We start from the raw sequence: 49457 nt of genomic DNA, 5'->3' as shown, positions 1-49457 counted from the left end.
CTCGGGATCGCCGGCCAGCGGACTGCGCACCCCGGGGTACAGACGCCCCGGGCGCAGGTTGACGTGGTGGTCGAGCTCGAAGCGGATACGCAGCAGCAGACCGCGTTCGAGCACCCCGCTGGGCACCGACGGGTCACCGATCGCGCCGAGCAGGATCGCGTTGTGCTCCTTCAGTTCGCCCAGAACCGACTCGGGCAGCACCTCGCCTGTCTTGTGGTACTGGCGCGCGCCGAGCTCGTATTCGGTCTTCTCGACGCCCGGCCGGACGGCGTCGAGCACCGTGAGCGCCTGGCCGATCACCTCCGGACCGATCCCGTCGCCACCGATCACTGCGAGTTTCAACGGAGCGCTCATGTCAGGTCGACCACTTCCAATGTCGCAGCGTTGACGTCCCGGCCGATGGTGGCCAGCACGTCGTCGGGCACGTTCCGGTCCAGGCGCAACATGACCGTCGCACCCTGACCGTCGGCATCCTGGCTGAGCTGGGGCGGCCAGGATGTTGACCTCGGCGCTGCCCAGCAGCGTGCCGATCTTGCCCAGCGCACCGGGCTGGTCGTCGTAGTTGATGATCAGGTTGACGCCCTCGGCGCGCAGATCGAGGTTGCGGCCGTTGACCTGGACGATCTTCTCCACCTGCTGCGGACCCGACAGCGCGCCGGCCACGTTCACCGTGCTGCCGTCAGCGGCCACGGCGCGGACGTCGACGACGCTGCGGTGGTTCGGGCTCTCCGATTCGGTGTCGATGGATGCCTCGACGCCGCGCTCGGCAGCAAGTGCGGGGGCGTTGACGAACGTCACCGGGTCTTCGATCACGGCCGAGAACAGGCCGCGCAGCGCCGAGAGGCGCAGCACCTCGACCTCCTCGCTGGCCAGCTCGCCGCGCACCTGGACGCACAGGTTCGTGGGCAGCTCTGCCGACAGCGCACCGACGAGCAGCCCGAGCTTGCGGACCAGATCCAGCCACGGTGCGACCTCTTCGCCGACCGCGCCGCCGCCGACGTTGACCGCGTCGGGCACGAATTCACCGGCGAGCGCGAGCTTGACGCTGGCCGCCACGTCGGTTGCCGGCACGATCCTGGGCCTCGGCCGTCGAGGCACCGAGGTGCGGCGTCACCACCACCTGGGGCAGTTCGAACAGCGGGCTGTCGGTGCACGGCTCGGTGGAGAACACGTCGAGGCCGGCGCCGCGGACATGGCCGCTGGTGATCGCGTCGGCCAGGGCCTGCTCGTCGATCAGCCCACCGCGCGCGGCGTTGACGATGATCACGCCCGGCTTGGTCTTGGCCAGCGCGTCCGTGCCGATCAGCCCTGCCGTCTCCTTGGTCTTGGGCAGGTGCACCGAGATGAAGTCGGCGCGGGGCGAGAAGCTCGTCGAGGGTGAGCAGCTCGATGCCGAGCTGCGCTGCGCGCGCGTGCGAGACGTACGGGTCATAGGCGGTGATGTGGGCGCCGAACGCAGCCAGCCGCTGGGCCACCAGCTGGCCGATCCGTCCGAGGCCGACGACGCCGACCGTCTTGCCGAAGATCTCGGTACCGGAGAACGACGACCGCTTCCACGTGTGGGCGCGCAGTGTCGCGTCGGCGGCCGGGATCTGACGGGCCGCCGAGAGCAGCAGCGCGAGCGCGTGCTCGGCGGCGCTGTGGATGTTGGACGTCGGGGCGTTGACGACCAACACGCCGCGGGCGGTGGCGGCGTCGACATCGACGTTGTCCAGACCCACACCGGCGCGGGCCACGATCTTCAATTTGGGCGCCGCGGCCAGGACCTCGGCATCGACGGTGGTGGCCGAGCGCACCAGCAGCGCGTCGGCCTCGGCGACGGCGGCGAGCAGCTTCGGCCGGTCCGGGCCGTCGACCCAACGGACCTCCACCGCCTCGCCCAACGCTTCGACGGTCGAGGGGGGCCAGCTTGTCGGCGATCAATACCACGGGCAGACTCACGAGGCCTCAGCCTAGTGGGCTGTAATAGAGCGGTGGACGTCACGGTCGTCGGAAGCGGGCCCAACGGGCTGGCTGCCGCGGTGATCTGCGCACGGGCCGGCCTGTCGGTCCGGGGTGATCGAGGCCCAGCCCACCGCCGGAGGCGGCGCGCGTTCCGCGCCCGACCCCGAGTATCCCGGCGTCGTCCACGACATCTGCTCGGCCGTCCACCCGCTGGGGGTGGCCTCTCCCTTCTTCGCCGAATTCGATCTCGCGGCGCGCGGCGTGCAGCTGATGACGCCGGAGGTGTCGTACGCCAATCCGCTGCCCGACCGGCCGGCCGCGGTCGCCTACCGATCGCTGGAACGCACCTGTGTGGAACTGGACGACGGTGCGTCCTGGCGGCGTCTGTTCGGACCGCTGACCGAACACGTCGACGGAGTGCTCGGCTTCTTCCTCGGCGACAAGCGCTCGCTGCCGCCGGATCTGCTCACCACGGTGCGTACGGGAGTGCGGGTGCTGGCGATGGGTAGCCCGGCGTGGGGCCTGCTGCGTGGCGAAGACGCCCGAGCTTTGTTCACCGGCGTTGGCGTGCACGCGATTTCGCGGATGCCCTCCCCCGTCAACAGTGGCGCGGGGTTGATGCTGGGCACGGTGGCACACACCGCCGGCTGGCCGGTGCCCGTCGGCGGAACGCAGGCGATCGCCGACGCCCTGATCGCTGATCTGGTGGCCCACGGCGGCGAATTGGTCCTCGGCGAACCCGTGACCGCACCGCCCGGCGGCGTCACCATCTGGGACACCGCACCGACCGCACTGCTCGACATCTACGGCGACGCGGTACCGGCCAGGTACGCAAAAGCGTTGCGGCGCTATCGGTTCGGCCCCGGTGTCTGCAAGGTGGACTTCGTGTTGTCCGGCGAGATCCCGTGGCGCGACCCGCGCCTGGCTCAGGCGGGCACCCTGCACATGGGGGGCACGCGGGCGCAGATGGCGCTGGCCGAGGCCGACATCGACGCGGGCCGCCATGCCGAGTGGCCGATGACCCTGGCCGCGCTGCCGCACATCGCGGATCCGTCCCGCATCGACGGCCAGGGCCGCCGGCCGCTGTGGACGTACGCCCACGTCCCCGCGAATTCGACCGCGGACCTCACCGAGACGATCAAGAAGATGTTCGAGCGCGCTGCACCCGGCTTCCGCGACCTGGTGGTCGCTGCGCGGTGTGTGCCGGCCGCGCGGATGGCCGATCACAACGCGAACTACGTGGGCGGGGACATCATCGTCGGCGGCGCCACGCTGTTCGCGGCCATGGTGGGCCCCACGCTGCGGTTGAACCCGTGGACGACGCCGATCGCGAAGGCCTACCTGTGTTCGTCGGCGACGCCACCGGGCACCGGCGTCCACGGGATGGCGGGGGTACTACGCGGCACGCACGGTGCTGCGCCGCGAATTCGGCATCGACGAGATGCCGCGCCTCGCGCACTGATGCCACGCGGGCACGCAGTTCCTCGCGGGCACGCAGCTCCACGCGGGCACGCAGCTCCACGCGGAATAGCATTCCCGGTCGTGATCCTCACGGATCTGCGACCGGGAATGCTATTCCGGCGAAAGTTTCTTGCTGTCAGGCGGTTTCGGTGATCGGGCGGTCGACCCAGCTCATCAAGTCGCGCAGCTTCTTGCCGGTGACCTCGATCGGGTGCTCGGCGTTCTCCTTGCGCAGACCCTCGAGTTCCTTGTTGCCGCCCTCGACGTTGGCCACGAGGCGCTTGACGAAGGTGCCGTCCTGGATGTCCTTGAGGATGTCCTGCATCCGCTTCTTGGTGTCGGCGTCGATCACGCGCGGGCCGGACAGGTAGCCACCGAATTCGGCGGTGTCGGACACCGAGTAGTTCATCCGCGCGATGCCGCCTTCGTACATGAGGTCGACGATCAGCTTGAGCTCGTGCAGCACCTCGAAGTAGGCCATCTCCGGGGCGTAGCCCGCCTCGACCATGACCTCGAAGCCGGTCTTGACAAGTTCCTCGGTGCCGCCGCACAGCACGGCCTGCTCACCGAAGAGGTCGGTCTCGGTCTCTTCCTTGAAGGTGGTCTTGATGACCCCGGCGCGCGCGCCACCGATCGCCTTCGCATAGGACAGCGCAAGCGCTTCGCCCTCACCCTTGGGGTCCTGGTCCACGGCGATCAGGCAGGGCACACCCTTGCCGTCGACGAACTGACGGCGCACCAGGTGGCCGGGGCCCTTGGGTGCGACCATGCCGATCGTGACGTTGGCCGGCGGCTTGATGAGGCCGAAGTGGATGTTCAGACCGTGCCCGAAGAACAGCGCGTTGCCGTCCTCGAGGTTCGGCTCGATGTCATTGGTGAAGATCTCTGCCTGCGCGGTGTCAGGTGCGAGAAGCATGATCACGTCGGCCCACTTGGCCACCTCGGCCGGGGTGTCGACGTCGAGGCCCTGTTCGGTGACCTTCTCACGGGACTTCGACCCCTCCTTGAGGCCGACCTTCACCTGCACCCCGGAGTCGCGCAGGCTCAGCGAATGCGCGTGCCCCTGGCTGCCGTAGCCGATGACGGCGACCTTGCGGCCCTGGATGATCGACAGGTCCGCGTCGTCGTCATAGAACATCTCAACTGCCATTGTCGTGAATCTTCTTTCTACTCTGTGCTTTTCAGCTACTTGGTGCCGATTCCGCGGGGGCCACGCGACAGCGACACCACACCGGACTGGACGATTTCACGGATACCGTAGGGCTCCAGCACGCGCAGCAGCGCCTCGAGCTTGGCCGGGGTTCCGGTGGCCTCGACGGTCAACGACTCGTTGGACACATCGACGACCTTGGCGCGGAACAGGTTCACGGCTTCGATGACCTGACCGCGGGTGGTCGCATCGGCGCGCACCTTGATCAGCGCGATCTCTCGCGACACCGCGTTGTCCTCGTCCTGCTCCACGATCTTGATCACGTTGACGAGCTTGTTGAGCTGCTTGGTGATCTGCTCGAGCGGCGAATCCTCGACGTCGACGACGATGGTCATCCGCGAGAGATCCTTCTGCTCGGTGGCACCAACAGCCAGCGAGCAGATGTTGTAGCCACGCCGCGAGAACAGCGACGCGACGCGGGCGAGCACGCCGGGCTTGTCCTCGACGAGCACCGACAGGGTGTGAATGGTGCTCATGACTTACGCGTGCCCTTCTTCGTTGTCGAACAGCGGCCGGATACCGCGCGCCGCCTGGATCTCGTCGTTGCTGGTGCCTGCGGCGACCATCGGCCACACCTGGGCATCAGCGCCGACGACGAATTCGATCACCACCGGGCGGTCGTTGATCTCGCGCGCCTGGTTGATCACGTCGGCGACATCCTCTTCGCGCTCGCAGCGCAGCGCGACACAGCCCAGCGCCTCCGACAGTTTCACGAAATCGGGGATGCGACGCGTGTGGGTGGCCAGATCGGTTTGGCTGTACCGCTGTTCGTAGAACAGCGTCTGCCACTGCCGCACCATGCCGAGGTTGCCGTTGTTGATCAGCGCGACCTTGATCGGCACCCCTTCGATGGCGCAGGTGGCGAGCTCCTGATTCGTCATCTGGAAGCAGCCGTCACCGTCGATGGCCCACACCTCGGTGTCCGGGCACCCCATCTTCGCGCCCATTGCCGCGGGCACCGCGTAGCCCATCGTGCCGAGACCACCGGAGTTGAGCCATGTCTTGGGCTTTTCGTAGGAGATGAACTGCGCCGCCCACATCTGATGCTGGCCCACGCCTGCCACGTAGATCGCGTCGGGACCGGCGATCTTGCCCAGCGTCTCGATGACGTACTCGGGCGAGAGGCTGCCGTCGCTCTGCGGACCGTAGCTCAGCGGATAGGTCGACTGGATTCCGCTCAGGTACTCCCGCCAGTTGTCCAGCGGCGTCGAGCCCAGTCCGCTGTCGCGGCCGAGGGCGTCGATCAGATCGGCGATGACGGCCTTCACGTCACCCACGATCGGCACGTCGGCGTGCCGGTTCTTGCCGATCTCGGCGGGGTCGATGTCGGCGTGGATCACTTTGGCTTCGGGCGCAAAGGAATCCAGCTTGCCGGTCACCCGGTCGTCGAAGCGGGTGCCCAGCGCGATCAGCAGATCGCTGCGCTGCAGGGCAGCCACCGCGGCCACCGTGCCGTGCATGCCGGGCATGCCCATGTTCTGCGGATGGCTGTCGGGGAACGCGCCGCGCGCCATCAGCGTGGTGACCACCGGGATGCCGGTGAGTTCGGCCAGCGCCAGCAGTTCCTCCGAGGCCTCGCCGCGTATGATGCCGCCGCCGACGTAGAGGACCGGCTTGCGGGCGGCCGCGATCAGCTTGGCGGCCTCCCGGATCTGCCGGTTGTGCGGCTTGGTGTTCGGCTTGTAGCCGGGGAGTTCGAACTTCGGCGGCCAGGCGAACGTGCACTCCCCCTGCAGCACGTCCTTGGGGATGTCCACCAGCACCGGGCCGGGCCGACCGCTGGCGGCGATGTGGAACGCCTCGGCGATGACGCGCGCGATGTCGTCACCGTTGCGGACCAGGAAGTTGTGCTTGGTGACGGGCATGGTGATGCCGGAGATGTCGGCTTCCTGGAAAGCGTCGGTACCGATGAGTGCTCGGCCGACCTGACCGGTGATGGCCACCACCGGGATCGAGTCCATGTAGGCGTCGGCCAGTGGTGTCACCAGGTTGGTGGCGCCCGGGCCCGAGGTGGCCATGCACACACCGACGCGGCCGGTGGCGTGGGCATAGCCGCTGGCGGCGTGGCCGCCGCCCTGCTCGTGCCGGACCAGCACGTGGCGCAGCTTCACCGAGTCGTAGAGCGGGTCGTAGACGGGCAGCACCGCACCGCCGGGGATGCCGAAGATGACGTCGACGTCGAGTTCCTCGAGGGCACGGATGACGGCTTGTGCGCCGGTGAGCTGATGTGGCGCAACGGTTTTGGGTTGCGGCGTGGTCGGGGCGGCGGTGCGGGTCCCGTTGGCCGGGGTCGCCGGCTGCTCAGGTGCTCGCGTGGTGGGTGCGCTCACGGTGTCCTCTTGTGTCCTGTCCGGCCTGTATGGCTTGGGTAGATCTTCTCAAATCAGTGCTGGGGCAACAAAAAACCCCCGTCAGCCGGGAGGCTGAGCGAGGGTTGCGCGTCGATGCGGTTGTGCTATGCCCGGACCGGGGCTAGCGCGGCATCAACGCGCAACCCAATTACTACGAGCGAGCCCGGGATCTGCATAGCTCCCGACGGTAGCTCGCGAACCGGACTTCGGTCAAATTCCTCGCTCGGCAGGGATGGGATGATGGGCCCATGGCATCCACCGCGTCGTCGCCCGCCCCGGTCGTGATCCGCATATCCCCCATGGCGCATCTCGCCGTCGCCCTGTTCGCACTGGCCCTGCTGTCCATCGTGTTCGCCGGGCCCGGCTGGTTCGCGGTTCTGTTGGTGATCCCCGTCGCGCTGTCGGTCGCGGTGGCGCGCTACCGCACGGTCGCCGACCGCGACACCGTCACCGTGCGCACCCTGTTGGGGACGCAGACGATGCGCTGGGAGGACATCGACGGGTTGCGCTTCGGCAAGAAAGCCTGGGCTCTGGCGCGACGCAGCGACGGCAGCGAGACCGCGCTGCCTGCCGTCACGTTCGCTAGCCTGCCCGTGCTGACCGCCGCCAGCGGCGGCCGGGTGCCGAACCCGTACGAGTGACCGTCAGGACAGCGGGTTCGCGCCGTTGAGCAGCACCCAGATCGCGACGCCGGCACCGATGCCGAGAACCAACGCGGCCAAGGAGCCGAGGAACGGCCGGCGAGCCCACCCGCGCCCGCCGTCGAGGCCGTAGCGCCCGGGGCCCGTCAGGATGATCGCCGCGACGGCGGCGACGAGCATGACCTGGTACTCGTGGCCGTCGGTGAGGAACGCCGACAGTCGCGCGTCATTGTGGGCCTCGACGGCCTCGGCGAGCACCCCGTTGATCAGGTAGGCCAGCGCTCCGGCTGCTGCCACCGGGGTGAACAGTCCCAGTACCAGCAGGATGCCGGCCGCGATCTCGCCGCCCGCGGCGACGTAGCCCAGGATCTCGGCGTACCGGAATCCCACGCCGTCGAGGTAGTCACGGAATCCGCCCAAGCCGGGCCCGCCCCACAGCCCGAACAGGTTCTGCAGACCATGACCCACCAGCAGAGCCCCGACGGCGACGCGCAGCACCAACAGACCGAGGTCCTGGGTGCCGCGGCGATCCCGCGCGCGATCCTCGTCAAAGACGCCGACCTCGGTCGGCGCTGCCGTCGTCGATCCGTAGGCGCCCGGTGCCAGACCGGTGCTCGGCTGCACGTACGGAAGGGGTTCGGCGTCGCCCAACAGCCCGAACGGTTGCTGATCAGCCGGTTTCGCGGTGTCGTAGCGCGGAATCGCCGTGGTCTCGAAGTCGCCGCCGTAGTGTTCCGAGGGCAGGTCGTCCTCGGGGTCCACCAGACGCGCCGACGCGGGCCGGCCACTCGAGTCGGCGGGCCGCTGCCAGGGTTGCGAGTCATGCGGGCTGGTCACACCAGTCAGGGTAAGTGCTGCTCAGGTCGTGGCCGGGAATTCGCTCGGCGCGCCCGACCACGTGTTTTCTCGCTGGTGACGGCGCCCCGACCCGGTGGGCGCGCGGGCGCCGTGGCGAGCACTGCGCAACGATCCGTAATCTGGCTCGCATGAGTCGACGCCGCTCGTTGCGGACCGCCACGGTGGTGGCCAGTGCTGCGCTGCTCGGCATCACCGGCTGTGCGCGTTTTGATTCGGCCCAGTCGCAGCCCTACACCACCGAGCCGCAGATGGCGCCCGGCGCCACGTCGACGCCGCCCCCGCCGCCGCCCCTGCCCGGCCAGCCGTTCCCGAAGCAGTGCCCGGCCCCCGGGGTGATGCAGGGCTGCCTGGACAGCACGAGCGGGCTGATCATGCTGCCGGACAGCCAGTCGGCGCTGGTCGCCGAGCGGGTGACCGGCGCGGTCAAGCAGGTCGCGACGAAGGCCGAACCGTTCGTCAAGATGACGATCCCGGTCGACGGCAGCGGTGACGGCGGGCTGATGGACATCGTGCAGTCGCCCACCTACCAGCAGGACCGGCTGACCTACGCCTACATCAGCACGCCGACCGACAACAGGGTGGTGCGCATCGCCGACGGCGACGTGCCCAAGCCGATCCTGACCGGCATCCCGAAGGGCGCCACCGGCAACACCGGGTCACTCGTGTTCACCAGCCCGACCACGCTAATGGTGCAGACCGGCGACGCGGGCGATCCGGCGCTGGCTTCGGATCCCACGTCGATGGCGGGCAAGCTGCTGCGCATCGAACAGCCCACCACGGTCAACCAGGCGCCCACCACCACTGCGCTGTCGGGCCTCGGCCCCGGGGGCGGCATGTGCATCGACCCGTCCGACGAATCGCTCTACGTCACCGACCGGACACCGACCGGCGATCGGCTGCAGCGCATCACCAAGGACTCGAAGATCTCGACCGTGTGGTCCTGGCCCGACCGCCCGGGGGTGGCCGGCTGCGCGGCGCTCGACGGCACAGTGCTGGTGAACCTCGTCAATACCAAGCAGACCGTCGCGGTGCGGATGGCGCCCGACACCGGCGCGGTGACCGGCGAGCCCGAGGTGGTGCGCCAGGACCAGCACGGTCACGCCTGGGCGCTTCAGGTCGCACCCGACGGCAACATCTGGGGTGCGACGGTCAACAAGACCTCCGGGGACGCACAGAGGCTCGACGATGTCGTGTTCCCGCTGTTCCCGCAGGGCGGCGGCTTCCCGCGGGCGAACGACGAAAAGACGTAGAGCTACTCAGATCTGGCTGGGACCTGATCCGGGCAAGCGCAGGATCAGGCGCGTCCCGCCCAACGGACTGTGCTCCAATGCCGCTGTGCCGCCGTGGATTTCGGCCTGCTGAGCGACGAGTGCCAGCCCCAGGCCTGAGCCCGAGCGCGACGCGGTGGACCCCCGGTGGAAGCGTCGGAAGACTTCCAGACGTTCCTCGTCGGGGACGCCGGAACCGTTGTCGTCCACGGCGATCTCGACTCCGTCGGCCGAACTGATCACGCTGAGCTGAACGCGCGTGGCGCCGCCGTGCTTGACGGCGTTGGCGATCGCGTTGTCCACCACCAGCCGCAGACCCGCGGGCATGCCCAGCATCAACACCGTCGTCGACGAGGCCAGAGTGACCTCCAGACCCGGGTAGTTGTGCATGGCGTCGTGGGCGGCGCGGTCGAGGAGTTCGGCGACGTCGAGGGGGACGAAGTCCGCCGTCGTGGTGAGCTCGCCTTGGGCCAGCCGCTCGAGTGCCGACAGCGTGGCCTCGATGCGAGTCTGCGTGCGCATGACGTCACCGATGACCTCGCGGCGCTGCTCGGGGCCCAGATCGAGCGTCATCAGCACTTCGAGGTTGGTGCGCATGGCCGTCAACGGGGTGCGCAGTTCGTGCGAGGCCACCGCGGCGAAGTCGCGCGCCGACTCCAGCGCCGCCCGGGTCCGCTGCTGCTCGTCACCGATCCGCGCGAGCATCCCCTCCACCGCCTCGGAGATCTCGACGGCTTCCCACACCCCGCGCACCTGTACTTCGTCTGGGTTGGACTGGGCGTTGATGGCGCGCGCCTGCTGGGCGAGCAGCCGGAACGGGTTGACCATGATCAGCGCGATCACCCACCCCACCAGCAGCGTGGCCAGGATCACGCCGGTGCAGATCCAGAACACCCGCCAGTGCAGCGAGTCGATCCGGGCCTTGGTGTCGGCCAGCGGCGCGCCGAGTGCGATCGACGCGGCCCCGGTGGTGATCGTCCGGACCCGGTATTCGACGCCGCCGATGGTCGCGTCGGCGTATCCGTTGGGCAGCTCGGGCAGGGCGATGTCGGGCGGCATCGAGACGACGACGGGGCCGATGCGCGCAGTCCGCACTAGTCCCCCCTCGGCCGGTTCGGGCCCAACGCCCTCCTGCGCGCTGCGCAGCAGCGTGTTGACGTCACCGAGGCTCGACAGCGAGTCCAGCCGCCGGTCGAGCTGGTCGTACTGGTCGTTGGTGACGCCCACCCACACCCAGATGCCGAGGGTGAGCACCAGGATGATCACGCCGACCTGGGCCAGGATGACGATCGAGCGCAGCGAGAGCAGTCGCAACGGATGCGAGAGCAGGCGCAGTACCAGGTCCTGGGCGCGCGTCATCGGAGCGTCAACTGCAGGCGGCCATGACCAGCTCGCGCACGCGCGCGGCGTCCGCCTGCCCCTTGGTCGCCTTCATCACCGCGCCGACGATCGCGCCGGCAGCGGCGACCTTGCCACCGCGGATCTTCTCGGCGATGTCGGGGTTGGCGGCCAGCGCCTCGTCGACCGCGGACTGGATCAGTGAGTCGTCGCGGACCACCGCGAGACCGCGCGCGGTCATCACCTCGTCGGGTTCACCCTCACCGGCCAGCACACCCTCGACGACCTGGCGGGCGAGCTTGTTCGACAGCTTGCCGTCGTCGACGAGCTCGACCACGGCGGCCACCTGAGCGGGGGTGATCGCGAGCGCGTCGAGCTCAACCCCTTGTTCGTTGGCCTTCTGCACCAGGAAGTTTCCCCACCAGGCACGCGCGGCGTCGCTGGAGGCCCCGTGCGCGACGGTGGCGGTGATCAGGTCCAGCGCACCGATGTTGACGAGGTCGCGCATCACCTCGTCGGAGATGCCCCAATCCTGTTGAACTCGCTTGCGCGCCAACCACGGAAGTTCCGGGATGGTGGCGCGCAGCCGTTCGACGAGTTCGTCGCTGGGGGCGACGGGCTCGAGATCAGGTTCCGGGAAGTACCGGTAGTCCTGCGCGGTCTCCTTGCTGCGGCCCGGCGAGGTGTAACCGTCCTCGTGGAAGTGCCGGGTCTCCTGGGTCACGGTGCCGCCGGACTCCAGAACCGCTGCCTGCCTGCGCATTTCGTAGCGCACGGCGACTTCCACGCTCTTGAGCGAGTTGACGTTCTTGGTCTCTGTGCGGGTACCGAATTCGGCTCGGCCAATCGGTTTGATCGAGACGTTCGAGTCGCAGCGCATCGAGCCCTGATCCATGCGGACATCGGATACGTCCAACGCGCGCAACAGGTCTCGCAGTGCGGTCACGTAGGCCCGCGCGATCTCAGGTGCGCGGTCACCGGTGCCTTCGATCGGCTTGGTGACGATCTCGATCAGCGGCACGCCGGAGCGGTTGTAATCGGCGAGCGAGGTCGTCGCGCCGGCGATCCGGCCGGTGTCGCTGCCCAGGTGGGTCAGCTTGCCGGTGTCCTCCTCCATGTGCGCGCGCTCGATCTCCACGCGCCACGTGCTGCCGTCGTCGAGCGGAACGTCGAGGTATCCGTTGACCGCGATCGGTTCGTCGTACTGGCTGATCTGGTAGTTCTTCGGCTGATCGGGATAAAAGTAGTTCTTGCGGGCGAACCGGCCCCACGGCGCGATCTGGCAGTTCAGCGCCAGGCCGATGCGGATCGCGGATTCGACGGCGGCCTCGTTGAGCACCGGCAGGGAGCCCGGCAGCCCGAGGCACACCGGGCACACCTGGGTGTTGGGTTCGCCGCCGAAGCGGTTCGGGCACCCGCAGAACATCTTGGTCTGTGTAGAGAGCTCGACGTGCACCTCGAGACCCAGCACCGGCTCGTAGGAGGCGATGACCTGGTCGTAGTCCAGCAGCGGTGCGGTGGCCGAGGTCACGGAAGTCATGGCCCCGATCCTAAGTGCTCCGCGTGCCCGCACCGGTGTCCGGTCCGGACACCACCCGGTTACGGCCCTCCCGCTTGGCGCGATAGAGCTGGGCATCGACACCGGCCAGGATGGCCGCGGTGTCGAAGGGGTGGCGGCAGGTCAGCACACCGGCGCTGACGGTGACCGTGGCGGCCGTCGACGACGCGGGATGCGCGACCTCCAACCGAGCGATCGCAGTCTGGCACTGCAATGCGACATCGGCTGCGACCGATTCGTCCGCGCGTGGAAGAAGGCACAGGAACTCTTCACCGCCGTATCGGGCCGCGAGTCCCCTCCGCTCGGCGGCGATGTGGTCGAGCACTTCGGCCACCCGGCGAAGACACTCATCCCCGGCGGCGTGGCCCAGATGGTCGTTGAACACCTTGAAGTGGTCGATGTCGATCATGATGACCGACAGCGGGTCCCCGGTGCGGGTGTGGCTGTCGATGAATTCGGCAAGCACCGCATCGAATCTGCGCCGATTGGCGATTCCCGTGAGATCGTCGGTGACCGACAAGCGGGTGATCTCCTCGTTCAATTGCAGCAACCGGGACTCGACGACCTTTCGCTCAGTGATGTCCCGGACGATCGAACAGTTGTATTCCTCGCCGTCGAAGTTGACGTAGTTGACCGTCACCTCTATCGGTATGTCGGTTCCGTCCTTGGTGGTGTTGACCGTTTCGATGACGAATGACTGGCGCTCCACGATCTCTTGCCAGTGGCGCCGCCAGATGTCCTCGTCGAAGAGCGGATCGACGTCGACCACCCGGAGCCTGGACAGTTCCTCGGCGGTGTAGCCGAGCAGCCTACTGGCGGCGGCGTTGACGAAGACGTATCGACCCTCGCGGTCCAGCCAGATGATCATGTCGGTGACGCGGTCGATCGTGGCCTCGGTCAGGTGCAGGCGACGCAGGCGGGCCCGCGCGGCGGTGACGTTCTCGAGGTCGACGACATAGCGACCACGCTGAGCGTCAGGTCGGACAACGATGCGCAAGGCCACACAGTCGGACGCGGAGTCGAACACGGCCGCGTGACGATGCTGTCCGCTCAGATAGTCGATCACCTCGGCCGAGACGCTGCAGTCGAGGAAGCGCCTCAGATCGGCGCCCACGACGGCGTTCTCGCCCAGCAAGCGCGCGACCGACGGCTCGGTCTCGAGAACGACGCCGGCCTCATCGACGGTGAGGCGCGCGGAATGAGGTTGCCGCGACTCGTCGTGCATAGGTGTAAGTCTGCCGTGCGACACGAAGAACGGGCTCTTTCCCCCGGCGTGGGGCCCCGACGCCGAGAGGACTCAGCCGAAGAACTCCGCGGCGTCGTCGTAGCGGCTCTGCGGCACGAGCTTGAGCTGGCGCACCGCGTCGGCGAGCGGCACTCGACCGATCTCCTGGCCCCGCAGCGACACCATCATCCCGTACTCCCCCGCGTGCGCCGCGTCGGCGGCGTTAACCCCGAAACGGGTCGCCAGCACACGGTCATACGGCGTCGGGGTGCCGCCGCGCTGCACGTGGCCCAGCACGGTCACCCGCACCTCTTTGTTGATCCGTTTCTCGACCTCGATGGCGAGCTGCTGGGCCACCCCGGTGAACCTCTCGTGACCGAACTCGTCGATCCCGCCCGCCCGCAGCTGCATCGAGCCTTCGGCCGGCTTGGCCCCCTCGGCGACCACGCAGATGAAGTGCGAATCCCCGCGTACGAAGCGCTGTTTGACCAACCGGCACACCTCTTCGACGTCGAAGGGCTGCTCGGGAATCAGCGTCATGTGGGCGCCCGAGGCCAGGCCCGCATTCAGCGCGATCCAGCCGGCGTGCCGGCCCATGACCTCGACGAGCATGACGCGCTGGTGCGATTCCGCGGTGCTGTGCAACCTGTCGATGGCGTCGGTGGCGACGTGCAGGGCCGTGTCGTGCCCGAAAGTCACGTCGGTGCAGTCGATGTCGTTGTCGATCGTCTTCGGCACGCCGACGACGGGGACGTTCTCCTCGGAGAGCCAGTGCGCCGCGGTCAGCGTGCCCTCGCCACCGATCGGGATCAGTACGTCGATGCCGTTGTCCTCGAGCGTCTGCTTGATCTGATCGAGGCCGGCGCGCAGCTTGTCGGGGTTGACCCGCGCCGTGCCGAGCATCGTGCCGCCCTTGGCGAGCAACCGGTCGTTGCGATCGTCGTTGCGCAGCTGAATGCGCCGATCTTCGAGCAGGCCGCGCCAGCCGTCCTGGAAGCCCACCACCGACGACCCGTATCGCACGTCGCAGGTGCGCACCACCGCCCGGATCACCGCGTTCAGGCCAGGACAGTCACCACCGCCGGTCAGCACTCCGATACGCATGGTGACCATCCTCCCCTGTCAGAGCGCAGTTGGCAGGGGACCCCGGGCAACTTCATAGGCCGCACCCACGCGGTAGAGCCTGTCGTCGGCCAGCGCCGGCGCCATGATCTGCAGCCCGACCGGCAGGTTGTCGTCGCTCGACAGACCGGAGGGCACCGACATCCCGCAGTGGCCGGCCAGGTTCAGCGGAAGGGTGCACAGGTCGAACAGGTACATCGACAGCGGATCGTCGACTTTCTCGCCGAGGCGGAACGCGGTGGTCGGCGTGGCCGGTGACACCAGCACGTCGACGCGCTGATACGCCTCGTCGAGGTCGCGCGCGATCAACGTGCGCACCTTCTGAGCCTGGTTGTAGTACGCGTCGTAGTAGCCGGCAGACAGCGCATAGGCACCGATCATGATGCGGCGCTTGACTTCCGGACCGAAGCCGGCAGCCCGGGTCAGGGCCATCACCTCTTCGGCACTGTGGGTGCCGTCGTCGCCGACGCGCAGGCCGTAACGCATGCCGTCGAACTTCGCGAGGTTCGACGACACCTCCGACGGAAGGATCAGGTAGTACGCCGGCAGCGAGTAGTCGAAGTGCGGGCAGTCCACCTCGGTGATCTCCGCGCCGAGCGCGCTGAGCTGCTCGACGGCCGCGGTGAACGACGCGAGGACGCCGGGCTGGTAGCCCTCGCCGCTACGCAGCTGCTTGACCACCCCGATGCGCACGCCGTTGAGGTCACCGGCCGCGCCGGCCCGCGCCGCCGCGACCACGTCGGGCACCTCGGCGTCGATCGACGTCGAATCCAGCGGATCGTGGCCGGCGATGACCTGGTGCAGCAGTGCGGTGTCGAGCACGGTGCGGGCACACGGGCCGCCCTGGTCCAGCGAGGACGCACACGCGATGAGGCCGTAGCGCGACACCGTGCCATAGGTCGGTTTCACCCCGACGGTGGCGGTCAGCGCGGCAGGCTGGCGGATCGACCCGCCGGTGTCCGAGCCGATCGACAGCGGGGCCTGGAACGCGGCCAGCGCGGCCGCGCTGCCACCGCCGGAACCCCCGGGCACCCGCTCGGTGTCCCACGGGTTGCGGGTGGGCCCGTATGCCGAGTTCTCGGTCGAGCTGCCCATCGCGAACTCGTCCATGTTGGTCTTGCCGAGGATCGGAACGCCGGCGGCGCGCAGCCGGGCCGTCACCGTCGCGTCGTACGGGGACGTCCAGCCCTCGAGGATCTTCGACCCGCAGGTCGTGGGCATGTCGGCGGTGGTGAACACGTCCTTGAGGGCGAGCGGAACGCCGGCCAGCGGCGAGCTCAGCGGCTCACCCGCGGCCACGGACTTGTCGACCTCGGCGGCAGCCGCCAAGGCCTGCTCACCAGCGACGTGCAGGAAGGCGTGGTACTGGCCGTCGGTGGCGGCGATCTGATCGAGGCAGGCCTGCGTCGCCTCGACCGAGGACACGTCGCCGGCGGCGATCTTGGCTGCCAGCGTGGCGGCGTCGAGCCGGATCAGGTCTGTCTGAGTCATTCGGGCTCTCCCAGGATGCGCGGCACGGCGAAGCGTCCGTCGGCGGCGTTGGGCGCCTCGGCCAGCGCCTGGTCCTGCGTCAGGCACGGCTGCGGCTCGTCAGACCGGAAGACGTTCACGCTCGCGAGCGGATTGTCGGTCGCTTCGACGCCGGCGACGTCGACGGCTTGGATCTGGCTGACGTGGCCGAGGATGGCGTCGAGCTGACCCGCGAAACTGCTCAGTTCGTCGTCGGTCAGGGCCAGACGGGCCAGCCGCGCCAAGTGCGCTACCTCGTCTCGGGAGATCTGGGACACGACCCCGAAGCCTAGTTCACCGTGACGGCGGGGCTTTCGCCCGAGTCGCCGGTGCCCAGGAGTCCGTGACACAGTGTTGCGCGTGCCGTCGTATCTGCTGCGCGTCGAGCTGGAGGACAGGCCGGGCAGTCTCGGTTCCCTTGCCGTGGCCCTGGGCTCCGTCGGCGCCGACATCCTCTCGCTCGACGTGGTCGAGCGAACCTCCGGCTACGCCGTCGACGACCTGGTGGTCGAGCTCCCGCCCGGCGCCATGCCCGACATGCTGATCACCGCGGCCGAGAAGCTCAACGGTGTCTACGTCGACAGCATCCGGCCCCACACCGGTCTGCTCGAAGCGCACCGCGAACTCGAATTGATCGACCACGTGGCCGCCGCGGACGGCAAGGACCGTCGCCTGCAGGTGCTCGTCGACGAAGCGCCCAAGGTGCTGCGGGTCGGCTGGTGCACCGTGACCCGCCTCACCGAACAGGGGCCGCACCGAGTGGTCGGCAGCTCCGGTGCGCCCGAAACCCAGGCCGCGCAGACACCGTGGCTGCCGCTGGACTCAGCGAAGACCCTTGACGGTCACGCGGACTGGGTGCCGCAGGTCTGGCGTGACATGGACACGACACTGGCTGCCGCACCGCTGGGGGACCCCCGCACCGCGATCGTGCTCGGCCGGCCGGGTGGACCCGAGTTCCGCCCGAGCGAGGTCGCGCGGTTGGGTTACCTCGCGGGGATCATCGCGACGATCCTGCGTTAGCCCTCGGGCTCGACATCCGAATCGACCTGCGCGTCGGTCTCTGGCGCGACCTCGGATGCGACCTCGGATGCGACATTGTCGGGGCCCTCGTCGAGCAGACGGCGGAATCCGTCCTCGTCCAGCACCGGGACGCCCAGTTCGATCGCCTTGTCGTACTTCGATCCCGGCGCATCTCCGGCGACCACGTAGGCCGTCTTCTTCGACACCGAGCTGGCGGCTTTGCCGCCGCGCGCGATGATCGCCTCTTTCGCGTCGTCGCGGCTGAATCCCGTCAGTGATCCCGTGACGACGATCGAGAGCCCCTCGAGCGTGCGCTCGATGCTCGCGTCGCGCTCGTCTTCCATCCGGACCCCGGCGGCCCGCCATTTGTCGACGATCGCGCGGTGCCAGTCGACGGTGAACCAGTCGACGACGGCGGCGGCGATGGTCGGACCGACACCTTCGGTGGCGGCGAGCTGTTCTTCCGACGCCGACGTGATCGCCTCGAGGCTGCCGAATTCGGTGGCGAGAGCGCGGGCGGCGGTCGGACCGACGTGCCGGATGGACAGCGCCACGAGCACCCGCCACAGCGGCTGCGCCTTGGCCTTGTCCAGATTGGCCAGCAGCCGCTTGCCGTTCGCCGAGACCTGGCCGGCCTTGGTGGTGAACAACTCGGTGCGCAGCAGGTCCTCGGCGGTGAGCCCGAACAGGTCACCCTCGTCGGTGATCACCCCGGCGGCCAGCAACGCGGTGGCGGCTTCGTAGCCCAGCCCTTCGATGTCGAAGGCACCGCGGCCGGCGACGTGGAACACCCGCTCGCGCAACTGCGCCGGGCAGGACCGCGAGTTGGGACAGCGGATGTCGGCGTCGCCCTCTTTGGCCGGCGCCAGCTCGGTCCCGCATTCGGGACAGTGCGTCGGCATCGTGAACTCGCGCTCGGAGCCGTCCCGCAGATCCACCACGGGGCCGAGCACCTCTGGAATGACGTCGCCGGCTTTGCGGATCACCACCGTGTCGCCGATCAGCACGCCTTTGCGCTTGACCTCCGAACCGTTGTGCAGCGTGGCCAACCCGACCGTCGAACCGGCGACCTTGACCGGCTCCATGTAGGCGAACGGTGTCACCCGTCCGGTGCGGCCCACGTTGACGCGGATGTCGAGGAGCTTGGTGGTGGCCTCCTCCGGCGGATATTTGTAGGCGATCGCCCACCGGGGAGCCCGCGAGGTAGCGCCGAGGCGGCGCTGCAGCGCCACCTCGTCGACCTTGACCACCACACCGTCGATCTCGTGCTCGACATCGTGGCGGTGCTCGCCCCAGTAGGCGATGCGTTCGGTGGCCGCCTGCAGACCCTTGACCTGGGCGGTGTGCGCAGACACCGGCAGACCCCACGCTCCGAGCGCCCGGTAGGCGTCGTGCAGTGTCGCAAACGGGAAACCGCCGGGACTCTCGATGTGCCCCAGCCCGTGGCAGATCATCCGCAGCCGACGCTTCGCCGTCACCGCCGGATTCTTCTGGCGCAGCGAGCCCGCAGCGCTGTTACGCGGATTGGCGAACGGCGGCTTGCCCTCGGCGACCAGCCCCGCGTTCAGCTCTTCGAAGTCCGCCACCCGGAAGAACACCTCACCGCGCACCTCCAAGACCGGAGGTACCGGGAATTCGTCTGTGCCCGTCAGGGTTTCGGGGATGTCGGAAATGGTGCGCGCGTTCAGCGTGACGTCCTCGCCGGTGCGGCCGTCGCCCCGGGTGGCGGCGCGGACGAGCCGGCCATCGCGGTAGACGAGTGCGAGTGCCACGCCGTCGATCTTCAGCTCACACAGGTACTGAGCGTCCGGGCCGATCTCCCCCGCGATGCGCGCCGCCCAGGCGGCCAGCTCCTCGGGGTCGAAGACGTTGTCCAGGCTGAGCATTCGTTCGAGGTGATCGGCCGGGGTGAAGTCGGTCGCGAAGCCGGCACCACCGACGAGCTGGGTCGGCGAGTCGGGTGTGCGCAGCTCGGGATGCTCCTCCTCGAGCGTCTGCAGCCGACGCAGCAGGGTGTCGAACTCGGCGTCGGACACGATCGGTGCATCACGCACGTAGTAGCGGAACTGGTGCTCGCGCACCTCGTCGGCGAGCTCCTGCCAGCGCCGACGCACCTCGGCGTCCGGGGCGTCGTCGGCCTGCTCGGCCAGCACTGCCTCGGGATTCGGGGACGGCTTCGGACTCACCCTGGCAGGCTATCGAAGAGCACCGACACGACGGCCGCCGCTTCTGGCTACGCTGCAGACATGCCCCATCCGGTCATGTTCTCCGAACACGACCCCGGGCTCGCGGAGGTGCGCGCGATCGCGCTGGCCTACCCAGGCGCGTTCGAGAAGGTCTCGCACGGCAGGCCCGTGTTCTGCGCGCCGAAGATGTTCGCCGTGTACGGCGGCTCCCGGAAGAGCACCCCCGACCACGTGCGGTACCCGTATTCGGTGCTGGTCAAGGTCGACGAGAGCGATCGACTGGCCCTCGAGCAGGACGACCGCTTCTTCCTGCCCGCCTACCTGGGCCCGTTCGGGTGGCTCGGGCTGGACCTCGCCGCGGGCGAACCCGACTGGGCCGAGGTCGCAGAACTCGTCGACGCGTCCTACCGGATGATCGCGCCGAAGAAATTGATCAGGCAGCTCGACGAAGACCGACCCGGCGCGCCCCGGACATGATTCGATCGGAGACACCATGAGCTTCTCGAGCCCCTTCCCCGAAGTCGACATCCCCACCGCAAGTGTCTACGACTATCTGTTCTCCGGGCTGGCGGGCCCCGACGCCGAACACCTGGACCGGGTCGCGCTGGTCGATTCCACGACCGGCCGCCACACCAGCTATCGCGAAATGGTCGGGCGCATCGACTCATTCGCGGGCGCCCTGGCGGCACGCGGATTGGGGGTCGGCGACGTCGTCGGGCTGTTGGCCCCCAACAGCTCGGCGTTCGCCGTGGCGTTCCACGGCATCCTGCGCGCCGGCGCGACCGCGACGACCATCAACGCGCTGTTCACCGCGAAGGACATCGCCAAGCAGCTGACGGATTCGCGCGCAGCCATGCTGATCACGGTGTCAGCACTGGCGCCTCAGGCCGCCGAGGCCGTCGAGCTGGTCGGAATGCCCGCCGAGAACCTCGTGGTGCTCGACGGAGCGGGCCGCGGCGCCGACGGCCACCCCAACGCGGTCGAACTCCTCGACGGCAATCCCCCGCCTCCGGACGTGACCTTCGCCCCGTCGTCGCATCTGGCCGCCCTGCCCTACAGCTCCGGGACGACGGGCAACCCCAAAGGTGTGATGCTCACCCACCGCAACCTGGTGGCCAACGTCGCGCAGATCCGGCCGCTGCACGGCATGGTGCCCGACGACGTCGTGCTGGCGGTGCTGCCGTTCTTCCACATCTACGGCATGACGGTGCTTCTCAACGCCGCGCTGCACGCGCGGGCTCGCTTGATCATCATGCCGAGCTTCGACCTGGGCCAGTTCCTGGGCAACATCGCCGAGCACCGGTGCACGATCGCCTTCATCGCGCCGCCGGTGGCCGTCGCGCTCGCCAAGCACCCGCTGGTCGACGAGCACGACCTGTCCTCCCTGAAGGTCGTGATGTCGGGGGCGGCTCCGCTGGACGCCGACCTCGGTCGCGCCGTGGCCGAGCGCCTGGACTGCCGCGTGGTGCAGGGCTACGGGATGAGTGAACTCAGCCCCGTCAGCCACATCACCCCGTTCGACGCGGGCAAGCACGACATGCACGTCGACGCGCCGCTGAGTTCGGTGGGCTGGACCGTCTCGAACGCGGCCTCCAAGATCGTCGACCCCGAGACGGGTGCGGACATCAACCCGCCGGAGGAGGGTGTCAGCGCCACCGGCGAGCTGTGGTTCAAGGGCCCCAACGTGATGGCCGGATACCTGAACAACACCGAGGCCACGCAGTCCACGATCGACGACGAGGGCTGGCTGCACACCGGCGACCTCGCGCAGGTGGACGCCCACGGCTGTGTCTACATCGTCGACCGGCTCAAAGAGCTGATCAAGTACAAGGGTTACCAGGTGCCCCCGGCCGAGCTGGAAGCCGTGCTGCTGGGCCATCCGGGCATCGCCGACGCGGCGGTGATCGGGGTGCCGAACGACGAGGGCGAAGAGGTGCCCAAGGCGTACGTGGTGAAGCAGGCCGACGGGGAGCTGACCGAGGACGAAGTCATCGAGTTCGTCGCGGGCCAGGTGGCGCCCTACAAGAAGGTGCGTCAGGTCCAATTCATCGACGCCATACCGAAATCCGCGTCGGGGAAGATCCTGCGCAAGGATCTACGCAACGCTTGAGCACTACCCGGCGTGAGCGCTACGCCGAGTCCGGGTCCTCGGCCAGGCCGTCGGCGACCTTCTGCGCCAACTCGACCGCGCGCCTGGCCCACTCGACCGTTGCCGACGCGAGCCCGCATCCCGGCGTGACACCCACCCGGTCGCGCAGCACGGTCCTCGGGAAGCCGAGCCGGTCGGTCACCGCGGCCACCGTGGCGGCGACCTCCTCGACAGCGGGCCGGGGCGAGGGCGCGAGCGCGGGCACCGCACCGAGCAGCACCGTGCGGCCGGACTCGAGGAACTCCCCGACCCCGTCGAGATCGGCCGCGTCGAGGGTCCGCACGTCGACCATCACCGCGGCAATCGTGCTGCGCTGCAACACCGTCCAAGGGACATCGGAGGCGCAGCAGTGCACGGCGACCTCACCGCCGACGCGGGCGACACACTCGTCGAGCAGACCGGTCACCACGGCCGCGTCCACCGGGTGAACCGGGTTGAGACTGCTCACCCCGCTCAGCCGTCCGGCCAGTGCCGCGGGCAGGGTGGGCTCGTCGAACTGCACGACGACGGTGGCCTGCAGTCGCCGTTCGAGCTCCGCACGGTGCGCCGCCACACCCTCGGCCAGCGAGGTGGTGAGATCCCGCACGGCGCCGGCATCGGTGATCGCCCGGTGTCCCCCACCGAGTTCCAGGTGCGCGGCGAGCGTCACCGGGCCCGGCGCCTGCACCTTGACCAGCCGGTCCCCCGCCGCGCAAACCTGCCTTCTCCCAGGCCTCTTCGAGCGCATCGACGTCCTCGTCGAGCAGGCTCACCGCGCGGCGCGTCGCAGCGCTGCGCCCTGCTGCGATGCGGTAACCCCGAGGGACCGTGTCCAACGCGATGTCGACCAGGAGCGCACCCGCGCGTCCGATCATGTCGGCGCCCACGCCGCGGCCCGGCAGTTCGACCAGATGGGGTAGCCGGTGCAGCTCCCCCACCACCACTTCGGCTGCGTCGCGGGCAGACACCCCCGGCCACGATCCGATACCTGTCGCGGTGGCGAAAGCAGTCACTCGCCCGACGATAGGCGACGCATTAGTGTCGGGGCATGACGGGCCGTGTGCTGATGTGCGCGCTGGCTGTCATGATTTCCGGGTGCACGCAGGCCGTGACCGGCGCGCCCACCCGACCCGTGCCCGCCCTCGACGAGAACTCCCGTTCGCCGGTCGACGTCGACGCCGTGCTGCTCGATCGATCGCAGATGCAGGCCCTCAGTGGGGCCGGCGCCGACCTCACGCCCGTGCCCGGCATGGAAAGCAAAGTGCCCGTGGATATTCCGACGGACCAGGGCTTCCTTCCCGATTCGTTCGCCCTGCCGCAGGAGTGCGGGTGGCTGTTCGCCGAGACAGAGGTTTTCGGTCCGGACGTCGAGGAGTTCCACAAGGCCACCTACCAGAGCCCCCGGCGGGGCGGCTTGCTCTCCCAGGCCGCTGCCGGATACCGCGACACCTCGACCGCGGCCACCGCGCTGGCCGACCTGACCCGGCGGATCGATGCATGTAGCGACACCGAGCAGGGCTCGATGCTGGTCGGCGATGTGCTCGCCACCGACGACTCGGTGCGCATCCGGCCGGGCTCCTGCGGCCGCGATTACCAAGTGAAGTCCGTGGTCATGGTGGAGGTGACGTCCTGTTCGTTCCCCGACTCGGTACCCGAACTGGTGATGACGAACATCGTCGACAACGTGCCGGGCTGACCGGCGCTGGCCGCAGAAGAAGAGCTACGGCAACACCGGCGCCGGGTGCGGGAGCGGGTGCGCACCCTGCGGCCGCAACCCGTCGAAGATGATCGCTAGATAGCGCCGCCACAGCGTCGGCGACGGGTCGGCGACGTACTCGACCGCATGGACCGGCGCGCACATCAGCAGGAACACGTCGGCCTCGGTGATGTCTGAGCGCACGGCCCCCGCCTCGCGGGCCCGCCCGACGAGCACCTCGAGGCTCTTGTGCAGCTCGGTGCGCGCCCTCACCACGCGGGGATCGTCGTCGCTGGCGGTCTGAACGAACGTCAGGTCGTGCTGACGCCGCTGATCCGCAGCCACGGTGAGGAACTCCAGCAGGGCCTCCCCCGGATCCGATGCGTCTGCGAGTGTCCTTGCAGCGCAGGACAATACAGCGATGTGATCGCACACGACCGAGGCGATCAGATCCTCTTTGGTGGCGAAGTGCCGAAACACCGTGCCCTTGGCCACCCCCGCGGCGGCGGCGATGTCGGCCACCGAGGCGGAGTGCCCTTTCTCCGCGAACACCTTTTCAGCCGCCGCCACCAGCGACGCGCGGTTGCGGGTGGCATCGGCGCGCTGGGGGCGGGCAGGGGTGGACACGACACCAGGGTACCAAGTTGACCGCGTGGTCATCTTGTGCCACGGTGGAAATATGACCACGTGGTCATCTTTACTGTTCGAAGGGACAACTCCTGTGCAGATTCTTGGTGCCACCGCCCTGGTGACCGGCGCGAACCGCGGCCTCGGCCGGTCCTTCGCCAGCGAGCTGCTACGACGCGGGGCGAAGGTCTACGCCGCGGCGCGACGCCCCGAACTCATCGACGTGCCCGGAGTCGAGCCACTGAGGCTCGACATCACCGACGCAAGCCAGGTCGATGCCGCCGTGGCGACGGCGCCCGACGTCGACATCCTGATCAACAACGCCGCCGACACCGCCGGAGGGAATCTGATCACCGGAGACCTCGCCGCGATCAGATCCGTCATGGAGACGAACTATTTCGGCACGCTCGCGCTGACCCGCGCGTTCGCACCCGTCCTCGCCCGCAACGGGGGCGGCGCGGTCCTCAACGTCCTGTCGGCAGCAGCGTGGACGACCGTCGACGGAAACGCCGCCTACGCCGCCTCGAAGTCGGCCGAGTGGGGTCTGACCAACAACGTGCGCATGGAACTCGCCGGTCAGAAAACGCTTGTCGCAGCGTTGATTCCGGGCTTGATCGCCACCCAGACGCTCTTCGACTTCGCAGAACAGCAGGGAATCGAGTTCGGCGAGGGCGCAGTCATCGATCCCGCCGACCTCGTGACCATGGCCCTCGACGGGCTCGAGGCGGGCGAGGTGGAGATCTTCGACGCGCTCGGCCGCAAGGCGAAGGAAATGCTGTCCGGTCCGCCTGTGGCCTTCCCTTTCGAGGTGTGAGGAGTCACGTCTCCAGGCGCGACTCCTCGAGATCGATGTCGTACAGAATCCGGTTGAACGCCTCATTGGACAGTTTGCCTTCCCGCCGCATCACCAGCAGCTCGCGACGCTGCGCCTCCAGGACCGACCGCACCATGTCCTGATACGCCCGCGAACGCTCCTCGTACTCACCAACTTCGTCGCCGGCCAAGCGCGCCTCGAAACGCTGTGTGCGGTACTCGTAGAGCCCCCGCATGCGCTCTGCGGTGTCGGTGCGCGTCCACTGTTCGTCGGCGAGTTCGTCGATACGCTCGATCGCAGCGCGCGCCGCCGCCAGCCGCGCACGGTCCTCTTCGGTGGTCTCGGGATCCTCCGTGCGGTCCAACCGGTCGATCAGGGCCGGCAGCGTCAATCCCTGCACCACCAACGTGAAGAAGATGACCGCGAACGTGAGGAACAGAATCAGCTCGCGGTGCGGAAACGGCGACCCGTCGGATGTCTGCTCCGGCACGGCCAACGCCACCGCGAGGGACACCGCCCCGCGCATCCCGCTCCACGCCAACACGACTCGCCACGACGCCGGTGCGCGTCGCCGGCGCTGCTGGGGTCGTCGGTCGAGCACCCGGATCAGATAGGGCACCGAGAAGAACCACAGGAAACGGCTGGCCACCACCGCGGCGATCACCGCGACCGCGTAACCCATCAGCGCCGGGAAGCGGTACTCGTGCAAGCCCGACACGATCGAGTGCAGCTGCAGACCGATCATCGCGAACAGCGTGGCGTTGATCAGGAAATCGACGATGTCCCAGACGAAATAGCCCTGCAGCCGCGGCCGGGCCTCCAGCACCTCGGGGCTGCGGATCGCCATCACGATGCCGGCGGTGACGACTGCCAGCACGGCCGAGGCCCCCGCCGCCTCGGCGGGCAGGAACGCGGCATAGCCGGTGAGCAACGAGATCGTGACACTGATCTGCGCGTCGTAGATGCGGGCGCGCACCCAGCCCGACAGCCAGCCCACCACGAGGCCGATCCCGATACCGCCGAGCGCACCCAGCACGAAACTCAGACCGGCATCGGCGAGCGAGAAGCCACCCGCGACGGTCGCGGCGACCGCGACCCGGAACGCGACGAGCGCCGTGGCGTCGTTGAACAACCCCTCTCCCTCGACGCTGCTGATCAACCGGCGTGGCGCGCCGAGGCGCCGCATGATCGTCGCCGCGGCGACGGGATCGGTCGGCGACACGATGGCACCGAGGACAAAGGCTGCTTCCCAGGGCATGTCGGGAATGACGGCGCGGGCGGCGCACGCCACGATGCCCATCGTGACGACGACCAGGGCCACGGCGCTGAGCGTGAGGCTACGCAGGCCCGTGCGGAAATCGCCGAAGTTCGCATAGATCGCCGACTTGTACAGCAGCGGCGGAAGGAACAGCGCGAGCACGAGATCGGGTTCGAGGCTGATGTCGGGCAGGCCCGGAATGAAACCCGCCAGTGCACCCCCGATCACCAACGGGATCGGATACGGCACCGAGAGTCGGCACGCCAGCGCACCCAACGCAGCGACGGCCAGCAGCAGTGCGGTGATCAGCACCTCGGCATGGTTCACCTCGTCACCCTCACGCCAGAGTGCACACCTGTCAATCAGGTGCCGCAGCGGCGGTACACGTAGCCATCCTCGGCCGGGGTGACGAGGTCGTGGTCGCGCAGGATCATGACGGCGGACCTACCGGGGCCGGCGCAGGCGGCGGCGAACTCATCCTCGCCGAGTTCGTCACCACCTTTTGTGTCGGCGTACTCGATGTCGAGCACGACCGGATACTGCCGCTCGTAGTCGGCGCATTCGGTGAAGCGGACACAGGATTCGGTGACCGCGAAGTCGTAGCCCGCGGCGCGCAGCGCCGGTGCGAGCTCCGCCGCGTTCTTCTGCGCGATCGCCAGTCCGACCCGGTGTGCGGCCTGCGCGTAGGTCGTGGCCATGGCCAGGTTGTCCGCGGCGGTGAGCGCACCACCGGAGCGGGTGTAGGAGTCCAGGTTGTCGATCTCGACCGCGTCGAAACCCGATGCCCTACAGCCCTCGATCCACGGCGTCACCATCGCAGCAAGGGCATCACGTCTGGCGGCGGTCGAGGTGTCGAAGAGGAACTCGTCAGGCCAGCCGGGATCGGCCAGTGGCTGACCGCCGGATCGGACCACGAGGACGGGATGCTGGTCGGCGAACCGCTGCGAGTCCTCGGGCTGCGTCTGAAAGCCGTTGACGTAGCAGATGTCATACCCCGCACCGGCAGGTCGAGCGGTCCGGTCGCGCTCCACCATCGTCACGCCGGGCGGCGGCGCATAGGCGCCGCCGAGTTGGTAGTCGAATCCGGCGCCGGGAGTCGGCAGCTCCGGCGGCGCGGCCTCGGCGACAGGAGCGAGCGCCGCGCACCACACTCCGAGAACGACAGCCAATCGGAAGATGTTGCGCCTTAAGCGAACTGATCGATCAGCGCGCTTCGGCGATCGTGGCACTGCCCAGCACCTCGTCCCCCTGCGGGTCCGGGCGGTAGAGCACGAGCGTCTGCCCCGGGGCCACCCCGCGCAGCGGGCTACGAAGGTCGACGACGACGGCGCCGTCACGCACGTGGGCCACCGCATCGGCGGTGCCGCCGTGGGCTCGCACCTGCACCGTGCACTCGAGGGGACCGTCGGGGGTCACCCCCGAGGTGAAGACGGGCCGCTGTCCGCGCAGCTCGTGCACCTCGAGATCGGCGACGTCACCGACGTAGACGGTGCCCGAGTCAGCGTCGATTCCGGTGACGTAGCGCGGTCGGCCGTCGGGCCCGGGACCGGGGATGCCGAGCCCCTTGCGCTGACCGATCGTGAAGCCGTGCACGCCATCGTGTTCGGCCAGTACGGCGCCGGTGGTGTCGACGACGGCTCCCCTGCGCACCCCGATCCGCGCGCCGAGGAACGCCTGGGTGTCCCCGGAGGGGATGAAGCAGATGTCGTGGCTGTCCGCCTTGTCGGCGACCGACAGTCCCCGCCGGGCGGCCTCCTCGCGGATCTGCGCCTTGGGGGTGTCCCCGATCGGGAACACCGCATGCCGCAACTGCTCGGCGGTGAGCACCGCCAGCACATAGGACTGATCCTTGTCGTGATCCACGGCCCGACGCAGCCGACCGTCGGACAGCCGCGCGTAGTGGCCGGAGGCCACTGCATCGAAGCCCAGGGCCAAGGCGCGAGCGGCCAACGCGGAGAACTTGATCCGCTCGTTGCAGCGAACGCACGGGTTGGGAGTCTCACCGCGCGCGTAGGCCTCCACGAAGTCGTCGATGACGTCGGATTTGAAGCGGTCGGCGAAATCCCAGACATAGAACGGGATGTCGAGGACATCGGCGACACGGCGGGCGTCGCCGGCGTCTTCCTTCGAGCAGCATCCGCGCGATCCGGTGCGCAGCGTGCCGGGCGCCGCCGACAACGCCAGGTGCACGCCCGTCACGTCGTGTCCGGCGTCCACCATCCGCGCCGCCGCCACCGAGGAGTCGACGCCGCCGCTCATCGCAACCAGAACCCGCATGACTACGCCCGTCCCGCCGCGCTCGCCAACGCCGCCTGCCGCGCGCGTTCCACCGCCGCGGGGAGGACCGCCAGCACCGCGTCGATGTCGTCGTCGGTGCTGGTGTGCCCCAGCGAGAATCTCAGCGAACCGCGGGCGCTGGCCGGATCGGCCCCCATCGCGGTGAGCACGTGCGACGGTTGGGCCACCCCCGCGGTGCACGCCGACCCTGTGGAGCACTCGATTCCCTTGGCGTCCAACAGCATCAGCAGCGAGTCACCTTCACACCCGCGAAAAGTGAAGTGGGTGTTGCCGGGCAACCGGCCGGCACCCGACGGGCCGTTGAGTTCCACGTCGTCGATGCTCGCGAGAACCTGGGCGATCATGCGGTCCCGAAGGGCACGCACCCGGGCGGCCGTGGCGTCCATGGTCTCGACGGCGTCGCGCGCCGCAGCGGCCATACCCGTCACCCCGGCGACGTCCTGCGTGCCCGAGCGCACATCACGTTCCTGGCCACCGCCGTGGAGCTGCGGTACGCACGCGGTGTCCCGCCGTAGCAGGAGCGCGCCCACGCCGGTGGGGCCGCCGAACTTATGCGCGGTGACACTCATCGCCGACAAGCCCGACGCGGCGAAGTCGACCGGGATCTGACCGACCGCCTGCACAGCGTCGCTGTGCATCGGGACACCGGCAGCCGCACACACGGCGGCCAGCTCGGCGATCGGCATGATCGTGCCGACTTCGTTGTTGGCCCACATCACGGTCACCAGGGCGACATCGCCCGCGTCGCCGATCGCGGTACGCAGGGCCTCGGCAGTGACCACTCCGTGCCGGTCGACCGGCACCCAGGTCACCTCGGCGCCTTCGTGGTCGACCAGCCATTCGACGGCGTCGAGGACCGCGTGGTGCTCGACGGGGGTCGTGACGATCCGGCGGCGCGCGGGGTCGGCGTCGCGGCGGGCCCAATAGATGCCCTTGACGGCGAGGTTGTCACTTTCGGTTCCGCCGGCGGTGAAGATCACCTCCGAGGGGCGCGCGCCCAGCAGGCCGGCCAGGGTCTCGCGCGACTCCTCCAGCCGGCGCCGCGCCAGCCGGCCCGATCCGTGCAGTGACGACGCATTCCCGACCGAGGTCAACGCAGAGGTCATCGCCTCGATGGCAGCCGGGCGCATCGGGGTCGTGGCAGCGTGGTCGAGATACACCGCGGGCGCAGTCACAACGCTCCACAATAGCCGTGACGGCGCCTGCGGCCGTATTCGAGCGCTCAGGCCGCCAGCGCGTGACCCTCGCCACGGGATCTGATCGCCGTAGCGCTGGTCCCCCGCACGGCGGCCTCGCATCGCGCGGCCAGGTCGCGGCGATCGTCGCCTGGCAGCTGCAGCGATTCGACGCGCACGTGCACGACGGTGCGTTGCGCGGTGACGAGTCGGCGGATCGACGTGAGAAGGCTGTCATCGCCGATGTAGGCCGCTGCGGTCGACGCCCGGCCGTCGCGGTGGTGATAGCTCAGCCGCAGCGGTTGCACAGGCCGGCCGGCGTCGATCGCGGCCTGGAACATCGCCGGGCGGAACGGCCCGTAGCCCAGGCCGCACCACGTCGTACCTTCGGGGAACGCCACCACGGTGCGGCCGGCGCGCAACCGCTCGGCGACTGCGGCCACCACCTCCGGCAACCGACGCAGGTTGTCGCGTTCGATCGGGATGACCTTCATCAACCGGGCCAGCGCACCGAGGCCGGGCCAACCGACCATCTCCGCCTTGGCGACGAAGGCGCCCGGCATGACAGCGCCGATCGCGAAGATGTCGACCCACGAGACGTGCCCGCTGACGACCAGCACGCCGGGCACGTTGCGAATCGGGCCACCGGACACCGTGATCCGGATTCCCAGGCAGCGCAGCACGATTCGGCAGTATCTGCGCTGCAGATGTGATCGGCCGGGCAGCGGCACCGCCAGCAGCGGCAGCGTCGGCAGCAGCACGACGGTCAGCGCCGACCGCAGCGCGACGCGGATGACGGTCGCGGCGCGCCGGCTCGGCGTCGACGTGCCCGCGGAGATGCACGCGGGGCCGCACGATGCGGCGGGCAACCAGGCGTGCGGACGGGCGCTCACGATGCGGCCACCGTCGAGGTCGCCGCGCCCGCCGAGCGCAGTCTCGTCAGATACCGGATGTCGGCGTCGCGCTTATCGAGCAGTGCCGGGAAGTCGCCGACGCCGAAGTCCGGGTCGTGGGCGGGTTCGCCGCAGACCTGCGCGCCCAGCCGGAGGTAGCCGCGCATCAGAGGCGGTACGGACACCCGGGCTGGCGGGGCGATGTCGTCCAGGGGCCGGCCGTCGACCACCACCGGTCGGTACGGGCGGACGGTGAGATCGTGCGGTGCGCGGTGGCGGCGCATGACGAAGTCACGGACGCCGCGCAGGTGGGCGCCGGGGCGTTCGACGCCGGCCGGATCAGCGACCGGCACCGACACGCACCCGGTCACGTAGTCGTAGCCGCTGTGATCGAGGTAGGCCAGGATGCCTGACCACATCATCAGGACGACGGCGCCGTTGCGGTGCCCGTCGCGCACCACGGCCCGGCCCATCTCGACCAGCGACGGTCGCAACGCATCGAGGGCCGAGACGTCGAATTCGGTGGCGGTGTACAGGCCGCGGGCGGCGATCGCACCCGGCGGAGGCAGCATGCGGTAGCAGCCGACCAGCTCGCCGGTGCGGTCCTCTCGGACCAGTAAGTGGTCGCAGTACTCGTCGAATCGGTCGGCATCCCGGCCACTCACGCCGCCATCGGCGAGGCTGAACCCCGGCTCGGAGGTGAACACGTCGTGGCGCAGCCGCTGAGCCGCCTCGATCGAGGCGTCGTCACGGCACAGCAGAAGCGAGTAGTGGGGCACTGAGCCGGGCACAGAGCCGGCCGGCGCGTCGGTGTCCTGGGTGTCCTGGGTGGAGATGAGTACAGAAGCAGTGCTCATGGTCTGCACGCTCGCGCAGGCGATCGGCGCGACGGCAAGCGGTGCGTGACGTGTTCGTGAGCGGTGGGTGACGGTTCGGGTGCGCACCGGTCGACGTTCGAGGCTCGGGACAGCGAACGGCCCCCGTCCGCGCAGACGGGGGCCGTTCGGTGTGCCTGGGGGCGATCAGCCCTTGCGAGCCTTGATGGCCTCGGTCAGCTGCGGGGTGACCTTGAACAGGTCACCGACGATGCCGAGATCGGCGATCTCGAAGATCGGCGCCTCTTCGTCCTTGTTCACCGCGACGATCGTCTTGGACGTCTGCATGCCGGCGCGGTGCTGGATGGCACCGGAGATGCCGAGTGCGATGTAGAGCTGGGGGGACACGGTCTTGCCGGTCTGGCCCACCTGGAACTGGCCCGGGTAGTAGCCGCTGTCGACGGCCGCACGGGACGCACCGACGGCGCCACCGAGGGAGTCGGCGAGCTCCTCGACGACCTTGAAGTTCTCCTCGCTACCGACACCGCGACCGCCGGAGACGACGACGGTCGCCTCGGTCAGCTCGGGACGGTCGCCCTGGACGGCCGGCTCGCGCTTGGTGATCTTGGTCGCATTCTCTGCGGGTGCGGGCACCTCGACGGAAACGACCTCGCCGGCGCCGTCAGACGGCGCCGCCTCGATCGAGCCCGGACGCACGGTGATCACCGGGGTGTCGCCGACGGCCTCTGCCTCGACGGTGTAGGCCCCACCGAAGATCGAGTGGATGCCGACGCCGCCTTCGCGGACCTCGACGACATCGCTGAGGATGCCCGCGCCGATGCGTGCGGCGAGCCGTCCGGCGATCTCCTTGCCGTCGGCGCTGGAGGCCAGGATGACCGCCGCAGGCGATGCGGACTCCGCCAGCGATGCGAGCACGTCGACGTAGGGGGTGATCAGGTAGTTCTCGGCGTCGTCCGATTCGGCGACGTAGATCTTCGCGGCGCCGGCTGCCTTGAGTCCGTCGACGAGCCCGTCAGCGGTGCCGGGCTTGCCCACCACGACCGCGGCGGGGTCACCCAGCGTGCGGGCGGCGGTGATCAGTTCGGAGGTGACCTTCTTCAGCGCACCTTCAGCGTGCTCCACGAGCACCAGTACTTCAGCCATGAGATTCGTTGCCTCTGAGTCTTTCGAAGATGGAAGGGGGAGTTTTTCGGGTTCGGCCGGGGGTCTGCTAGACGATCTTCTGCGCGACCAGGTACTCGGCGATCTTGGTGCCGCCCTCGCCCTCGTCAGTGACCTTCTCGCCCGCGGTCTTGGGCGGCTTCGGCGTCGACGTCAGCACCTTCGACCCGGCGTTGGCGACACCGACCTCGTCGGCTTCCACGCCGATCTCGGCGAGCGTCAGCTTCGTCACTTCCTTCTTCTTGGCGGCCATGATGCCCTTGAAGGACGGGAAGCGGGGCTCGTTGATCTTCTCGTTGACGCTCACCACGGCGGGCAGGCTCGCCTCGAGGGTGAACACACCGTCGTCGGTCTCGCGCTCGCCGGTGACCTTGCCACCCTCGACGGTGAGCTTGCGCACGTGCGTCAGCTGAGGCAGGCCCAGGTACTCGGCGATGATGGCCGGTACGGCCCCACCGGTTCCGTCGGTGGCCTCGTTACCGGCGATGACCAGCTCGGTGCCTTCGATGGTGCCCAGGGCGCGGGCCAGTGCCCACCCGGTCTGCACCATGTCCGAGCCGTGCAGGCCCTCGTCGACGAGGTGCACGGCCTTGTCGGCACCCATGGACAGCGCCTTGCGGATCGCCTCGGTGGCGCGCTCGGGGCCGGCGGTGAGCACCGTCACCGTGCTGTCGCCACCCTCGCGCTCCTTGATGAGCAGCGCTTCCTCGACGGCACGCTCGTTGATCTCGTCGAGCACGGCGTCGGCGGCTTCGCGGTCGAGGGTCCAGTCACCCTCGGACAGCTTGCGCTCGGACCATGTGTCGGGAACCTGCTTGATCAGAACCACGATGTTCGTCATGAGTTCGTCCTTCTCGAAAGGGGCCGGTGACCGGCCCGCCTTATCACGTTTGGAGCTCTCACCCCCATGTTACCAGTGGGTAACTTAAGGCGGTTCGCAAAAACACCATAGCTGGTCGAAGTACGTCGTCTCGCCCGCCCGGGTGCGACGAACTATTCGTCATCGCTCGGTTACGGGTTAGCCTGCCTTCCGATGAGCACACACGTGACCACCTCCGAGGCGGGTGAGCAGCCCATCGATGCGAACACGGACGCAAGCACGGGGGCGCCGATGGCGCTGACCGGCGAGCGAACGGTGCCCGACATCGCCGAGGAGAACTACTGGTTCCGCCGCCATGAGATCGTCTACCGCGATCTGGTCGCCCGACTGGCCGACCGCTTCTCTGACGCTGACGTCCTGGAGGCCGGGTGCGGTGAGGGGTACGGCGCCGACCTGATCGCCGGCGTCGCACGCCGCGTGATCGGTCTGGACTACGACGAGTACGCCGTCGCCCATGTGCGTTCCCGCTACCCCCGCGTCGACATGCGCCACGGCAACCTCGCCGAACTGCCACTACCCGACGAGTCGGTGGACATCGTGGTCAACTTCCAGGTCATCGAGCACCTCTGGGACCAGGGCCAGTTCGTCGCCGAGTGCCGACGGGTGCTGCGGCCGGGCGGCCTGCTGCTCATGTCGACGCCCAACCGGATCACCTTCACCCCCGGCAGCGACACCCCGGTCAACCCGTTCCACACCCGCGAGCTCAACGCCGCCGAACTGACCGAACTGCTGACCGACGCGGGCCTGCGGGTCGACGGTCTCTACGGCGTCCATCACGGCGCCCGCCTGCGTGAGCTCGACGCGCGGCACGGCGGATCGATCATCGACGCGCAGATCGCCCGTGCACTGTCCGATGCGCCGTGGCCGGCCGATCTGCTCGCCGACATCGCCTCGATCACGATCGAAGACTTCGACATCGAGCGCGACACCGACCGCCCCATCGACGAGAGCCTCGACCTGGTCGCGATCGCGGTACGGCCGTGACATCGGCGCACCCGAGCTCCGCGCCGGTGCCGGGACTGTTCACCTTCGTCCTGCACACCCACCTGCCGTGGCTGGCCCACCACGGCCGATGGCCGGTGGGCGAGGAATGGCTCTACCAGTCATGGTCGGCGGCCTACCTGCCGCTGGTCCGCGTGCTGCGCACGCTAGCCGCCGAGAACCGGCAGCATCTGCTCACCCTCGGCGTGACGCCCGTGGTGGCCGCCCAGCTCGACGATCCGTACTGCCTGCAGGGCATGCACCACTGGGTGGCGAACTGGCGGCTGCGCGCCCGTGAAGCGGCGACGATCCGCACCCCGACCGGTCCGTCTCCGGCCTCTGCACCAGAAGCGTTGCGCCGCTTCGGCTCCCGCGAGCTGGCCGAGGCCGACCGGGAGCTCGCGGAGTTCGAGACGCTGTGGCGCCACGGCGGCAGCCCGGTCTTGCGCGAGCTGATCGACGGTGACGTCATCGAGCTGCTGGGCGGTCCGCTGGCCCACCCGTTCCAGCCTCTGCTCACCCCGCGGCTGCGCGAGTTCGCGTTGCGTGAGGGCCTCGCCGATGCCGGCCAACGGTTCGCCCATCAGCCCGCGGGCATCTGGGCGCCGGAATGCGCATACGCCCCGGGCATGGAAAACGACTACGCCGCAGCCGGAGTCGGCCACTTCATGGTCGACGGACCGTCGCTGCACGGCGACACCGCCCTCGGCCGACCGGTCGCCGGCTCCCCGGTCGTGGCATTCGGCCGCGACCTGACTGTGAGTTACCGCGTGTGGTCGCCGCGCTCGGGGTATCCCGGCCACGCCGCCTACCGCGACTTCCACACCTACGACCACGCGACCGGGCTCAAACCCGCCCGCGTCACCGGACGCAACGTGCCGTCGGATGAGAAGGCGCCCTACGATCCCGAACGCGCGGCGGCCGCTGTCGACGCGCACGTCGCCGACTTCGTCGCGACCGTGCGGGAGCGCCTCATCAGCGAGCGCGCACGCATCGGAAGGCCCGCCCACGTCATCGCGGCGTTCGACACCGAACTGTTCGGACACTGGTGGTACGAGGGTCCGCAGTGGCTCGCGCAGGTCCTGCGCGCGCTGCCCGAGGCCGGCGTCCAGGTCGGCACCCTGGCCGACGCGCTGGCCGCCGGTTACGTCGGCCAAGCGGTCGAATTGCCGCCCAGCTCATGGGGATCCGGCAAGGACTGGCAGGTGTGGTCGGGAGACCAGGTGGCCGACCTCGTGCGGCTCAACACCGAGGTCGTCGACACCGCGCTCAGCACGGTCGACAAGGCGCTGGCACATTCGGCAGGCTCGCGGAGTCTGGTCGCCGACCAGATCCTGCGGGAAACCCTGCTCACGGTGTCCAGCGATTGGCCCTTCATGGTCAGCAAGGACTCGGCTGCAGACTACGCCCGCTACCGCGCGCACCTGCACGCCCACGCGACCCGCGAGATCTCCGACGCACTCGCCTCGGGCCGCACCGAGCACGCCGAACGTCTGGCTGCCGGCTGGAACCGCGCCGACGGTCTGTTCGGTGCGTTGGACGCACGCCGACTCCCGAGCCCGTGACGATGAAAATCCTTCTGGTGTCGTGGGAGTACCCGCCGGTGGTGATCGGCGGGCTCGGCCGCCACGTCCACCACCTGGCCACCGAACTCGTCGCCGCCGGTCACGACGTCGTCGTCCTTTGTCGCAGACCGACCGGCACCGACCCCGACACCCATCCGACCACCGACGAGATCAGCGACGGCGTCCGCGTGATCGCCGCCGCGGAGGACCCGCACGAATTCGCCTTCGGCACCGACATGATGGCCTGGACCCTGGCGATGGGCCATGCGATGGTGCGCGCCGGCCTCACCCTCGGCGGCTGGCGACCCGACGTGGTGCACGCCCATGACTGGCTGGTCGCCCACCCCGCCGTCGCGCTGGCGCAATTCTTCGACGTGCCACTGGTGTCCACCATCCACGCCACCGAGGCGGGCCGGCATTCCGGCTGGGTCAGCGGTGCGGTCAGCCGCCAGGTGCACGCCCTGGAGTCCTGGCTGGTGCGCGAATCCGATTCTCTGATCACGTGTTCGGCGTCGATGCGGGACGAGATCACCGCACTGTTCGGCCCCGGCCTGTCCGAGATCGCGGTGATCCGCAACGGAATCGACACCGCCGGTTGGCCTTTCGCCACCCGGCAACCGCGAAACGGCCCCGCTGAGCTGCTCTACTTCGGCCGGCTCGAGTACGAGAAGGGCGTGCACGACGCGATCGCCGCCCTCCCCCGCATCCGGCGCACCCATCCCGGCACCACGCTGACGATCGCCGGCGACGGCACGCAACTGGAGTTCCTGATCGAGCAGGCCCGCCGGTACCGCGTGCTCAAGGCCGTCGAGTTCGTCGGCCTCGTCGACCACGAACAGCTCCTCGGGCTCCTGCACCGCGCCGACGTCGCGGTACTGCCGTCTCGTTACGAACCGTTCGGCATCGTCGCGCTGGAGGCCGCCGCGGCCGGCGCACCCCTGGTGGTGTCTGACGCGGGAGGTCTCGGGGAGGCGGTCGGCCACGGCACCACCGGTCACACGTTCCCGCCGGGCGACGTGGCCGCGCTGGCGGCCGCCGTGCGCACCGTGCTCGACGCCCCGGACGCCGCCCAGCGGGCCGCGACGGCCGCGCGTGAGCGCCTCACCTCCGACTTCGCCTGGGCGACCGTCGCCGCCGAGACCGCGCAGGTGTACCTCGGCGCCAAGAGGGGCGAACGCCGCCCCCAACCGCGCCGACCGATCGCCGAATTGGCGCTGCCCGAGCGGCACCGCGAGGTCTAGCGGGAAGCCTTTTTCCGCTCGATGTCGGCCAGCGCCGCCGCGAGTTCGGCACGCTGGGCAGCTGAGGTCTCCCAGGACGTCTTGCGGTTCTTGACCACCTTGGCGGGAGCTCCCACCGCGATCGAGAAGTCCGGAATGTCGCCGCGGACCACCGCGTGCGATCCGAGCACGCAGCCGCGCCCGATCGTGGTGTTGCGCAGCACGCTGACCTTCACCCCGACCCAGGTGTCCGGGCCGATGCGCACCGGGCCCTTGATGATGCCCTGGTCCTTGATCGGCAACTCGATGTTGTCCATTCGGTGGTCGAAATCGCAGATGTAGCACCAGTCGGCCATCAGCACCGAATCGCCGAGCTCGATGTCGAGGTAGGTGTTGATCACGTTGTCGCGGCCGAGCACGACCTTGTCACCGATCCGCAGCGAACCCTCATGGCAGCGGATCGTGTTCTTGTCGCCGATGTGCACCCACCGGCCGATCTCCATCTGCGAGAGCTCGGGGGTGGCCTGGATCTCGACGTCCTTGCCGAGGAACACCATGCCGCGGGTGATGATGTGCGGGTTGGCGAGCTTGAACTTCAGCAGTCGCCAGTACCGGACCAGGTACCACGGCGTGTAGGCCTTGTTGGCGAGCACCCACTTCAGCGAGGCCACCGTGAGGAAGTTCGCCTGGCGTGGATCCCGCAGCCGCGATCCACGCCAGCGCTTGTGCAGCGGCGCGCCCCACATCGTCGTCATGGCCGGAAAGCCTACGCGAGCGCAGAGTCCCAACCCCGGGTCGCTGCGCTCCTGCCCGCCGGAAGAGACAGAGCGGTTACCCTCCTGGGGGCGCTCGGTCCACCGCAACCAGGCCCAACGCAACCACCCGCGACCAGAAGGGAACCCGTGCTCCGGCGAATCATCGTGCTGGCCAGCGCCGTGCTCGTCGCTGCCGGATGCGGGAACACCGATTCCTGGGTCGAGGCCCGCGCCGCTTCCGGCTGGGCCGCCCAGTACGCCGACGCCGCCAACCGGAGTTCCGTCGGACGAGCCGGCGCCGACACGCTGCGGCTGGAATGGGTGCGCTCGGTCAAAGGCGAGCTCGCCGCCCAGGTCGCGCTGGGCTCGAGCAACTACCTCGCCGTGAACGGCCAGACCGCCGGTGGTTGCTCGCTGATGGTGTGGGAGGCCAACAACCGGGCGCGGCAGCGGTGGTGCACCCGCCTCTGGCAGGGTGGCGGGCTGTCCAGCCCCTTGTTCGATGGCTTCGACAACCTCTACGTCGGCCAGCCGGGCGCCGTGCTGGCCTTCCCGCCGACGCAGTGGATTCGCTGGAGGCAGCCGGTGATCGGCATGCCGACCACGATGCGGTTCCTCGATCCCGGTCGTCTGCTGGTGATCACCCACCTCGGCCAGGTGCTGGTGTTCGACGCGCACCGGGGCACCGTGGTCGGTACGTCCCTGGACCTGGTGGCGGGTCTCGATCCGCGCGACTCGGAGCGGGGCCTGCAAGACTGCCGGCTCGGTGGACCCGAGTGCCCCGTGGCTGCCGCGCCGGCGTACTCCGAATCTTCCGGGGTCATCGTGCTGACGCTGTGGCAACCCGGCGCCGAGGCGCCCGAACTGGTCGGGTTGCGCTACCGCCCCGGGCAGACCCCGCTGATCACCCAGGAGTGGAGCAGCGATGCCGTCGGCCGCGGCCCGCTGGGTAGCCCGGTCTTGTCCCCCGACGGGAACACCGTCTACGTCAACGGCCGCGACGAGCGGCTGTGGGCGATCAATGCCGAGGACGGCTCGGTGAAGTGGTCGCAGCCGCTGGACTACCTGGCGCAGACCCCGCCCTCGGTGACGCCCGAGGGGCTCATCCTCGCCGGCGGCGGGCCGGGCGCGAAGTTGACCGCGATCCGCGACACCGGTGACGGGCCGGAGCGGCTGTGGCGCCGCGACGACACGGCCCCGCTGACCACGAGCAGCGTCGCGGGCGTCGGGTACACCGTCACCCCTGACGGCGACGGCATGGCTCTGACCGTGTTCGATCTGGGAGACGGGCACACCGTGCACTCGTACCGATTGCCGAACGCGACGGGCTGGCCGGTCGGCGTGTCAGTGGGTCACGACCGCCGGGTGGTGACCGCGACCAGCGATGGACGCGTCTATGGTTTCGCGCCGGCCTGAGCGGTAGTCGCCGACAGCGCGTCAGACCATCATCGCGGCGATCGCCGAGCGTGGCACCGTGGCCTGCAGTGCGCCGCCGGCGCCGGCCATGATCTCGCCCTGGCCGAAGAAGAAGGTGATCGTGTCGTCCGTCAGGGCGAACTCCGAGTACTTGGCCGGGTCGAGGCCGTCGGACGGGGTGATCGGTGAATCGACGCCCAGCTGGCGGGAGATCTCGGACTGCACGATCGGGAAGATGACGTCCAGGGGCCGGGTGTCGGGTTTGAACAGCGACGCGAAGGTGATCGGCGCCTTCTTGGCGACGTCCCAGTTGAACGACTTGTACCAGGTCTGCGGATGGGCGCCGCCGACGTTCTCGTAGACCTCGAACACGACGCTGCGGGTGCCGCCGTCGTCGGGACCGCTGCGATACCCGGTGCCCTTGCCGTCGAGAACGTACGGCAGGTTCCACGAGCCCGGCATCTCGGCGACGTTGACGAAGCCGTCCCGGGTCTGGGTCAGGTAGCCGATGAGGGCCTGCTGGTCGGGATAGTCGGCCGGGAACGTGAAGTCGACGGTGTAGGTGGGGTTGTCCATGTGCACGGTGCACACCTGCTGAGCATCGACCGTGCCGCCCAGATCGGCGCACGCCGGTTCGGCGGCGGCGGCCGGGATCGCGACCGAGCCGGCGAACACACCGGCGGCCAGAAGGGCGGCGGCGATCACGCGCATCGTCAACAGCATCCTCATCGTCGGCGCCGCAGTCGCTCGGGGCGCGGGGGTGGACATCACGGTGGAACCAGTGGTGGACTCACCGCCAGGGTACGTGAGCGTTCACCGTGACGGACGGCATATGAATGCCGTTGCCCTGCTTGCGGCTCCGGAACCGAGGCGGGTGATGACGACCGACGCCCGCTCCGCGCCGCGCAGCCGCATGCGTTTGCGCAGCGCGTCGGGATCGACGTCGACACCGCGGATCAGGAACTCGACCGCACCCACCGCGCGTGCCGAAAGCGCCTGGCGCAGGTGGCGTTCGCTATAAGCGAGCTGGTCGAGCACCTCGAACCCGCGCACCCCGTCGGGCAGTTCGTCCCCTGACAGGTAGGCGATGTCGGGGTCGATCTGCCACAGCCCGTGCCGCGCCGCGTAGTGACGGACCAGGCCGGCACGCACCACCGCCCCGTCGGGGTCGACGAGCCAGCGACCGGCCGGCGCGACACCGCAGTCGTCGGGATCGGTGTCGACGACCTGCTCTCCGGTGTCGAGGATCGTCGCCCGCCGGCGCACCCGGCCGCTCGTCAGGCCCGGGGACCACAGGCACGCCTCCCGCACGCTGGCGGCCAGCGAGGTCACCTCGATCTCCCCGGCGAAACCCATTTCCTCGACGACGTCGAAATCGATTCCGGGAGCGCACTTCACCGCGTAGTCGCGGGGTGCGAGAGTGGTGAGTAGATCGTCGAGGGGAGGTTGGTAGGCGCGTGGGTCGAAGCGGCGCGCCGATCCGGTACGCCGCGCCGGGTCGGCGAGGATCACCGTGTCCCTGCTCACGGGGTGCAGCACGTCGGCACGGCAGAGCGGCACCTGCGCGCCGACGTTGTGCCGGGCCATCGCCAGCCGCACCGGATCGAGATCACTGCCCATCACCGATGCCGCCGAATCCGCAAGGGCCACAAGCTCGGAACCGATCGAGCAGGTGGCGTCGTGTACGACCGCGCCGGCGAGTCGCCGCGCGCGATGGGCGGCGACCGGCGCCGCGGTGGCCTGCTGCAGCGCCTCGTCGGTGAACAACCACTGCGCCGCCCCGTCGAACTTCGCTGCGGCTCTGCGCCGCAGCCGAACGGTCTCCACCAGGACCGCGGCGCGTTCGCCGAATTGCCTTCGCGCACTTGCCACATCGGCGACCAGGGTGGCGGCGGTCAGGTCCAGCAGGTCGACCTCGGCGAGCGCCTGCCGGCCGGATTCGGTGCGCAGGAAGCGCACATCGTCGAGTCCGAAAGCTACGACGATGCGCCGCCCGGCTTGACCCCCGTGATCATGACGTTGTAGAACCAGCCCTTCGGCACGACCCGGCGCCACACGTTCGAGTCGACCCACGACAGTGTCGTCCAGCTGGAGAACGCGAACTTGGCCCAGCCCCACCCAAGACGCCCCGGCGGGACCGCCGCCTCGAACGTCCGGACGGGCCAGCCGAGCATCGCGGCGGTGAATTCCTCACTGGCCGTGCGCACGTCGACGGCGCCGGCGCTCGTCGCCATGCGCTCGAGATCACTCGGATCGAAGGTGTGCAGATCGACGACGGCCTCCAGGGCTGCGGCCCGTGAGGACTCGTCGAGCTCGGCCTGCGGGCGCCGCCAGTCCGAGAGCATCGGCAGCTTGGTGACGTTGGTGGCGATCCGCCAGGTCAACGTCGACAGTTCGCGGGCGTAACGGTTGCCCACCGTGGTCGGCTCGCCGGCGAACACGAAGCGGCCGCCGGGCTTGAGCACGCGCACGACCTCACGCAGGGACAGCTCGACGTCGGGGATGTGGTGCAGCACCGCGTGCCCGACCACCAGGTCGAAAGTGTCGTCCGGATACGGGATGCCCTCGGCGTCGGCGACGCGGCCGTCGATGTCCAGTCCGAGCGACTGGCCGTTGCGGGTGGCCACCTTCACCATGCCCGGGGACAGGTCGGTCACCGAGCCGCGCCGGGCGACCCCGGCCTGGATCAGGTTGAGAAGGAAGAACCCCGTGCCGCAGCCCAGCTCCAGCGCGCGATCGTAGGGCAGCTGCCGTTGGACGTCCTCGGGCACCGCGGCGTCGAAGCGGCCCCGGGCGTAGTCGACGCAGCGCTGGTCGTAGGAGATCGACCACTTCTCGTCGTAGGTTTCGGCCTCCCAGTCGTGGTAGAGCACCTGGGCGAGTTTGGTGTCGTGCATGGCGGCGTCGACCTGCTCTTTGGTCGCGTGGGGCATCGGAGCCGGGTCGGCGACATCTGCCTTGCGAGCCGGGTCGGCGACATCTGCCTTGCGAGCCGGGTCGGCGATATCGGAAGTCGTCATGCAGGGCAGCCTAACGCTCTGCGGCGGAGGCCGGTCACGGCCGGTCGAAGGCGGCCTTCGCCGAGGCCAGCACGTCCGGGGGGTAGTCCAGGAAGCGGCGCGCCCTTGCCAGGGCGGCGTCGTACACGCCGTCCGGCGACACCAATTCGTCCACAAGACCGAGCTCGAGCGCTTCCCGCGCGTCCACGAAACGCCCGGTGAACACCAGGTCGCGGGCCTTGCTAGGGCCGACCGCGGCGGTCAGGCGGGCCGCTCCGCCGCCAGCGGGAACCATTCCCGCGAGGATCTCCGTCGCTCCGAACTTCGCGTTGTCGCCGCTGACACGCCAATCGGCGGCCAGCGCGAGGGTCAGCCCCGCTCCGAGGGCGTAGCCGGTGACGGCGGCGATCGTCGGCCGCGGAATCGCGGCGAGCGCCTCGACCGCCGTCTCACAGAGTCGCGCCGCCGCCGCGGCTTCCTCGCCGTTCAGGGTCTCCAGCTCGGTCATGTCCTCGCCGGCGGAGAAGATCTCGTGGCCGCCGAACACGATGATCGCCGCGAGATCGGACCGCTCCCCCAGCTCGCCGGCGGCGTCGACGATCTCCCGGTACACCTGGCGGGTCAGGGCGTTGGTGGGCGGACGCGAGAGCAGCAGCGTCGCGATCCGGGGCTCGTGCTCGCCGGTGTGGAGGCTGACGAACTCTCTCACGGCTGCGGAGCGGCGTCGGTGTGACCCTGCGGGGCGCGGCGGTTGCGGGCGGCGTTGTAGCGGTCGCTGTTGAAGAACTCGATCTCCCAGTTTCCGCCCGGCTTCGCCGCCAGCGTCGGCTCGATCGCAGTGATCTGCCGCTCGACGGCCAGCACCTCGGCCACGGTGTGGCCGGCCAGCGCATCGAGCTGCGTCCACGTCGGCGGGAGCAGGAAGCTGCGCCCCTCGGCGAAATCGTCCAGCGCAGCCTCCGGAGTCACCCAGTCCGCCTTGTCGGTTTCGGTGTTGTCGCCGTCGGCGCGCTGCCCCTGAGGAAGAGCGCCGACGAAGAAGAACGTGTCGTAGCGGCGGGTGCGTTCTTCCTTCGGCGTGACCCAGTTCGCCCACGGCCGCAACAGATCTGAGCGCAGGACGAGCTTCTCGGCGCGCAGGAACTCGCCGAACGACAGCTGCTTGCTCTCCAGAGCGGCACGCTGTTCGCGATACACCGAGGCGTCGTCGACGAGCAGGTCGGGGTCGTCGGCCGAACCCGCGAACAGCACCCCGCATTCTTCGAACGTCTCCCGCGCGGCAGCGCACACCAGCGCCTCGGCGAGCTCGCTGTCGACGCCGAACCGCTGCGCCCACCAGCTCGGCTGCGGTCCGTGCCAGGCGATGTCGGCGTTGCGATCGCGGTCGTCGACCCCGCCGCCGGGAAACACCATGACCCCGGCGACGAACTCCATCGCCGCGTGCCTGCGCATCAGGAAGATCTTGATGCCTTCCGGGGTGTCCCGCACCAGCATCACGGTGGCCGCGGGGCGCGGGACCAAGGGATCGTCGGACGTCATGAGCGCCTCCTGTGCGCGGCCCGGCTGCGCGTGCGACGCGCGAAGTAGCGGCCGTCGATCAGGTCCAGCGCGATCGACTGACCGAAGGCGGCGGACAGATTGTCTGCGGTCAGGACGTCGGTCAGCAGGCCGGCGTCGACGACCTCACCCTCGGACAGGATCAGGCAGTGCGAGAAGCCGGGTGGGATCTCTTCGACGTGGTGGGTGACCAGCACCATCGCGGGCGCGTCCGGGTCCAGTGCGAGATCGCTGAGCCGGGCCACGAGTTCCTCGCGGCCGCCGAGGTCCAGTCCGGCGGCGGGCTCGTCGAGCAGCAGCAGCTCAGGGTCGGTCATCAGGGCGCGGGCGATGAGCACACGTTTGCGCTCACCCTCGGACAGGGTGCCGTACGTGCGGTCGGCGAGGTGCTCGCCTCCGACGCTTTCGAGCATGTCGAGCGCCTGGGCGTAGTCGACGTCGTCGTATTTCTCGCGCCACCGGCCGAGCACGGCGTAACCCGCCGACACGACGAGGTCGCGCACCACCTCGTCATCGGGCACCCGCTGGGCCAGCGATGCGCTGCTCAGCCCGATCCGGGCCCGCAGCTCCGACATGTCCACGCGCCCGAGTCGTTCACCGAGGATGTGGGCGGTGCCTGACGACGGGTGTTCCATCGCCGCGGCGATACGCAGCAGCGAGGTCTTCCCGGCCCCGTTCGGGCCGACGATCACCCATCGTTCGTCGAGTTCCACCGACCAGGTGACGGGGCCTACGAGCACCCGCCCGTTGCGTCGCAACGTGACCTTCGTGAAGTCGATGAGCAGGTCTTGATCGGCTGCTGGTTCTTCATCACCGGGGTCGGCAGGCACCCGCTCATCGTAGTCAGCCCGCGCCGCAGCCCTCGCGCGCCTCGGCGAGTGGGTCCGCGTTCGCGAGCGGACCCGCATCGGCGGCGGTGACCGGTCGTCGCACCTGCGCCCATCCGCTGGCGGCGAGGAGCCGCTGCGGGGTGAGGCGGACGAACAGTTGCACCAGCGGCCCGATTCCGAACGCGTAGGCCAGAGTCCCGACGCCCACGGTGCCGCCGAGGAGCCAGCCGAGCGCCAGCACGGTGACCTCGATCGTGGTGCGGACCAGGCGCACCGAGCGACCGGTTGCGCCCACCAGTCCGGTCATCAGCCCGTCCCGCGGACCGGGGCCCAGCCCGGCCCCGATGTAGAGCACCGTGCTCACCGCGTTGAAGACCACCGCCCCCACCATCAACGCGATGCGCGCCGGGAGGGACTGCGGCGCCGTGATGAGCGACAGTGCGACGTCGACGCTCACGGCGATGACGACGACGTTGGCGACGGTGCCGATGCCGGGCCGGTTGCGCAGCGGGATCCAGGCCAGCAGCACGACCACTCCGACCACCGCCGACGCTGTGCCGATCGTCATTCCGGTGCGCAGCGCAAGCCCCTGATGGAAGACGTCCCAGGGATCCAGTCCCAGGCCGGCGCGCACCATCATCGCCATGGACGTGCCGTAGCCGATGAGTCCGAGAAGCAGCACAGCGCCTCGGGCGGCTCCCCTACCGACTGTGGACGTCACGAGTGGTCGGGGAAGTGCATGCGGATCGCGTCCAGCTCGGTGCGCATCCGGCGGGCGTCGGAGTCGCGCTCGTCGAGCGTCCCGCCGATCGATGGCAGGTAGTACAGATCCGCCAGCCGGAGGGCCAGTCGAGATATCCAGTGAGTCATGACGCCATTTTCTGGTCTGACTGGCTTGCTCATCAATAGCCAGTTGGGCGATACTGGCCTCAATGACTGCTTCCATGACAGCGAGATCCCTCGATGTGGACCTCCTATGCCGCGAACTGGGCAACTGGCGCACGTCCAGTCGGACCGGCCCTGCCTACCACGGCCTGTCCGACGCCATCCGCTTGCTGATCGTGGACGGCCAGATCCCGATCGGGGCTCGGTTGCCCAGCGAGCGCGCACTGGCCGAGGCGCTGCACGTGTCCCGGACCACGGTGACCGCCGCGTACAGCCAACTCCGCGAAGACGGTTACCTCAATGCCCGGCAGGGGGCGCGCAGCACGACAGCACTGCCTCTGGCGCCGACGGCGCCCTCGCTGACCATTCCGACCGCCAATCTCGCCGCCGCGACGCTGGCGGCCCCCGCCGCGGTGGTGTCGCAGGCCTACTCCGATGCGGCCGATCTGATCACGCCCTATCTGCGCGACATCGGCATCGAACTGCGGGGCGTGCCGGAATTACGCGAGGCAATCGCTGAAAGATATTGCGCCAGAGGGCTTCCCACCGATCCGGACGAGATCATGGTGACCACCGGCGCGCTGCACGCGATCGGGCTGATCCTGGCCACCTACACCCAGCCCGACGATCGGGTACTCGTCGAACAGCCCACCTACCACGGCGGACTCGCGGCGATGGCCACCCGCGGTGTCCGGCCGGTGCCCGTCGCGATGACCTCCACCGGTTGGGAACTCGACGCCGTGGACGCGGCCATCCGGCAGCTGGTGCCGAGCCTGGCCTACCTGATCCCCGACAACCACAATCCGACCGGATTGACACTGCCTCCGGCGGGGCGGCGCCGTCTCGCGCAGATCATCGCCGATACACGTACCCGCACGATCATCGACGAGACCATCACCGACATGTGGCTCGACGAGCAGGTGCCTCCACCGTTCGCCGCGTCGATGACCACAGGCAGGGATCTGGTGCTGACGGTGGGCTCGATGTCGAAGTCATTCTGGGGTGGGCTGCGAATCGGCTGGATCCGCGCCGAGCGCACCACCTTGGCCACGGTCGCGGCGCTGCGCCCCGCGATCGACATGGGCACCCCGGTCTTCGAACAGCTGGCTGCAGCAAGGCTTTTGGCCGCTGAGAGCGAGGTACTGCCGGAACGACGAGAGATCTTGCGGGCCCGGCGCGCGCTGCTGCTCGACCTGCTGGGCGAGCATCTGCCGGATTGGCGACCTGCGCCCGGGACAGGTGGGATGTCGGTATGGGTGCGGTTACCCGCGCCGATGAGTTCGGCATTGTCGGCGGCCGCGTCGCGGATGGGCTTGGAGATCCCGCCCGGCCCCCGCTTCGGTGTGGACGGCACACTCGAGCGGTTTATCCGCGTGCCCTACACGTTGCCCGACGATCAACTGGTCGAATCGATCACGCTGCTGGCGCGGGCCTGGCGCACGGTGACCGGATCGGCCCCGACCGAACCGGCCGCCGTCATCGTCTGAGCAGCCCCGTCGTGTGAGCAGCCCGGTGGCCTGACTCAGTCCGGGATGTCGACGCGGCGCACCATACCGTCGAGAGCATCCGCGGCCTCGATCTCGCCGCGGGTGATGCCGAGGATGAACAGCACGGTGTCGAGATACGGGTGGCTCAGCGAGGCGTCGGCCACCTCGCGCAGCGCGGGTTTGGCGTTGAAAGCCACGCCGAGACCGGCGGCGGTCAGCATGTCGATGTCGTTGGCGCCGTCCCCCGACCGCGACGGTCTGCTCCATCGGCACACCGAACTGAGCTGCGAAGTCCCGCAACGCCTTCGCCTTACCCGGACGGTCGACCACCGTGCCGGTCACGCGACCGGTCAGCACACCGTCGACGATCTCGAGGTGGTTGGCGGCCACGAAATCGAGCATCAGGTCTTCGGCGAGCGGTTCGATGACCTGCCGGAAACCGCCGGAGACGACACCGCAGTGGTAGCCGAGCCGGCGCAGCGTCCGCAGCGTGGTGCGGGCACCCGGGGTGAGCTCGATCTGGTTGGCCACGTCGTCGACGACGGCGGCGGGCAGCCCGGCCAGCGTCGCAACCCGTTCGCGCAGTGACTCCTCGAAGTCGAGTTCTCCGCGCATCGCGGCCTCGGTGATCTGGGCGACCTTGGCCTCGACGCCGGCCCGCGCGGCAAGCATTTCGATCACCTCGCCCTGGATGAGCGTGGAATCGACGTCGAAGACGATCAGCCGTTTGGCCCGGCGCGACAGGCTGTAGTCCTCGACCGCGATGTCGACGGCCTGCTCGGCACTGACTTTGGCGAGGACGGTCTGCAGTTTTCGATATGCGCCGGCGGGCACCGACACCCGCATCTCCAGACCGGTGACCGGATAGTCGGAGACACCGCGGATGGTGTCGATGTTGACGCCCAGCGCAGCGGCCCTCGCGCGCCACCACGCCGAAAGCCCCTGCGGTGATGGGTCGGCCCAGCACGACGATGGTGTGGGTGGAGGGCTGACGCAGGACAGGCAGACCGTCGCTGCCCTCGATGGTCACGTCGAGCCCGACGTCCCAGATGGCCTTCTGCACCTCATCGCGCAGCGTGATACCGCCGGCCGCGTCGGCCGGTCCCGCCACCAGGACGGCGAGCGTGAGACGACCGCGGACGACCACCTGCTCGACGTTAAGCAGCTCCACGTCGTGGGCGGAGAGCACCTCGAACAGCGCCGACGTGACACCGGGCTTGTCTCGGCCGGTGACGGTGATGAGCACCGACACCTTCGGCGTGCTCACCCCCCGCACCGTCCGAGCGGGCGGAAGTCAGCTGCGAACTTCGACGTCGTCGATCCGCGTCACATCACCGTCTCCGGGTCCGTGCGCGCGCCCGACGTGGGCCTCACGCCGCATGCGCTCCACCATGTGCGGGGTAGTGCAGCTCGAACGCGGGCCGCTCGGACCGGATTCGGGGCAGCTCGGTGAAGTTGTGCCGCGGCGGCGGGCAGCTGGTGGCCCACTCCAGGGAGTTGCCGTAGCCCCAGGGGTCGTCGACCATCACCGGCTCGCCGTAGCGCCAGCTCTTGAAGATGTTCCACAGGAACGGCAGCGTCGACAGGCCCAGGATGAACGCACCGATCGTCGACACGATGTTCAGCGTGGTGAACCCGTCGCTCGGCAGGTAGTCGGCGTACCGGCGGGGCATGCCCTCGTCACCGAGCCAGTGCTGAACCAGGAACGTCGTGTGGAAGCCGATGAACGTCAGCCAGAAGTGCACCTTGCCCAGCCGCTCGTCGAGCAGGCGGCCCGTCATCTTCGGGAACCAGAAGTAGATGCCGGCGTAGGTCGCGAACACGATCGTGCCGAACAGCACGTAGTGGAAGTGCGCGATCACGAAGTAGCTGTCGGTGACGTGGAAGTCCAGCGGCGGGCTGGCCAGCAGCACACCCGACAGACCGCCGAGCAGGAACGTGACGATGAACCCGACCGAGAACAGCATCGGTGTCTCGAAGGTCAACTGCCCCTTCCACATCGTGCCGATCCAGTTGAAGAACTTGATGCCGGTGGGCACCGCGATCAGGAACGTCATGAACGAGAAGAACGGGAGCAGCACGGCACCGGTGGCGTACATGTGGTGCGCCCACACCGCCACCGAGAGCGCGGCGATGCCGAGCGTGGCGTAGATCAGCGTGGTGTAGCCGAAGATCGGCTTCCGCGAGAACACGGGGAAGATCTCACTGACGATGCCGAAGAACGGCAGCGCGATGATGTACACCTCGGGGTGGCCGAAGAACCAGAACAAGTGTTGCCAGAGCAGCACGCCGCCGTTGGCCGGGT

The 49457-nt window shown here is 69.0% G+C and carries 42 protein-coding genes and 5 pseudogenes; 13 read left to right on the top strand and 34 right to left on the bottom strand.

Annotated features, from left to right (window positions below):
• The coding region (locus tag PGN37_RS24270) for an isocitrate/isopropylmalate family dehydrogenase (protein ID WP_335333538.1) at window positions 1-342 on the bottom strand (342 nt) is incomplete at its 3' end.
• 8 nt (window positions 343-350) lie between these two features.
• A pseudogene (gene serA, locus PGN37_RS24265) lies at window positions 351-1941 on the bottom strand (phosphoglycerate dehydrogenase).
• 32 nt (window positions 1942-1973) lie between these two features.
• Between serA and PGN37_RS24260 the strand changes: the two are divergent.
• Window positions 1974-3406 (top strand): annotated as a pseudogene (locus PGN37_RS24260) (phytoene desaturase family protein).
• Window positions 3407-3541: 135 nt separating this feature from the next.
• Here the strand turns inward: PGN37_RS24260 and ilvC are convergent.
• From ilvC to PGN37_RS24245, 3 genes are read right to left on the bottom strand one after another with little or no spacing between them, the layout of a single operon-like run.
• Window positions 3542-4543, bottom strand: coding sequence for a ketol-acid reductoisomerase (ilvC, locus tag PGN37_RS24255; protein ID WP_335333537.1), 1002 nt, complete (start codon window positions 4541-4543; stop codon window positions 3542-3544).
• 47 nt (window positions 4544-4590) lie between these two features.
• On the bottom strand, window positions 4591-5091 hold the full coding sequence (gene ilvN, locus PGN37_RS24250; protein WP_335333531.1) for an acetolactate synthase small subunit: 501 nt from the start codon (window positions 5089-5091) through the stop codon (window positions 4591-4593).
• A gap of 3 nt (window positions 5092-5094) precedes the next feature.
• Window positions 5095-6945 (bottom strand): acetolactate synthase large subunit, encoded by a 1851-nt coding sequence (locus PGN37_RS24245; protein ID WP_335333530.1) that lies wholly within the window; start codon window positions 6943-6945, stop codon window positions 5095-5097.
• A gap of 269 nt (window positions 6946-7214) precedes the next feature.
• Between PGN37_RS24245 and PGN37_RS24240 the strand changes: the two genes are divergently transcribed.
• Window positions 7215-7607: a PH domain-containing protein gene (locus PGN37_RS24240; RefSeq protein WP_335333529.1), complete on the top strand. Its 393-nt coding sequence runs from the start codon at window positions 7215-7217 to the stop codon at window positions 7605-7607.
• Between the two features lie 3 nt (window positions 7608-7610).
• Here the strand turns inward: PGN37_RS24240 and PGN37_RS24235 are convergent, their stop codons facing one another.
• Window positions 7611-8444: a DoxX family protein gene (locus PGN37_RS24235; RefSeq protein ID WP_335333528.1), complete on the bottom strand. Its 834-nt coding sequence runs from the start codon at window positions 8442-8444 to the stop codon at window positions 7611-7613.
• A gap of 149 nt (window positions 8445-8593) precedes the next feature.
• Between PGN37_RS24235 and PGN37_RS24230 the strand changes: the two genes are divergently transcribed.
• Window positions 8594-9715: a PQQ-dependent sugar dehydrogenase gene (locus PGN37_RS24230; protein ID WP_335333527.1), complete on the top strand. Its 1122-nt coding sequence runs from the start codon at window positions 8594-8596 to the stop codon at window positions 9713-9715.
• Between the two features lie 6 nt (window positions 9716-9721).
• Here PGN37_RS24230 and PGN37_RS24225 read toward each other — a convergent pair whose 3' ends face one another.
• From PGN37_RS24225 to gatC, 6 genes are all read right to left on the bottom strand, one after another.
• Window positions 9722-11092, bottom strand: coding sequence for a sensor histidine kinase (locus PGN37_RS24225; RefSeq protein WP_335333526.1), 1371 nt, complete (start codon window positions 11090-11092; stop codon window positions 9722-9724).
• Between the two features lie 7 nt (window positions 11093-11099).
• Window positions 11100-12611, bottom strand: a complete 1512-nt coding sequence (gatB, locus tag PGN37_RS24220) for an Asp-tRNA(Asn)/Glu-tRNA(Gln) amidotransferase subunit GatB (RefSeq protein WP_335333525.1) — start codon at window positions 12609-12611, stop codon at window positions 11100-11102.
• Window positions 12612-12621: 10 nt separating this feature from the next.
• Window positions 12622-13854: a GGDEF domain-containing protein gene (locus PGN37_RS24215; protein ID WP_335333524.1), complete on the bottom strand. Its 1233-nt coding sequence runs from the start codon at window positions 13852-13854 to the stop codon at window positions 12622-12624.
• Between the two features lie 72 nt (window positions 13855-13926).
• Entirely contained in the window at window positions 13927-14958 is a 1032-nt protein-coding gene (locus PGN37_RS24210; RefSeq protein ID WP_335333523.1) for an ATP-dependent 6-phosphofructokinase, read from the bottom strand.
• A gap of 18 nt (window positions 14959-14976) precedes the next feature.
• Window positions 14977-16467: an Asp-tRNA(Asn)/Glu-tRNA(Gln) amidotransferase subunit GatA gene (gene gatA / locus PGN37_RS24205; RefSeq protein WP_335333522.1), complete on the bottom strand. Its 1491-nt coding sequence runs from the start codon at window positions 16465-16467 to the stop codon at window positions 14977-14979.
• Complete coding sequence (gene gatC, locus PGN37_RS24200) at window positions 16464-16763, bottom strand: Asp-tRNA(Asn)/Glu-tRNA(Gln) amidotransferase subunit GatC (protein WP_335333521.1); 300 nt, start codon at window positions 16761-16763, stop codon at window positions 16464-16466. Before gatC ends, gatA begins: the two co-directional genes overlap by 4 nt.
• 82 nt (window positions 16764-16845) lie before the next feature.
• On the opposite strand from gatC, the gene PGN37_RS24195 reads away from it, so the two are divergent.
• Complete coding sequence (locus PGN37_RS24195; protein ID WP_335333520.1) at window positions 16846-17505, top strand: amino acid-binding protein; 660 nt, start codon at window positions 16846-16848, stop codon at window positions 17503-17505.
• On the opposite strand, the gene ligA is transcribed toward PGN37_RS24195, so the two are convergent.
• The gene (ligA, locus tag PGN37_RS24190) at window positions 17502-19658 is read right to left on the bottom strand and encodes an NAD-dependent DNA ligase LigA (RefSeq protein ID WP_442933009.1); all 2157 of its coding nucleotides are present in this window, start codon (window positions 19656-19658) and stop codon (window positions 17502-17504) included. The genes PGN37_RS24195 and ligA overlap by 4 nt on opposite strands.
• 93 nt (window positions 19659-19751) lie before the next feature.
• Between ligA and PGN37_RS24185 the strand changes: the two genes are divergently transcribed.
• On the top strand, window positions 19752-20168 hold the full coding sequence (locus PGN37_RS24185) for an MmcQ/YjbR family DNA-binding protein (RefSeq protein ID WP_335333519.1): 417 nt from the start codon (window positions 19752-19754) through the stop codon (window positions 20166-20168).
• Window positions 20169-20184: 16 nt separating this feature from the next.
• Entirely contained in the window at window positions 20185-21801 is a 1617-nt protein-coding gene (locus tag PGN37_RS24180) for a 4-coumarate--CoA ligase family protein (RefSeq protein ID WP_335333518.1), read from the top strand.
• A 19-nt stretch (window positions 21802-21820) separates the two neighbouring features.
• Here the strand turns inward: PGN37_RS24180 and PGN37_RS24175 are convergent.
• Window positions 21821-22763 (bottom strand): annotated as a pseudogene (locus PGN37_RS24175) (methionine synthase).
• Between the two features lie 104 nt (window positions 22764-22867).
• Here PGN37_RS24175 and PGN37_RS24170 point away from each other — a divergent pair.
• A complete protein-coding gene (locus PGN37_RS24170; RefSeq protein ID WP_335333517.1) occupies window positions 22868-23515 on the top strand; it encodes a sensor domain-containing protein in 648 nt (215 codons plus the stop codon).
• Window positions 23516-23539: 24 nt separating this feature from the next.
• Here PGN37_RS24170 and PGN37_RS24165 read toward each other — a convergent pair whose 3' ends face one another.
• Entirely contained in the window at window positions 23540-24175 is a 636-nt protein-coding gene (locus PGN37_RS24165) for a TetR/AcrR family transcriptional regulator (RefSeq protein WP_442933007.1), read from the bottom strand.
• Between the two features lie 61 nt (window positions 24176-24236).
• On the opposite strand from PGN37_RS24165, the gene PGN37_RS24160 reads away from it, so the two are divergent.
• Complete coding sequence (locus PGN37_RS24160) at window positions 24237-24956, top strand: SDR family NAD(P)-dependent oxidoreductase (protein WP_335333515.1); 720 nt, start codon at window positions 24237-24239, stop codon at window positions 24954-24956.
• Between the two features lie 4 nt (window positions 24957-24960).
• Here the strand turns inward: PGN37_RS24160 and PGN37_RS24155 are convergent, their stop codons facing one another.
• The 8 genes from PGN37_RS24155 to PGN37_RS24120 all read right to left on the bottom strand — a co-directional run bounded on the left by PGN37_RS24155 (window position 24961) and on the right by PGN37_RS24120 (window position 33418).
• Complete coding sequence (locus PGN37_RS24155) at window positions 24961-26541, bottom strand: Na+/H+ antiporter (RefSeq protein ID WP_335333514.1); 1581 nt, start codon at window positions 26539-26541, stop codon at window positions 24961-24963.
• Between the two features lie 35 nt (window positions 26542-26576).
• Window positions 26577-27383, bottom strand: a complete 807-nt coding sequence (locus tag PGN37_RS24150) for an endo alpha-1,4 polygalactosaminidase (RefSeq protein WP_335333513.1) — start codon at window positions 27381-27383, stop codon at window positions 26577-26579.
• A 34-nt stretch (window positions 27384-27417) separates the two neighbouring features.
• Complete coding sequence (gene mnmA, locus PGN37_RS24145) at window positions 27418-28491, bottom strand: tRNA 2-thiouridine(34) synthase MnmA (protein ID WP_335333512.1); 1074 nt, start codon at window positions 28489-28491, stop codon at window positions 27418-27420.
• 2 nt (window positions 28492-28493) lie between these two features.
• Window positions 28494-29687 (bottom strand): cysteine desulfurase family protein, encoded by a 1194-nt coding sequence (locus tag PGN37_RS24140; RefSeq protein ID WP_335333511.1) that lies wholly within the window; start codon window positions 29685-29687, stop codon window positions 28494-28496.
• A 47-nt stretch (window positions 29688-29734) separates the two neighbouring features.
• Window positions 29735-30580, bottom strand: coding sequence for a lysophospholipid acyltransferase family protein (locus PGN37_RS24135; RefSeq protein WP_335333510.1), 846 nt, complete (start codon window positions 30578-30580; stop codon window positions 29735-29737).
• On the bottom strand, window positions 30577-31437 hold the full coding sequence (locus tag PGN37_RS24130; RefSeq protein WP_335333509.1) for a GNAT family N-acetyltransferase: 861 nt from the start codon (window positions 31435-31437) through the stop codon (window positions 30577-30579). The genes PGN37_RS24135 and PGN37_RS24130 overlap by 4 nt, the downstream gene beginning before the upstream one ends.
• 165 nt (window positions 31438-31602) lie before the next feature.
• Window positions 31603-32559, bottom strand: a complete 957-nt coding sequence (locus PGN37_RS24125) for an electron transfer flavoprotein subunit alpha/FixB family protein (RefSeq protein WP_335333508.1) — start codon at window positions 32557-32559, stop codon at window positions 31603-31605.
• A gap of 67 nt (window positions 32560-32626) precedes the next feature.
• On the bottom strand, window positions 32627-33418 hold the full coding sequence (locus PGN37_RS24120) for an electron transfer flavoprotein subunit beta/FixA family protein (RefSeq protein ID WP_335333507.1): 792 nt from the start codon (window positions 33416-33418) through the stop codon (window positions 32627-32629).
• Window positions 33419-33610: 192 nt separating this feature from the next.
• Here PGN37_RS24120 and PGN37_RS24115 point away from each other — a divergent pair, with 192 nt between their 5' ends.
• The 3 genes from PGN37_RS24115 to PGN37_RS24105 are packed head-to-tail and all read left to right on the top strand — an operon-like array spanning window position 33611 to window position 37244.
• Window positions 33611-34441 (top strand): class I SAM-dependent methyltransferase, encoded by an 831-nt coding sequence (locus tag PGN37_RS24115; protein ID WP_335333506.1) that lies wholly within the window; start codon window positions 33611-33613, stop codon window positions 34439-34441.
• A complete protein-coding gene (locus tag PGN37_RS24110; RefSeq protein WP_335333505.1) occupies window positions 34438-36003 on the top strand; it encodes a glycoside hydrolase family 57 protein in 1566 nt (521 codons plus the stop codon). Before PGN37_RS24115 ends, PGN37_RS24110 begins: the two co-directional genes overlap by 4 nt.
• A 2-nt stretch (window positions 36004-36005) precedes the next feature.
• Complete coding sequence (locus PGN37_RS24105) at window positions 36006-37244, top strand: glycosyltransferase family 4 protein (RefSeq protein WP_335333535.1); 1239 nt, start codon at window positions 36006-36008, stop codon at window positions 37242-37244.
• Here PGN37_RS24105 and PGN37_RS24100 read toward each other — a convergent pair.
• Complete coding sequence (locus PGN37_RS24100; protein WP_335333504.1) at window positions 37241-37978, bottom strand: acyltransferase; 738 nt, start codon at window positions 37976-37978, stop codon at window positions 37241-37243. The two genes, PGN37_RS24105 and PGN37_RS24100, sit on opposite strands and share 4 nt — an antisense overlap.
• A gap of 147 nt (window positions 37979-38125) precedes the next feature.
• Between PGN37_RS24100 and PGN37_RS24095 the strand changes: the two genes are divergently transcribed.
• Window positions 38126-39394 carry a PQQ-binding-like beta-propeller repeat protein gene (locus PGN37_RS24095; protein WP_335333503.1) on the top strand — a complete coding sequence of 423 codons (1269 nt, stop codon included), beginning with the start codon at window positions 38126-38128 and terminating at the stop codon, window positions 39392-39394.
• 21 nt (window positions 39395-39415) lie between these two features.
• Here the strand turns inward: PGN37_RS24095 and PGN37_RS24090 are convergent, their stop codons facing one another.
• The 8 genes from PGN37_RS24090 to PGN37_RS24055 form a co-directional block, all read right to left on the bottom strand.
• Complete coding sequence (locus PGN37_RS24090; RefSeq protein ID WP_335333534.1) at window positions 39416-40105, bottom strand: esterase; 690 nt, start codon at window positions 40103-40105, stop codon at window positions 39416-39418.
• A gap of 102 nt (window positions 40106-40207) precedes the next feature.
• Window positions 40208-41425, bottom strand: coding sequence for a THUMP-like domain-containing protein (locus PGN37_RS24085; RefSeq protein ID WP_442933008.1), 1218 nt, complete (start codon window positions 41423-41425; stop codon window positions 40208-40210).
• Window positions 41371-42327 carry a class I SAM-dependent methyltransferase gene (locus tag PGN37_RS24080; protein WP_335333533.1) on the bottom strand — a complete coding sequence of 319 codons (957 nt, stop codon included), beginning with the start codon at window positions 42325-42327 and terminating at the stop codon, window positions 41371-41373. Before PGN37_RS24080 ends, PGN37_RS24085 begins: the two co-directional genes overlap by 55 nt.
• A 121-nt stretch (window positions 42328-42448) precedes the next feature.
• Window positions 42449-43102, bottom strand: a complete 654-nt coding sequence (locus PGN37_RS24075; protein WP_335333501.1) for an enoyl-CoA hydratase — start codon at window positions 43100-43102, stop codon at window positions 42449-42451.
• Window positions 43099-43932: an NUDIX hydrolase gene (locus PGN37_RS24070; protein WP_335333500.1), complete on the bottom strand. Its 834-nt coding sequence runs from the start codon at window positions 43930-43932 to the stop codon at window positions 43099-43101. The genes PGN37_RS24075 and PGN37_RS24070 overlap by 4 nt, the downstream gene beginning before the upstream one ends.
• Entirely contained in the window at window positions 43929-44858 is a 930-nt protein-coding gene (locus PGN37_RS24065) for an ABC transporter ATP-binding protein (RefSeq protein ID WP_442933006.1), read from the bottom strand. The genes PGN37_RS24070 and PGN37_RS24065 overlap by 4 nt, the downstream gene beginning before the upstream one ends.
• Entirely contained in the window at window positions 44794-45501 is a 708-nt protein-coding gene (gene yczE, locus PGN37_RS24060; RefSeq protein WP_442933005.1) for a membrane protein YczE, read from the bottom strand. The genes PGN37_RS24065 and yczE overlap by 65 nt, the downstream gene beginning before the upstream one ends.
• The gene (locus PGN37_RS24055; protein WP_335333498.1) at window positions 45498-45650 is read right to left on the bottom strand and encodes a hypothetical protein; all 153 of its coding nucleotides are present in this window, start codon (window positions 45648-45650) and stop codon (window positions 45498-45500) included. The genes yczE and PGN37_RS24055 overlap by 4 nt, the downstream gene beginning before the upstream one ends.
• Window positions 45651-45712: 62 nt before the next feature.
• Here PGN37_RS24055 and yczR point away from each other — a divergent pair, with 62 nt between their 5' ends.
• Window positions 45713-47152 carry a MocR-like transcription factor YczR gene (gene yczR / locus PGN37_RS24050; protein ID WP_335333497.1) on the top strand — a complete coding sequence of 480 codons (1440 nt, stop codon included), beginning with the start codon at window positions 45713-45715 and terminating at the stop codon, window positions 47150-47152.
• Window positions 47153-47187: 35 nt separating this feature from the next.
• Here the strand turns inward: yczR and serB are convergent.
• Window positions 47188-48419 (bottom strand): annotated as a pseudogene (gene serB / locus PGN37_RS24045) (phosphoserine phosphatase SerB).
• Between the two features lie 27 nt (window positions 48420-48446).
• Window positions 48447-49457: pseudogene (locus tag PGN37_RS24040) on the bottom strand (cytochrome c oxidase subunit I); the annotation flags it as partial.

The sequence above is a fragment of the Mycobacterium kyogaense genome (genome assembly GCF_036946525.1).
GTDB lineage: Bacteria > Actinomycetota > Actinomycetes > Mycobacteriales > Mycobacteriaceae > Mycobacterium > Mycobacterium kyogaense_A.
This window is presented reverse-complemented; position numbering and strand designations above follow the sequence as displayed.

What these genes read in the sequence shown, in the direction of transcription:
- PGN37_RS24210 (WP_335333523.1), bottom strand. Translation starts at nt 14,958, where the DNA reads ATGCGTATCGGAGTGCTGACCGGCGGTGGTGACTGTCCTGGCCTGAAC.
- PGN37_RS24115 (WP_335333506.1), top strand. Translation starts at nt 33,611, where the DNA reads ATGAGCACACACGTGACCACCTCCGAGGCGGGTGAGCAGCCCATCGAT.
- PGN37_RS24130 (WP_335333509.1), bottom strand. Translation starts at nt 31,437, where the DNA reads ATGAGCACTGCTTCTGTACTCATCTCCACCCAGGACACCCAGGACACC.
- PGN37_RS24180 (WP_335333518.1), top strand. Translation starts at nt 20,185, where the DNA reads ATGAGCTTCTCGAGCCCCTTCCCCGAAGTCGACATCCCCACCGCAAGT.
- PGN37_RS24170 (WP_335333517.1), top strand. Translation starts at nt 22,868, where the DNA reads ATGACGGGCCGTGTGCTGATGTGCGCGCTGGCTGTCATGATTTCCGGG.
- PGN37_RS24090 (WP_335333534.1), bottom strand. Translation starts at nt 40,105, where the DNA reads ATGCGCGTGATCGCCGCCGCCCTTCTGGCCGCCGGTGTGTTCGCCGGC.
- PGN37_RS24055 (WP_335333498.1), bottom strand. Translation starts at nt 45,650, where the DNA reads ATGACTCACTGGATATCTCGACTGGCCCTCCGGCTGGCGGATCTGTAC.
- PGN37_RS24185 (WP_335333519.1), top strand. Translation starts at nt 19,752, where the DNA reads ATGCCCCATCCGGTCATGTTCTCCGAACACGACCCCGGGCTCGCGGAG.
- PGN37_RS24120 (WP_335333507.1), bottom strand. Translation starts at nt 33,418, where the DNA reads ATGACGAACATCGTGGTTCTGATCAAGCAGGTTCCCGACACATGGTCC.
- PGN37_RS24240 (WP_335333529.1), top strand. Translation starts at nt 7,215, where the DNA reads ATGGCATCCACCGCGTCGTCGCCCGCCCCGGTCGTGATCCGCATATCC.
- PGN37_RS24080 (WP_335333533.1), bottom strand. Translation starts at nt 42,327, where the DNA reads ATGCCCCACGCGACCAAAGAGCAGGTCGACGCCGCCATGCACGACACC.
- PGN37_RS24065 (WP_442933006.1), bottom strand. Translation starts at nt 44,858, where the DNA reads ATGCGGGTCCGCTCGCGAACGCGGACCCACTCGCCGAGGCGCGCGAGG.
- PGN37_RS24225 (WP_335333526.1), bottom strand. Translation starts at nt 11,092, where the DNA reads ATGACGCGCGCCCAGGACCTGGTACTGCGCCTGCTCTCGCATCCGTTG.
- ilvC (WP_335333537.1), bottom strand. Translation starts at nt 4,543, where the DNA reads ATGTTCTATGACGACGACGCGGACCTGTCGATCATCCAGGGCCGCAAG.
- gatB (WP_335333525.1), bottom strand. Translation starts at nt 12,611, where the DNA reads ATGACTTCCGTGACCTCGGCCACCGCACCGCTGCTGGACTACGACCAG.
- PGN37_RS24100 (WP_335333504.1), bottom strand. Translation starts at nt 37,978, where the DNA reads ATGACGACGATGTGGGGCGCGCCGCTGCACAAGCGCTGGCGTGGATCG.
- mnmA (WP_335333512.1), bottom strand. Translation starts at nt 28,491, where the DNA reads ATGCGGGTTCTGGTTGCGATGAGCGGCGGCGTCGACTCCTCGGTGGCG.
- yczR (WP_335333497.1), top strand. Translation starts at nt 45,713, where the DNA reads ATGACTGCTTCCATGACAGCGAGATCCCTCGATGTGGACCTCCTATGC.
- ilvN (WP_335333531.1), bottom strand. Translation starts at nt 5,091, where the DNA reads ATGAGCACCATTCACACCCTGTCGGTGCTCGTCGAGGACAAGCCCGGC.
- PGN37_RS24165 (WP_442933007.1), bottom strand. Translation starts at nt 24,175, where the DNA reads ATGACCACGCGGTCAACTTGGTACCCTGGTGTCGTGTCCACCCCTGCC.
- PGN37_RS24125 (WP_335333508.1), bottom strand. Translation starts at nt 32,559, where the DNA reads ATGGCTGAAGTACTGGTGCTCGTGGAGCACGCTGAAGGTGCGCTGAAG.
- PGN37_RS24105 (WP_335333535.1), top strand. Translation starts at nt 36,006, where the DNA reads ATGAAAATCCTTCTGGTGTCGTGGGAGTACCCGCCGGTGGTGATCGGC.
- gatA (WP_335333522.1), bottom strand. Translation starts at nt 16,467, where the DNA reads ATGACTCAGACAGACCTGATCCGGCTCGACGCCGCCACGCTGGCAGCC.
- PGN37_RS24070 (WP_335333500.1), bottom strand. Translation starts at nt 43,932, where the DNA reads ATGACGTCCGACGATCCCTTGGTCCCGCGCCCCGCGGCCACCGTGATG.
- PGN37_RS24230 (WP_335333527.1), top strand. Translation starts at nt 8,594, where the DNA reads ATGAGTCGACGCCGCTCGTTGCGGACCGCCACGGTGGTGGCCAGTGCT.
- PGN37_RS24215 (WP_335333524.1), bottom strand. Translation starts at nt 13,854, where the DNA reads ATGCACGACGAGTCGCGGCAACCTCATTCCGCGCGCCTCACCGTCGAT.